A 57,671-nucleotide genomic window follows, 5' to 3' on the forward strand; every position below is an offset into this window, starting at 1 on the left:
ATGGTAAACTGATCTCAGCAGCGCTTTCAGAAGGATATGGTGGTGCTAATGTACCTGCATCTACTTTTGCGGCTTACGACTGGATCAATATCATGGCTTATGATGCAACTGGGCCATGGCAGCCCAACAATCCAGGACAGCATTCACCATACAGTATGGCCGTAAACCAATTTAATTACTGGACAGGAAGAGGTTTACCGGCAAGCAAAGCCATCATCGGATTACCATTTTATGGATATGGTTTTGGAGCTTCTGCGAATCAGGGAATTTCTTATGCTAATATCATAGCACAATATCCGGGAGCAGAAAATCAGGATCAGGTTGGAAATACGATTTATTATAACGGAATTCCAACAATCAAAGCAAAAACAACTTTTGCGATTCAAAACGCAGGCGGAGTTATGATTTGGGAACTATCTCAGGATGCAACAGGTTCTAAATCATTACTAACTGCAATTAATCAAGTAATTACAGGAAGTAATCCTCCGGGAACAGGAACTTTAATTCAGGCTGAAAGTTACAATACAATGAGCGGTGTTCAGACAGAAGCAACTACTGATACTGGCGGAGGATTAAATGTTGGATATTGTGATACAGGAGACTGGATGGCATATTACAATGTTAATTTCCCAACTTCAGGAAATTATGTTATTGAATATCGAGTGGCAAGTGCTGTTAACGGAGCCAGAATTTCATCTGATTTAAATGCAGGAACAATTCAGCTTGGCGCTGTTAATGTACCAAATACTGGCGGATGGCAAAATTGGCAAACGGTTTCTCAAACCGTAAATGTAAATGCCGGAACGTATAATTTCGGAATTTATATCCAAGCTTCAGGAGCTAATATTAACTGGTTCAGAATTACGAAATCGGCTTCAGGTTTAGCTGCAAAATCAGCTGCTCCAACTGCAGAAACTCCTACAGATATTGCAAGTGTTACTATTTACCCAAATCCAACAGAAGATACACTTTTCTTTAGTTCAGAAGTTTCTGGAGCAAATGTAAGCGTTATCAATTCTGAAGGCGGTGCAACGGTTTCATCTCAAACTGTAAACAACAACAGTATCAATGTTGCTAATTTAAAAAGCGGAATTTACCTGATTTCATTAGAGAAAGATGGAATCAAAACGGTAAGACGTTTTATTAAAAAATAAGTTTTTTTAACCGCAAAGTTCGCAAAGAAAAAACGCAAGGTTCGTAAGGCAATAAAATACTTAGCGAACCTTGCGTATCCTGATAGCAATCGGGATTGCGCTCTTTGCGGTTAAATTTTACCACTATTACACCCCCCCCTTTAACCCCCAAATTATATGAAAAATAGTTACAGATTTCGGTTAAGTTTACTCTTGATTTTAGCTTTTGGATATTTTGCCACGGCACAGACGTCTTTAGGATCGAGCAAAACATTCCTGAACAAAATAAAAAATGAATTAGTTACTTCTACAACTGCAAAAGGCACCGAGAAAACAATTCTGCTTCAGGCAAGCAATTCCAAAAGCTTTAACGGAAAAATAAATTATAAAGAATCGAATGCATCTAGCGAATTTTTGATTGGAGAAATTAAAAATATTGCAGAATCTTCTTTTTATATAAAAGTTCAGGATCAATCTCTTGAAGGTCATATTATTTTAAAGAAAACCAAAGAAGCCTACAAATATTACTCTGATGCAAAAGGAAATGCTTTTGTTTCAAAAGTTGATATTAATACTTTGGTTTGTATTGATTATAAAAATGTTCCTTCAAACACAAATGCTACAGGCAAAACAGCCGCTGCGGCAGAAATTGCTCCGGCATTGCTGAACCTGCAAAGTTTGCCAGGTGCTGCAGGCTGTGTTTTATTGGATTTTGACGGTTACTATATGCCGGCAGGAAATCTTTGGAACAATGGTAATGCTATAAATGCAGCTCCTTCAGGAATGAGTGATGCGGCGGTTCAACAGCATTGGGAAGTAGTTGCAGAAGATTATCGTCCGTTTAATTTAAATGTTACAACAAGCGAAGCCGTTTTTAATTCTTATCCAAAAAACAGAAGAATGCGTGTTGTGGTTACACCAACAAATACTGCTGCTCCCGGCGCAGGAGGTGTAGCGTATATAGGTTCTTTCAACTGGGATAATGATGTTCCTTGCTGGGTATTTATTACTTCAGGGAAATCTGGTGGAGATGCTTCTTCTCACGAAGTTGGACATACTTTTGATCTTGGTCATGACGGACGTACAAATCCTGCTGAAGATTATTTCTTAGGATTAGACGGAACTTCGTATGCACCAATTATGGGTGCTGGTTATTACAGACCTGTTGTTCAATGGAGTAAAGGAGAATATAATTTTGCTAATAATTTTCAAGACGATGTAGCTACAATTGCCAGTTCAAAATTTGGAGTTGGATATCGAGGTGATGATTATGGAAATAATATCGCTTCAGCAGCCACTTTAGATTATAACGGAAGCGGAGCAATCTATCAAAAAGATGGAATTATTTCAAGTGAAGCCGATTATGATTTTTTCACTTTTACAACTGGCGGCGGAAATGTAGTTATTAATGTGAATACCGTTTCGAGAGACGGAAACCTGCATCTTTTAATGAGATTGTATAATTCATCAGGAACAGAAATAGGAACATTTTGGAACTCTGATCCGTTTGCTTTAAATGCTTCTATGAATGCAAATCTGACAGCAGGAAGATATTACGTAGGTGTTGACGGAACCGGAGCAGGAAATGTTGGAAGCGGCGGTTATTCAGCGTATGGTTCTATCGGAAGTTATTCTATTACAGGAACAATTCCACCGGGAGGAAATATCAGTTCATCTACAGATGTAATTACGGTTTATAAAGATTGTAACTATACAGGTTTCTCTGGCGGATTAACAATTGGAGATTATAACTTAGCAAGTTTAAATTCATTAGGAGTTTTAAATGATGATATTTCTTCGCTTAAAATTACGCAGGGATATCAGGCAATTTTATACCAAGATGATAATTTTACCGGAGCTTCCACAGTAATTAATTCTGATAATTCTTGTTTGAATGCAACTTGGAATGATAAAGTAAGTTCAATCAGAGTTATTGCAAACGGTGTTACAACTTTAGGCAATCAAACTTTCTTTCTTCAAAATAGAAATAGTGGTTTGTATATGGATGTTTGGAACGCAAGTATGACGAATGGAGCAGGAATTAATCAAGGTACTCTTAATTCAGGAAACAATCAAAAATTTACATTGACTCACTTAGGAGACGGTATGTATAAAATCATAGCCAATCATAGCGGACAGTCTATGGATGTTAATGGTTTTAATAAAGCGAATGGTACACGCGTTGAACAATATCCATATAACGGAACTACTAATCAGCAGTTTATATTAGTTTCAACAGGAGACGGATTCTATAAAATTGTTGCCCGTCACAGCGGAAGAATTGTTGAGGTTGCAGGAGCAAGCACAGCTACTGGAGCTATTGTACAGCAATGGGACAATAACAATCAAACATGTGGGCAATGGAAATTAATTGCAACAACAACTTCTCAAACTTCTACTTTAATTCAGGCCGAAGATTATTCGGCAATGAGCGGAATTCAGGTTGAAGCTACTACAGATACTGGCGGAGGTTCAAACGTAGGTTACACTGAAACTGGAGACTGGCTTGCATATAACAATATTAATTTTCCAACAACGGGTTCTTATTTAATTGAATACAGAGTGGCAAGTGCTGTTACTGGAGGCAGATTATCATCTGATTTAAACGGAGGAACTATTGTTTTAGGAAATGTTGATATTCCAAATACCGGAGGCTGGCAAAACTGGCAGACGGTTACTCAAACCGTAAATGTAAATGCAGGAACGTATAATTTCGGGATCTATATTCAAAATACGGGAATGAACATCAACTGGATTAAAATTACAAAAGTTGGAGCAGGAGCACCGTCGGCAGTTATCGAAGATGAAATAAAAGATGTTGCATTCAACGTATACCCAAATCCGGTTTCAGAAACGCTTTTCTTTACAAAAGATGTTTCGGGAGGAAATGTTAAAGTAATAGATTCTCAAGGCTCTGTAGTTTCATCAGAAAAAAGCAATGACAATAGTTTGAACGTTTCTAATTTGAGACAAGGAATTTATTTTGTTGTTTTTGAAAAAGATGGAGAAAAAATAATAAAACGTTTTATAAAGAAATAATCCATTCGCTATAATGGTTTTATATACATTAAATTTTAGGTTTTAATGTAAAGGCTGTCAGAAATGACAGCCTTTTTTTGCATTAATTTGTTGTCAATGTTTTATTTGTAGTTAGATAATTTTGTGTATAGTAAAGTCCCTACGGGACATTTTTGGAGGGGCGATAATCTATGTTCTACCAATATTTAACCTCTAACGAGGTAAACTTACTATAATTTAGAAAACTCCGTTAGGAGTTAAATATCGGTAGAAAAAAATGTGACCACAATATAATTGTCCCGTAGGGACTACACAAATTTTTAACCAATCAAAAATCCCCTAAAAATTATCATTCGATAACAATACGATAAACTCATTTCATCATTAAATTGATAAAATTGCTGCATATTAAAAGTTTAAATACTTTTAATAAATTCTCTATTTCCCAAAAGCTTAAAACCTATGAATTTAAAATTTACTTCCCCAATAATTATACTCTTTATACTATTCTTCAATCATACAATTTCAGCCCAAAATCAAAAGAATTTAGAAGGTGTTCAGGTTGCATTTTTATCAGATGTTCACTTGCAGGATTTGTTCGGGTCATTCTCAGACAATGATTTTAAAGGCGTTTTGAATACCAAAACAAAAAAATATGCGTTAATAAGAACGATGGCCTCGCAGTTGCATTCGACGAGAATTTTCAATGAAAATTATTTTGCCTTCATCGCCGCTCTTGAAGATATTGCAAAAAGAAAGATAAAATACGTTGCGCTTCCGGGCGATTATACCGATGACGGTCAGCCAATTCACGTAAGAGGATTACAGAAAATTTTAGATCAATACCAAAAAAAATACGGTATTGAATTTTTTATAACCACTGGAAATCACGACCCAGTCGGACCATTTGCTCAGGAATCGGGTAAAGAAGATTTTTTAGGAAAAGAAGGAAAAAGCCAACCCATTTTTAGCAAAGACGGCATGTATAAGCCAAACATGAATATCGAACAGCCAGTTGTCATAACAGCCGATATTGCTAAAATGGGTTATTTAGGCATAACAGATGATTTAAAAAACTTCGGTTTTTATCCGAATAAAAAATATAAGTTTTGGGCGACTCCTTTCGCAAATTATACTTCCCAAAATTACGATTTCAAAAAAGCTGAAGAAGCTTCAAAACTTACTAATAGAGTGTATAATGTTGCGCCTGGATTTGAAGTTCCAGATGTGAGTTATGTGGTTGAACCAATCAATGGACTCTGGTTAATGGCAATTGACGGAAATGTTTATATTCCGAAGAAAACTGATGGCGATCCGAAAGATTCTAAAAATTATTCTGAAGCAAGTACAGGTTATAATAATGTGCTTTCGAATAAAAAACATCTTATAAAGTGGGTTCAGGATATTTCGGCGGAAGCCAAACTTCGCGGAAAAACTTTAGTTGCTTTCAGTCATTTTCCGATGATTGATTTTAATGATGACGCTTCCGCGGAAATAAAAGAACTTTTAGGACCAAATAAATGGCAATTGAATCGAGTTCCGGTTGAAGAAGTAGCGCAGGTTTTTGCTGATGCCGGATTGAAAATTCATTTTGGCGGTCACATGCACATCAATGATACAGGATTGCGTACAACTGCAAAAGGCAATACTTTGGTTAATATTCAAACGCCATCGCTTGCGGCTTATATTCCGGCTTATAAATTATTGACGATTCAGAAAGATAATCTTGTTGATATTCAGACGATCACGATTGATAATGTTCCGAGATTTGATGAACTTTTTGATTTGTATAAAATGGAATATCAGTTTCTAGAAAGTCAGAATACGAAGGATATTTGGAATAAAGCTATTTTAGAAACCAAAACGTACCACGAGTTTACCGATTTTCATTTGAAGGAATTAGTTCGTCTTCGTTTTCTTAAGGACGATTGGCCTTCTGCTTTCAAAGATTTTATTCTGAATGTTTCGGCTCAGGATTTATTGGTTTTGGCGAATATAAAATCGGCTCAGGATTTTGATTTTATTCTGAAAAACAAATCACAATTCCAGAAAGAATGGAAGGAAGCAGAAACGAAATCGGAACAAATTCTAGCCCAAGATAATCTTAAAAAAGAAGATTTTAACTGGACAGGAAATGATCTTTTAATTGATTTTTATCGTTTTAGAAGCGCTGATGAATTGGCTTTGGCCGATGTTGGTTTAGAAAGAGCAAAACAATATAAAGTGTTGTCGAATTTGTTTTTGGAAAATGCAGTTGCTTCAAGTGATACAACTCTTCAAAAGCAAATGAAATTGTTCCTGATTATCTTCAATAAATTCATGCATGAAGTTCCTGCAGATCATTTTACAGTTGATTTGAAAAGTGGTGAAATTAGAAGTTTAAAGTAATTTAACCGCAATCCCGATGGCTATCGGGAGCTAAGGTTTACGCAAAGTACGCAAATTTTCTTTTAATCTCGCAAAGACGCGAAGTCGCAAAGTTTTTATAATCTTTGCGACTCTGCGTCTTTGCGAGCAAATTTAAGCAACAAAGTCCGCAAAGCTTTATACATTTAGCTTTGCGAACTTTGCGTTTATGTAAGCAATCTTTGGTAAAAAACCTTAGCTCCCGATAGCTATCGGGATTGCGGTTAAAAAAATTAAGGCACATTTACAGGATTCGTTCTCACATAAGTTCCATCGTCATATTTAATTTGATAAGGAGAATTGAAGAAAGTACTTGGCAAATAATAATCTGTTGAAATAACTTGAGCTCCTGATTTTTTCGCGGCTTCAAAATGAGAATAATCATTTGCTCTGGCTTCTTTCGTATCAGAATCAGCTCTGGTTCTTATTAAGTAGCCTTTTTTAACCAAATCAGTAATTGATGGATCTTCAGAATTATTTCTAAATAACCAAGCCGCTTCTGGTTTTCCGGGTTCGGCATTAATAAAAACGGCGCGTCCCTTAAGGGACGGATGATTCAATGCGTACAAATCTCTTTTTGCGCCGTTATTATCTAAAAGAAATATAAATTTTCCTTTTGCATTTTTCAGTGTTGGCCAGTTGTTGTTCAAAACGGCTTCTTCAAGTGTTTTGTATTTTCCGCGAACCATATCTGGCGTGATAATTTTATTTCCTAAACCTTTACGAAGCTCTTTGTCTAAAGCATCAAAAAGTTCCGGTGTAAATTTCTCCGCTTTTGTTCCTAAGTAACTATCGTCGTCTTTTGGTTCTAAAGTGATAAAAACCGGAACATGGTCTGGATTTGCATTCGACCATTTTTTTAGCTCTGCAAGACAGCTTTGAAGCGTGTAACATGAAGTTCTAAAATCGATGTCAATCATGTGAAAAACCTTAAAACCTGGTTTTTTCATTTCTCCGTTTGGATCGTATGCTTCTTGTGATTTTGCAATATCAAGACCTTTTGGATGTACAAATTTTCCGCCTTGAGGATCGCCCTGAACATCAATTTCTAAATTGCGTAAACCTTTATTTAATTGATCTGTAAGACTAATGTGTGTGTACTGAAGTCCTTTTAGCGAACGCGAAGTATCTTTTGCCTGAATGGTGTTGTATAAATCAGTTTCAATAGCGTGACGGTAACTGTTGTGCGAACCGATAACTTGAATTTGGTTAATTTTTAAATTGTCGCTTTGTGCGTGACTCAATTGAAAAGCTCCAGCAAATAATACTGTAAACAAAATTTGTTTCATGTTTTTGATGAAATTAGGATTGTGGAATTAAGAGGACGCAGCAACAGAGAATTGCTTCTTTTAGAGATTACTAAAGTAAAATGGACAATTGTTTTTTGTGTTAGCTAAAGTAAAAGAAATAGCAAACCAAATATCATTTTTGTCTAAAAATAGTAGTATTAATAAAACAAATCAATTCAAAATTTAATTTAAAGATAACTTTCAGACAAAAACTATTGGTGTCGTATTTCATTATTTTACATCACCAAATACTACCAAAATCCATTATGAAGAATCCTGAAATTTTTGAAAAAACGTATACGCAATACTGGAAAAAGCTCAATGCCTTTTCGTATACGATGACTCAGGATAAAGACTTGGCACAGAATATCGTGCAGGATGTTTTTATTGATTTGTGGGAACGAAAAGACGATTTGAATATTAATGCGATTGAACCTTATTTATTTCGTGCTGTCAAAAATCAGGTTTTTAAACATTACCAAAATAATCGGTTTGATAAGACAATTTTGGAAGATCAGTTTGAAGATTATATAATTGACAATTTTGCTTCGATTGATCCCGAAATAATGGATTTGCTTTATTCCTTATTAGATCAGCTTCCGGAGAAAAGAAAAGAAGTTTTATTAATGTATAAATTTCAGGATATGTCAATCGACCAGATTGCAGACGAACTTGGAATTTCTAAACAAACGGTGAAAAACCAAATTTCATCGGCATTAAAACAATTGCGTGAAGGCTTGAAAGACTTGGCCTGGATGGCGCCTTTAATCATTTTTCATAAAAACTTTTAAGATAACTTTCTGTTGATGTTTTCATAATATTTGCGGATAGTACGATTTCAAGATTCTGGTACTTATAGGTAACAATAAGTATTATGATAAAAAGAATCAAGCATAGTTTAGAATATCTTATCGATAAAAGTTCAAGAAATAAAACTTCAATTGCAGAAGAAAATCTGCTTAATGATTTTGCCTTTAATCAATATCAAAAATCGAAATGGGATGAAGTTTCGATGGGAAATTCTGATGAAGTTTCTCAGGATATCTACAATAATATTCAATATAGAATAGGAAAAAAGAGAACCTTTAATCCTTATTTAAAATATATGGCAGCTGCCAGTATTCTTTTTCTTGCCGGTTTAGGCTTTTGGCTTAAACCAAAAATTGCTGTCGAAAAGCAATTATCGTTTAAAACGTCATCGATTCCCAAATCTATCCAGTTAAGTGACGGCTCGAAAATTTATTTGGCAGCAAACTCATTATTTCAATATCCTGAAAAATTTGAAGGAGATGAAAGAAAAGTTTCTCTTTTAAAAGGAAATGCATTTTTTGAAGTAGCTAAAGACAAAAAACATCCTTTTATAATTACTTCCAGAGAAATTAAAACCAGAGTTGTAGGGACTTCATTTCACATTCAGCTTTCAAAATCTAAATGTGAAGTGATTGTTGTTACTGGAAAAGTCAATGTGAGTTCGAAAGGGCAGAGCGTTGATTTGGTTCCGAATGAAGAAGCTTTGTTTGAATCAAATAAACTGACGAAGCAATTAGCCGACAAATCATTTTTAGTGAATTGGTATTCAACCGATGTAACGCTAAATGAAACCACACTTAAACAAGTCATTACCATTTTACAATATAAATATGGCGTTTCATTTCAGTACGATAATGAACGTGTATTAGCAACGCCGTTAACGGTATTCATAAAAAAAGACGCAACATTAGAGAATGTTTTAGAGCAAATAAATTATATCACAAACCTAAAATTCAAAGTTTATGGCGAAATAGTAAAAGTGGATTAAAACAAAAAAGCAGTTGCTGAGAACAACTGCCTTTGAATAAATTAAGTATCGTAAAAAAACCAATAACTTAAATCATGTATTTTAAAACTTCTTATTTAAATCTAAAGAGTCTTTTCTTTTTAGTTCTGGCTTTACTGACCTTACAGACAGGTTATAGTAAAACTTTAGTAAAAAAATCAAATTTAGAAAATAAAATAGAAAAAGCAACTCTTGTTTCTATATTTTCAAAATTGAGCCAACAAACAGATTATAAATTCAGCTACGGACAAGCTGTAATTGCTGATAATACTACTTATACAGTGAATTTTGCTGGCGAAACTGTTTCGGCAATTTTGAATGATCTTTCAAAAAAGGCAAACTTCAATTACAACATTAACGGAAAACTAGTTTTGATTCAGAAAACTGCTGCGCCAAAACCTGCAACTACAAAAGCGGTAGACAGAGTTAAAGTAAAAGGAAAAGTAGTTGATGAAAACAGTGTGCCAATTCCAGGTGCAACGATTATGGAAACAAGTTCATCAAACAGTGCCGTTTCTAATTTTGATGGTGAATTTGAAATCACAGTTGGTGACGGAAAAACTATCGAAGTTTCGTATTTAGGTTATAAAACTAAAGTTGTTACTGTACAAAAAACTTTTATGACAATTCAGTTAGAACCAAATACTTCTGAATTGAGCGAAGTTTTAGTTGTAGGTTACGGAAAACAATCTAAAAAAGATGTAACAGGTGCAGTTACTCAGCTTGAAGCAGCAAGTTTCAAACAAGGTGTAAATATTTCTGTAGATAATTTAATGCAAGGAAAAGTTGCCGGAGTTCGTGTAGTGAATACAAGTGGTGAACCGGGAGCGGGAGTAAACGTAACAATTAGAGGGGTTGGATCTATCAGAAGCGGAAGCACGCCTTTGTTCGTTGTTGATGGTGTGCCTTTGTCAAATGATGATGTGAGTCCGTCTGGAAGTAATGTTGGTTTCGGAAATTCATCTGCAAAAAATCCATTGAACTTTTTGAATACAAGTGATATCGAATCGATTACAGTTTTGAAAGATGCTTCTGCAGCGGCAATTTATGGTGCAAGAGGATCAAACGGAGTTGTTTTAGTTACAACTAAAAAAGGTTCAAAAGGTGAAGGAACGTTGACTTTTGATTCTTATACAGGAGTTTCGAATGTGGCTCATAAATTAGATGTTTTAGATGCTGACCAATATAGAAAAGCAATTAAAGATCCAGCTTTTGATCACGGAGGAAATACAGATTGGCAAGATGTAATTTTTAGAACTGCGATTACAACAAATAATTCATTGGCTTTTTCAAAACAAACAGAAACAGGAAATTATTATGCTTCTGTGGCACAAATGAATCAGGAAGGAATTATCAATAAGAGTAATTTCAAACGTATGTCGGGAAGAATTAATGCTGCGGAATCGTTTTTGGATAACAAACGTCTGAAAGTAAAAATGAATCTTACGGCAAGTGAAACTAAAGATAATGGAGTTCCTACAAGTGATGACGGAGGTTCAAACGGACAATTGATCGTTCATACTTTGATGGCAAACCCAACAAGATCTGTTTTTGATGCAAATGGAAAGTACACAAATTTCAACATGAATGCGCATTATAATCCAGCTTATTTATTGAGCATTTATGATGATGTAACGCGTACGTTGAGAGTTTTAGGAAATTTAGAAGCGTCGTTACGAATTGTTGACGGATTAGAATACAAATTAAACATTGGTTTTGACCGTTCTGCATCAGAAAGAAATACTACTATTTTTCCAAACTTGACGGATTTGAATCCAAAAGGAAAATATGTTCAGAATAATTTAGATTCTAGAAACTCTTTAATCGAGCATTATTTGACTTACAATTTGAATTTGGATAAACATAAAATCGAAGCTTTAGGCGGATTTTCATATCAAAAATTTGAAAGATCTGGAACGGCTTTCAGTGTTGACGGAATTTCAAATCAAGGAGTTGGCGTACCGCCAGCAATTAATCCTGGTTTTGCAGGAACACAATCTGGAGTTTCAGGATATGCGCAGGAAAATGAGCTTCAGTCTTATTTTGGAAGAGTAAATTATACTTTCAACAATAAATATCTTTTGACAGCTTCGATGAGAGCGGACGGTTCGACTCGTTTTGGAAAAAACAATAAATACGGTTATTTCCCATCAGCAGCTTTAGGATGGAATATCTCTAAAGAAAAATTCTTAGAAGATGTAACAGCAGTAAGCAACTTAAAATTAAGAGCAAGTTGGGGAGAAACTGGAAATCAGGAAGTTGAAAATAAAATTACTCAGGCAAGTTATTCACTTTCAGGAGCTGACGGATATTATTTATACAATGATTTGAATTTGGTAAACGGAGTTTCAGTAAACAGAACACCAAATCCTGATTTGAAATGGGAAGTTGTAACACAATACAATTTAGGTTTAGATTTCAGTTTCTGGAATGATAAATTGTACGGAACTTTGGATTACTTCAATAAAACTACTACAGATGCAATCTTAAATGTTCCATCACAAGCTTTAAGCCCAACAACGACAATCTGGACAAATATCGACGGAAAAATCATCAATAAAGGTTTTGAATTTATGGTAGGTTCAAAATTGATTGACAAAAAAGATTTTTCTTGGAACATCGATATGAACGGTGCGACTTTGAATAATAAAATTCAAGATTTGCCAGTTTCAGAAATTTTGACAGGAACTATTTCAGGACCAGGACAATCTGGAGTTAATGCGAATATCTACAAAAGCGGTTATGCTGCAGGATCTTTCTACTTATTGGAACACATTGGTTTTGATGCAAATGGAGCTAATATTTTTAAAGATCAAAATGGAGACGGAAAAATCGACAACAGCGACAGAATTATTATCGAAGGAGCTTTGCCAACTTTCTATTACGGATTTAATAGTGATATGAGATATAAAAACTTCACGTTCTCATTCTCAATCATTGGTCAAACTGGAGGTTATTTGTTGAATAATACAGGATTAAATGCCTTGAACATTAACAACTTGGCTTCTGACAGAAACGTAGCAACAGGTTATTATGAATCAGGTGCAAACGCTACAAATTCACCAATTTTATCGACACTTTTTTTAGAAAAATCAGATTTCATCCGATTAAATACAGCTCGTATTGGTTATAATTTCGATTTAAAAGGAATCAACTGGATCAATGGTTTAACGCTTTATGTTACAGGACAAAACTTGGTAACAATTACAAATTACACTGGTTTTGACCCGTTAATCAACAGTCCGAAATCAAACGGTGGAAACCAGTCAATTGGTATTGATTATGCTGCTTACCCAACTTCTAGAACGTTCAGTTTTGGAGCAACTTTAAAACTATAATTTATTATGAAGACAAATACATTTTTTAGTATAAAATTAATCGCATTGTTCTCGTTTATATGGCTGTTTGCTAGCTGTACAGATCTTGATGAAGTTGTTTTAGACGAGGTTTTGGGAGACAATGCATCAAATCCTGCCGGAGCACTTGCGGCAGCTTATGACCGATTAGGAGACGGAACTTTCGTAGATCACGGATGTATGTTTTCTTTGCAGGAATACACAACTGATGAAGCAATTTTACCAACGAGAGGAAGTGACTGGGGAGACGGAGGAAAATGGAGAGATATGCATGAATTTACATGGAAATCTGATAATGCTGTTGTGGGGGATAACTGGAATAAATTGACTAACGGAATTACACGTTCGTTAACAGCAATTCAGTCTGTTCAAGAAAGTTCAATTCCGGAGAAAAAATTGTTTTTGGCAGAAGCTAAAGGACTTTTAGACTTTTATTTATACACAACTTTAGATGTGTTTGGACAAGCGCCATATAGAGATCCGATGAATCCAAATGCGCCTTTGGAAATTTTAAAAGCAGATACTCAAATCGATAAATTAATTACAGATGTTGAGTCTTTAATTCCGGATTTGGCAAGCATGGGAGAACAGCAAACGCACCACGGACGTTTTACTAAAGAAGCTGCTTATGGCTTTTTAGCAACAATGTATTTGAACCGCGCTGTATTTAAAGATCGTTTCAATGCAAATTCAAACTTTAACTTCAGTGAGCCAGCAGTTTCTGGCGGAGGAACAGATATGGATCGTGTAATTTATTATACTTCATTATTGATTAATTCTGGGAAATATTCTTTAGAAAGCGATTATTTCAAAAACTTCGCACGTGATAATGACAAAGGAAAAGAGCTTATTTTTGCAATTTCTCAAAAGATAGATTACATCCGTAACGGTTCAAACAGTTTTGCATACGTTTGTATGGAGCGTAACCAAAGAACTTCTGCAGCAAACAGAGGAACAAACGCTGCTTGTACAACTCCTGAATTTTTCGCAACATGGGACGGAAATCATGATGATCCAAGATTTCAGCAAAAATATCAATATTCAGATGGAACTTGGTTCAAAAATGACGGAACTGATGTAAGTGTTCCTGCAACAGATATCGTTCCGAAAAGTGCTAATTTACCTTGGTTCCACTTTAACAGAGGAATTGAGTATGGACCACAATACGGACCAATTTTATTGTCTTCAGGTTCTTTAGAGATGATCAACGGAAGAATTAAAGTTTCTCCATTGTTTATGGAAAAAAGTACAACTACTAGAATGGATTTTACGCCTTCATTAACTTTCAAAAATCCTGCTCAGGCAGTTTTTGCTCAAAACGAAATTAACCAAGGTGCTCGTATTTTTAAATATGAATTTGATCCAGAAGGAGGAAACGGTAATAGTAATGTTGATATTCCGTTATTCCGTTTAGGTGGAATTTATACGATGAGAGCTGAAGCTTACTTCAGAAAAGGAAGCGTAGGATTGGCAATGGATGATTTAAACAAATTACGTACAAGCAGAAAGAGAGAAGCTTTGTTTGGAAGTGTTCCAGGAAAAGCGCTTACATCACTTGATGCGACGCAATTATATAATGAAATAGGTTTCGAATTGTATTGGGAATTATACAGAAGACCACAAATGATTCGTTTTGGAAAATTTGATTTGCCTGGAACTGCTAAATCGGCTTCACTGCCATTTAGAAGAGTGTTTCCAATTCCGCAATCAACTATTGACGTAACGAAACAATTTACACAGAATCAAGGTTATAACTAAGTTGTGTTAGTTAGTTTATTTTTTATTTATTTTTTATTAGAAAAGCCTGTCTTGAAAAAGACAGGCTTCTATTTTTTTATAGGTTTCAAGTTTTTTTATAAGGTGATTGTTTTGTTTTAAGTGACTTTTTGGTTTCAAATTATAATTTGAAACCAATATTAGCATCCAATTTGCTGGTGACCTTTCTCAATTGGATAATTTTGGGCTAAATCAAATAACAGCTGAATGCTGTGGGTAAATTTAAGGAGATATTCTTACAGTGAAGAAGCTTGCAATTCTTCTTATTTTATCTAAAAAAAGTAATAAAAAAAGCAGAGTAACAAACCCATTAAAAAAATCAAATTATGAAAAAGTATCATTTATTAATCGTTGTTTTTTTGTTTTCGCTGACGATGTCAGCGCAAAGTCAAGGTGCATTTTTGCTTAACTTGTACGGAGGTTATACCTTTTCGGACAAAGTAGATTTTGATTCTTCATACGCAAAAGTAGAAGATGGTTTTGAGTATGGTGCAGGTTTTGAATATTTTATAATGGATAATGCTTCTATTGAATTAAAATATAACAGACTTGATACAAAAATGCCTTTATACACAAAAGTTGCATTACCTGGTTTTGGTATTCCTGCTGGTGGTCAAGTTAATGCCGGAGATGATAAAGGCGCTATTAATTATATTTTAGCAGATTATACGTATTATTTCGGGTCAAGTTCTCAAAAAGCAGTTCCATTTCTGGGCGCTGGTGCGGGGATTTCAATTCTTGAATCACCACAAAGTGGTAGCGGAACTTATTTTGCATGGGAAATTAAAGGTGGTGTAAAAATAAAAACAGACTCACCAGTATCTATTAGTCTTAATGCTTATTTGCAATCTATGTCGGCAGCTGTTGGATATGATTACTATTGGGACTACTATTGGGGGCCAGTGGCAGTTACTGATTATGCATCAACATTTCAATTTGGTTTAGGAGCAGTTGTAAGTTTTAATCTGAATAAAAAATAAAACGAATACTAAGCCTTAAAAATTTAAATGATGAAAAAAATAATTTTATTAGTTCTCATACTTGTTTCAGCACATTCTTTTGCGCAATCTACTTTGAAAGAAGATGTTGAAGTAATTCAATCCATTTATGGAAAGTCTAAAGCAGATTTGGTTAGACAATATATGAATTTGTCAGAACCTCAGGCTTCAGCATTTCAAAAAATATATGATGAGTATGAAGTTTCACGAAAAGCACTCGGACAGCAAAAAGTCCAGATCATAAATGATTACGGAAATAATTATGCAAATCTTGATGATACAAAAGCGGCAACCCTAACCGAAGCAAGTTTAAAAAACGTTACTGACTATGATAAACTGCTGACCAAAACTTATGGCAAAGTAAAAAAAGCCGTTGGCGGACGAAATGCTGCAAAATTTGTACAACTTGAACAATATCTACAAGTTACGATAAGAGGTGAAATTCAAAATTCAATTCCTTTTATTGACGAAATTGATAAAACAAAAATCAATAAAACGTAATGAAAAAGCGATAATGCGAGCCGTATTATCGCTTTTTTATTTCCTGTCCTTTTGATATGCCAAAAGGACATCGTTATTTTATAAGATTACTAAGAGATGATATAATATCTAAAAGGTATTCAGGAGTTATTTTTGATTGGAGTTTTATGCATGTTTTTATTTTTTAATCATAGTAATCTCGAATTAAATAACATTCAAAAATAATACAATTATGATACATCAAATTGATACCACCGATAATGTTGTTGCTTTTAGAGCTTTGGCAGAAGTAACAAAAGAAGACTTTTTGAGCACTGTAGTTCCTGCAGTTGAACATTTGGTTAAACAGACAAACGAAATTAATTTTTTGTTGGTTCTAGATACCGATATTGAGAATTTCACTGTTGGAGCTTGGCTTCAGGATGCGTTGCTTGGCTTAAAACATCTTGGAAAATGGAACAGAGCCGCTATAATTTCAGATTCAGAAGATATTATTTCTTTCACAAACGGATTTAGTTTTGTGGTTCCAGGCGAATTTCATGGGTTTAAGAAAGAAAATTTCAATAAAGCCTTAAATTGGGTTGAAGGAAATATTAATATTTAAATTTTATTTGTTTAAGGTTTCTCAGCAGAAATCAAATAATAAAAAAGCGCAAATCCATTTGAATTTGCGCTTTTTTATTCAGAGTTAAGCAGAAAAAAATTAATGATTGTATTCAATTCCGCTGCTTTCTGTAAGTTCTTTTTTTGCTTTGTATGATTTTGAGATTTGTTTGTAGCAAGCTGTAGTTAAAAGAGGTAGTGCTATACTTCCAACAACTGCTGCCGATTTATTATGCCCGGTTTTCTTTAAAACTGCACCAACTAAAAGTGCTCCGATTCCAGCACAAACTAAGTTTTTTACTGATAATTTAGAAGCCGGATTTGGCGTTATTCCGTGCAATAAAGGATCTATAAAATTCAAATTTTCCATAATTATAATAATTTATTTAATTAAACTAACTTTATATTTAATTAGACGATTTTTCATTGTCTGTATCATTCTCAATCTTTTCAATTTCGGCTTTTTCTTTTTTAATAGCTTGTCGAAGCAAAGCAAAAAGACTCATATAAACATTTGCCATAAAAACCAGCGAGAATCCTGCCAAAATGTAGCCGCGCCAGTCATTTAACAAAAGTTTATAATCACAAAGCACTAAAAACGCAATTGTGACATAATGACTAAAACAATATTCGCAAGTGAAAAGGTAAAACGCTTTTCGTGACAGAATTGTTTTGTCGAATTTTGAATGCCTGACACACCATTCACGCGGTTCCCGAAAAATTTCCTCGTGCGTTACTGTCCAGCTGATACAAGCGATTGGAACAGCTAAAACAAAAAGCCATATAATTTGCGAGATCAAATCCATATTTTAATGTAATTGATTACGCTCTTGGATGATTTTCAGGATAATGTTCTGCATCAAAATCATTTAAATCTTCGGTATCATCGTGGTCTAAGTCGTGATCATTTTCGAAATCTGTATTGCTTTCATAATCCGAATCAGGTTCAAAATCATTTCTTCTTTCATCATTTGTAATGGCATCGTCTTCATTCACTACACGTTCCTGATTTGGAATATTTTCGGCTTTTATAGAATGACTTTCAAAATCTGGAGACAAATGTCTTGGGTCGTCTATAAATTCGTCCTGATATTGATACGGATTTTCATTTCTGGCATAATTATCATTATCAACAAGTGTATTTTGATCAATATAATCGGGATCGCTTTCGCCAAATTCATGATGCTCCTGATTTTTTAAATCTTCTCTAAATTCGTCTTCATTAAAAGAGCCGTTGACGATAATATTTTGTTCGATAAAATCAGGATCGTGCTGATTATAATCGGGGTTGTGATACTTTTCCATAACGCTGTTTTTTAGGTTGCTGTTATCTTTTTCTGGATGCGAATCGGTATTTTACAAATTTACGAACTTAGCTGGCATAAGTTCTTATAGGAATCTTAATTATAGTTGCATAATTAACAGTTGCTTATATTTTTATGGCTAAAAAGAAAATAAAGGCATTTTATAAAAGTATGAGTTATTGTACTGAATTGAAATAGATTATAAGTAATATTTTACATTTTTGTACTGAATTATAACTCTCAGTTATATTCTATAAGAGAGATTGTAAGAAAAAAAAGAAGGTATTGCGTAATATTGCGTTTGAGCTTTTTATTTACAGTAAGAGCTCTGAAAAAAAATCCAAAAATCTTTTTTACCTTCTAATTTTATGTTCCTTACATTTACACAGACTGAAGTCCATTTTTGCTACAATAAAAAGAAATGGCAATATACTTTTGATGAAATAATCGAACTCGGTTTAATTCGAAAAAAAAGAAACTATTTTTTAATAAACGTTTTATTTGTTCTAGTCACAGTTGCAACATATTATTGTATGCTTTTTACAAAAATTGCCGACATGTATTATGTAATTCCGGCACTTTTATCTTTTACAATTCTTATTATTTTACGATTTCAAGATTCGGCAGAATTCGATTATTATGTTTTAGTTCGGGATTGTTATCAAAAAGAAATTATTGTAAAAATTAAAGGAAAAGACAAAAATTATATGAGCAAACAAATTGAAGAATATGTAAATATTCAGTTTGAGCGCATCACAAAGAAAACCGCATAATTTTACAATCTAAAAATGAAAATATCCGGAATTCCCCAGTACGACTTAGCTCTTATCGTTATTGCTGTTGTATACGGGTTTATTATAACTACAAAGAAAAAATAACGATAAAAATTGCTTCATTAACCTACGAATGAAGTAGCTTTAGAACCCATTTTAAATTCGGTTTAGCTGCAATATTAAATTTTAATATTGGGCTGTATTTGCTAAGCCAGATCCCAAATCAAAAATATGGCCACTTCGATTAAAAACAAAATTAAAAGCATACGTGAATTAAAAAATTACACTCAGGAATATATGGCGGAACAACTTGGCGTGACTCAGGCAGGTTATAGTAAAATTGAAAAAGGTAAAACTATTTTATCTTATGTGAAACTGGTCGAGATTGCCCGCATTTTAGAAGTAAGTGTAGAAGATATTTTAAGTTTTGACAGTGAAAGATACTTTAGCAGTTTTAATAAAGTAATAGGAAATAACAACGGAAGTATTTTGATTAATACAGACGAAAATTCAGCGACATTAAAACTTTTGTATGAAGACAAAATCATGCTTCTCGAGAAACTTCTCGCTAAAACAGAAGCCGAGTTAGAGCGTTATAAAGAAAAATTTGGTCCGCTTTAGATTTTAAATAAAAAGATAATTAAAGCAAATAATTCTGCATAGCAAAAATCATTATTTATAATGATGTGAGAAATTTATTCGAATTATAGTTTTGCTCTTTATGAAAAGAGGTAAAACATATAGCAGCAGAATGAAAAATATCACAATTGTTTTCAAAAAAGCAACCAGATTTCCAATTCTTCTTACCGCGTTTTTTGCAGGAATACTAACTGCTTATAGCCAGAATGGTTGTCCGCAAATTCCGATGTCCGCTTTACAGGGATTTAATGGTTTTTCTGTCGAAGGAAAAGCCGCAGCCGATGATTTAGGAAAAAGTGTAAAAAGCGCCGGAGATATCAATAACGATGGAATTGATGACGTAATGATTGGCGCTCCAAATGCAGATTTTGGAGGAAATGCAAATGTTGGAGAAATTTATGTAATTTTTGGAAAAGCCGGACTTTCAATCAGCACTTTTGATGTTACAACTTTAAACGGAACAAATGGATTCGTTATAAGAGGAGTTAATGCAAATGAACGACTTGGGGCAGTAATCAGTGATGCAGGAGATTTGAATAATGACGGTATTGATGATATTATCATAGGAAGTAAAATTGGCAATCAGGCAACTGCTTATGTTTTTTATGGTTCTTCTTCGCCATTTTTACCTCTTTATAACCGAACGGATTTAAACACTTCAAATAGTGCCGCTTTCTTAGTTAATTCTGCTACATATACAGAAATCGTTGATGTAAGCAAAGCAGGCGATATGAACCACGATGGTATCAGCGATGTACTTTTAACAATTGACGGCGGGTTTTATGTTCATTATGTTATCGTTTTTGGAAAAAGCGGACTTACAAATCTAAATACAAACACATTAAACGGTTCCGACGGATTTATAATTGGCGGCTATCATATTTCTTTTTTAGGCACAACTGCAGTGGGCCGAAACGCGGGCGACATCAATAACGATGGAAGAGATGATTTGATTTTTGGTCTTCCGGGATTTAGCGACGGCGGTTATTCAAATAATGGGCGAGCGGTAGTTTGGTTTGGAAAAAGTACGCCCTATGCAGCACTTTATAGTTTAGATACAATGGGCGCTACAGAAGGTTTTGCAATAACCGGAACGGGCGATTATAATTATTTAGGAAGTTCAGTTGCTGGTGTAAAAGATTTTAATGCAGATGGTATTGACGACGTTTTAATAAGCGGATATGGAAAAACGGTTAATGGAGCTGCGCAGGCAGGTGAAGCTATAGTTCTTTTTGGAAGAAGCACAGCATTTCCTGCTATTTTTTCCAACAGTACTTTAAATGCAAGTACGGCTGTAATTTTTCAGGGAAAAAACGCTTATGAATATTTCGGATACAAAGTAAATTCGGTTAGAGATATAAATAATGATGGGAAAAACGATATCATAATTGCCGCCAAAAAAGGCGGACGAGCGAATAATGGTGCCGCGTACGTTGTTTTTGGGGGAACAACAGCGGCAGGCATTATGAGCGGGAATCAAATTACTGGAGCAAAAGGATATCAGGTTTTTAACGATGAAAGTTATTATTCATTTTATAATTTCGGAATTGATGTAAGCGGAATTGGCGATATAAATGCCGATGGAACAAATGATTTTGTCGTTGGAGCAAACGGAACAAATGCAATCTACGGACTTAAAGGAAAAGCCTATATTTTTTATGGAGAAAAAACAGATCGTACAGATGCTGTTCCGCCAGTAATAAATTGCCCTACGGGATTGGAATTGTATGCAAATTCTACACTTCCAAATTACGTTCATAATCTAGGAATCATTTCAGACAATTGTACTGATATTAATGATTTGGTTTTTACTCAAAATCCACCCGAAGGAACTCTTTTTACGGCTGATACAAATGTTACCATAACAATTAAAGATGAATCAGGAAACGTAAATTCATGCACATTTTTAGTAAAACTTAAAACCAATATTCCAGTTTTTGATTGTAAAACGCCTTATCTAAGATATTCCGATTTAGACGGAAAAATAGGTTTTACAGTTTATGGTGAAAAAGCCGCAGGTTCTGCAGGTGCAAGTGTAAATACTGCTGGCGATGTCAATGGTGATGGAATAACCGATTTTATTATCGGCGCACCCGGAACTTACGACAGTACAAGTGGTCAATACGAAAATATATATAGAATACTCAATGGAGCCGGATATGTAGTTTATGGTACAGCAACAGGTTTTCCGCCAAATGTTGACTTGGCTTTATTGAATGGCACAAATGGTTTTATTATCCGAAATGATTTGCCTCAGACTAATTTTCCGGTAACAGGTTATGATGTAAGCGCCGCAGGAGATATAAACGGCGACGGAATTGGAGATTTTATGATCAGTGATCCTTACCGACATACTACTTATGGAAATGAAGTCGGCCACGTTTATGTTGTTTTTGGAAAAGCATCGGGTTTTCCGGCAGAATTCTTTTTGTCTTCTTTAAATGGAACAAACGGATTTGCATTAATTGGAACAACGGGTTATTCGGCAGTTGGAATTAATGTAACGGCGCTTGGAGATATAAACGGCGACGGCATCGACGACTTAGGAACTATAGATAATGGTAGCGGCTGGCAAGCAGGAAATGTTTTCGTGGTTTATGGCTCACATTCGGCTTTTCCAGCTGTTTTGCGTACCAATCAAATTAATGGTACAAACGGTTTTCTTATAAAAGGTGACGCGACGGCAGGAACAACAGGAAGACAAATTTCTGGTCTGGGTGATGTGAATGGCGACGGAATTCCAGATATCGGAATAGGAACGGGAGATGCTTCGCCAGCCATCAGAAAGTATGTTGTTTTTGGACGTTCTTCCAATTTTCCTGCATCTCTAAGCACATCAGATTTAAATGGAACAAACGGATTTATAATTGAGAACTCTGTTGACCCTTTATTTGAAGGTATGGGAATTGACAAAGGAGGCGATATGAATGGAGACGGAATTGGCGATATTTTGATCACCGGAAATTATATTTTATTTGGAAAAAATTCTTTTCCTTCAAAAGTAGATTTAAAAGATCTGAATGGAACAAATGGAACAAAATTTTTAAACAATGGTTTTTCTGAGGTTTTTAGCGGAGGCGGAGATTTTAATAAGGATGGCTTTGATGATTTTCTATACAGATTCGGAAATGGTTTTACGATTTACTACGGAAAAAGTACATGGACTGCGACTGTAGATATTAATACTTTGCCCCTAAAAGAGGGTATAAGTATGAATTCGTTTTATCCCGATGCATTGAATTTTGCCGGCGATATAAATCATGATGGAATTGATGATATTATCGTTGGGCGAGGAATGCATTACTATTCTATACAGCCCAACTATCTGCCTGGTTATGCTTATGTTATTTACGGAAAGAAAATTGAAGACATTGAAAAGCCCGTTATTACAAATTGCCCTGTAAATCAAAATTTGAATATTGGCGATGCAATTCCAGATTATAAAACCACAATAACGGTTACAGATAATTGTGATACAAATCCGTTAATCGAACAAACACCGATTCCTGGAACTATTTACACAGGAGGAACACAAACCATAACTTTAAAAGCAACCGATGCTAAAACTAATTTTGCAATATGCACTTTTTCTATTTCATCTGGTAGCGACATTTTGCCTCCTTCTTTAACTTGTCCTGGAGATCAGCAATTGGCGTGTGGATCTTTGGTCCCAAATTATTTAAATCAGTTAATTGTTTCTGATGATACAGATACAAGTATTGATGTGACGCAATTTCCTGGCGCAGGCTCTACATTTTTTGACGGAATGCAGATTAATTTTACAGCAAAAGATGATGCAGGAAACGAAAGCCATTGCAGTATTACATTAACCGCTTCTGGCGTTGACAATCAACCACCAACTTTCACTTGTCCAACAAATGTAACCCTGAATTGTGGTGATGTAACGCCAAATTATGCGATTGATCCCATGATGAATCTCGCGGATAATTGCAGTGAAACAGTACATTACGAAATGACTCCCGCCGATGGAACACCATTTTATGACGGAATGCCAATTCATATCAAATACACAGATGAATCCGGAAATTCATCCTTCTGCGATTTTATCATACACAATGCAACGCCAGATGTGACAAAACCAGTAATTGCATGCACAGGAAATAAGACTTTGGCTTGTGGAAATGTTTTACCAGATTACAGAAGTTCGGTAACTGCAACAGATAACTGTGTAGGGACGATTACATATACTCAAAATCCAATCGCAGGAACTGCTTTTACAGCAGGAATGACGGTTACAATTACCGCAACAGATGTTTCAGGAAATTATTCTGATTGCAGTTTTATAGTTAACGCTTCCGCAGATGTAACAAAACCGGTCATCACTTGTATTGGAAATCAAACATTGGCTTGCAACAGTACAATTCCAGATTATAGAAATTTAATTTCGGTGACAGATAATTGTGATGCTTCGCCAATATTGACGCAAAATCCAATTGCAGGAAGTGTTTTCACGGCCGGAATGACGGTTACAATTAGAGCAACAGATGTTTCAGGAAATTATTCAGATTGCAGTTTTATAATTAACGCTTCCGCAGATGTTATAAAACCCGTTATTACTTGCATTGGAAATCAAACATTGGCCTGCAAAAGTACAATTCCGGATTATAGAAATTTAATTTCGGTGACAGATAATTGTGATGCTTCGCCAATATTGACGCAAAATCCAGTAGCAGGAAGTCCTTTTACATCAGGAATGACAATTACAATTGCCGCAACAGATGCATCAGGAAATTATTCAGATTGCAGTTTTATAATTAACGCTTCCGCAGATGTCACAAAACCGGTAATCACTTGTATTGGAAATCAAACATTGGCTTGCAACAGTACAATTCCAGATTATAGAAATCTAATTTCGGTGACAGATAATTGTGATGCTTCGCCAATATTGACGCAAAATCCAATTGCAGGAAGTGTTTTCACGGCCGGAATGACGGTTACAATTAGAGCAACAGATGTTTCAGGAAATTATTCCGATTGTAGTTTTATAATCAACGCTTCCGCAGATGTCACAAAACCGGTAATTACTTGCATTGGAAATCAAACATTGACTTGCAACAGCACAATTCCAGATTATAGAAATCTAATTTCGGTTACAGATAATTGTGATGCTTCACCAATATTGACGCAGAATCCAGTTGTAGGAAGCTCTTTTACATCAGGAATGATGGTTACAATTACCGCAACAGATGCATCAGGAAATTATTCCGATTGTAGTTTTATAGTTAACGCTTCCGCAGATGTGACGAAACCGGTAATAACTTGCATTGGAAACCAGACATTGACTTGCAATAGTATAATTCCAGATTATAGAAATTTAATTTTGGTTACAGATAATTGTGATGCTTCACCAATATTGACGCAAAATCCAGTTGCAGGAAGTCCTTTTGCATCAGGAATGACTGTTACAATTACCGCGACAGATGTTTCGGGTAATTATTCAGATTGTAGTTTTATAATTAACGCTTCCGCAGATGTGACAAAGCCCGTTATTACTTGCATTGGCAATCAGGAATTGTCATGTGGAAGTGTAATTCCAGATTATACACCTTTAGTTACAGCGAATGACAATTGTGATGCCGCACCAATAATTACGCAAAGTCCAGCTGCGGGAAGTGTTTTTACATCGGGAATGACCGTAAAATTGACAGCGACTGATATTTCAGGAAATTATGCTGATTGCAGTTTCATTATTAACGCTTCCGCAGATGTTACGGCGCCAGTTATAAGCTGCATTGAAAATCAAAATCTGAATTTTGGAACACCACTTCCAGATTATCGTTCAATGATTATGGTTACGGATAATTGTGATTCAGGTTTGACTGTTTCACAAACGCCAGTTCCCGGAACTGCTATCACAAACGGAATGAGCGTTGTAATGTCAACAGCAGATAATAGCGGAAATTCAAAAAGTTGTTCGTTTATAATCAATGTCGTTGCTGATAATGAAGCACCGGTTTTCACGTGTCTTTCTGATCAAATAGTGCCGTGTAATACTAAAATGATTCCAGATTACACCAAAATGATTACAGTGAAAGACAACTTCGATCCAAATCCTGAGGTAACACAATCACCAACGCCTGGAAGCGCTTTTACAGAAGGAATGATTGTAGAAATAAAAGCGGTAGACAAAAGCTATAATCTTAAAAAATGTTCCTTTAAAGTACAGTCAAATCCTGTAGTGGTTGATGCTGGAGAAGATCAGGAAGTGAATGAAGGAGAACAGGTTAAGCTCGATGCTATGGCATTAGAATCAGGAACTTTTTCGTGGTCGCCTTCAAAAGGATTAAGCAACAGCAAAATTGCAAATCCGTCATTTTTTGCGACAGAAACAACAACTTACACCGTGACGTTTAGAAATCCTTTAGGATGTGAAACTACTGATGAGGTCACAATCGTTGTAAAACCACTCGATAAAGACGAAACTAAATACGGCTTTTCGCCAAATAATGATGGAATAAATGATTTCTGGGAAATTGATGACATCACACAATATCCGCAAAATCAGGTTTTGATTTACAGCCGTTGGGGTGATTTAGTTTTCGAGATGAATAATTACAACAACACCACAAATGTATTTGCCGGAATCGCCAACCGAAGCAGAAAACTAGGAGCCAACGAACTTCCCGAAGGAACTTATTTCTTTGAAATCCGTGTTAATCAGCCTCATCATTTTAAAAAACTCAAGGGTTACCTTGTTTTAAAACGTTAATTCATGAAAAATAAATTGAATGTATTCATTGCATTATTCATCATAATCATTTTTATAGATGGCGCTTACGGTCAGCAAACGCCAGTTTTTTCAAGTTATAATTATAATGCTGTTTTAATCAATCCGGCGCATGCGGGCTATTATTCTGATACAGATATTGTGATGACAACAAATGGTTATTTCAATTCTGTTGATGGAAGTCCGAAAAATTTTGATATTTCGGTAAATACGCTGTCGTGGTCAGAAAAAGTAGGTTTGGCTGCCGGAATATCGCACGATCAGATTGGCGTAACCAATACAACTTCTTTTTTTGGCTCATATTCGTATAAAATCAAATTTGATTCTGACTATAAATACGGAAAATGGTGGGCGTACGATCCTAATGTTATTTCGTTTGGAATCACTGCCGGAGCAATGATTTACAATGAAAACCTAACGCAATTAGGTTTAGAAAATGATCCTGAATTTCAGGAAAATGTAAACAGTTTTACGCCAACTCTTGGACTTGGTTTTCTATATAATAAAGATGCTATTTACTTCGGAGTTTCGGCGCCAAATGTTTTAAGCAGTACTTTCAATTCAAAAAATAATACCAATTTGCAGAATGTGTATTACAGTTATTTTGGCTATCGAATTTTCACAAACCGATTTGAAGAAGTCCTTATAAATCCGAGTTTTTTACTGAAATATGTCGAAGGAGCACCTTTTCAGGCCGATTTCAATCTTTTGGTCAATTATAAAAACAAACTCGAATTTGGAGGCGGATATCGTTCATCGAATACCTTGAATTTTCTGACAGGTTTTCATTTAAACGAAAATTTCAGAATCATTTGCACGTACAATAAATCATTTGAAAATGTTGTGATTCCAGATACGTTCGGACTTGTTTTAAATTATAGGTTTGGAAATGGATTTGAATAGAATTAACTCGTTGAGTGTAATTATTCTAACACATATTCATGAAGACGTATCTTAAGGACAATATTGTCATTTCGACGAAGGAGAAATCACACTAGTATTTCCGTAAAGAATGTCGACAATCTTTGGCGAGTTTCGTGTGTGATTTCTCCTTCGTCGAAATGACAAAACTTTGTGGTTAATAAAAAAATAACAATTAAAAATTAATCTACTAAACCATTTTCAACAGCATATTTCACAAGTCCCGCCGTATTTTTCGCATTCAGTTTTGAGAGTAAATTACGGCGGTGCGTATTTACAGTATTTAGGCTGATAAAAGTTTTTTCGGCAATTTCAGCTGTATTGTATTCATGTGCAATTAAAACTAAAATCTCTTTTTCGCGCGAACTTAATTCGGTTAAAACAGAAACTTGTTTTTCAATTTTTAGATGATTTGCCAAATGTTTTTCTTCTGTTTCTTCCGAAAAATAATTTTCACCCGAAGCGATGCTATGAATGGCTTTTAATAACTCAGATTTCTCAGCATTTTTCAGCAAATAGCCATTTACGCCAATTCTGATTAATCGTGAAATAATTTTGACATTGCTGTGCGTGCTGACAATCAAAATTTTAACTTCCGGAAAATCTTTTTTTAAAATTTTGCTCAGTTCGATTCCGTCCATTTCTGGCATACTGATATCGAGAATAACCAAATCAGGATTTTTGGTTTTGATAATTTCCAACGCTTCAATTCCATTTACAGCCTTTCCAACAATGTTTATTTCAGATTCCTGTTCCAATAAAGAAACAATTCCCTGTAAAAACATGGTGTGATCATCGGCGATAAGCAGGTTAATTTTTTTCATTTTAAGTGGCATTTTGGGATTAAAACCAGTTTTAATTAATAAGCTGATTTTTTATCTGAATTCCCTGAACAGGATTTTTCTTGGCATTTGACTGATCTAAAATCGGAATTTCAATATTCGCAATTGTTCCTCTTTTGAGTTTTGAATCTAAAGCGAAAGCTCCGTTCAGTTTTGCAATTCTGGTTTCTAAGTTAATAAATCCGATGCCTCGGGAGTAATTTTCGGTATTAAATCCAACGCCATTATCTTCAAATAAAATATTCAACGAATTGTCGATGAGGTTGAATTGCAACTCAACAGTTGAGGCTTTTGCATGTTTTATGGTATTGGTCAAAAGTTCCTGAACAATTTTAAAAGTTTCAATCTGAATCGTTTCATCCATCACATTTATTTCTGTTTTTGGATAAGTGGTAAACGAAATTTTAATTTTGCTGGCTTCGCTGATGTTCTTCAGATACGATTCTAAAACTTCACAAAATTTATGATTGCTGAATTTCTTCGGAATCAGATTATGCGCCAAATTTCGAACCTGTTGATACGTTTCATCGAGTTGTGTGTTGAGGTTTTCAACATTGGATAAATTTGATTTATTTAGGTTGTTCAGCTGTAGTTTTATGGCAGCCAGATTACCGCCAATACTATCATGAAGTTCCTGCGAAATACGTTCACGTTCTTTATCCTGTCCGCTTATTGAAGCTTTTATCAATTTCAATTCCTGATCTTTCAAAATCCCGTTAATTCTTTGTGTGCTGATTTCAATTTGTTTGGCATTCAGCAAACGCTGGTTTTTCAGGCGATTTCGGTATTGAAACGAAAGTCCGGCAATCGGAATTAAAATAATCAGAAAAGCTAAAATAGTAAACGCTCTGTTTTTCTTTTGTTGCGAAATTTCAAGCGTTTTTAATTGTTGGTCTTTTTTTAGAAGCTTAATTTCATTTCGTTTTTTATCGGCCGAATTTTGAAAACCCAAAATCGTATTTTCATTTATTTTCTTCGTAATTTCTTCCCGAAGTCCCATGTTTTTTATCGCTTCCGCCTGATTAGCCAAACTCAGTTTTTTAGTTTCATTTTCAAACTCCAGCTGTTTTATTGCTTTCTCTTTTTCAGAAGTATTGTACTTGATTTCGAGTTCGCTGATTTCTTTTATTTTCTGAAGTTTATTAATGGAGTCTTTAATCTGATTTGATTTTCCCAGATAATTATAAGCATTTTTATAATCGTCCTGCAGAACGGCAATTTTTCGAAGTTCATCATAAAAATGAACCTGATCTTGCAGGAAACCAAATTGAACTGCTTTCTGAATTCCTTCAGAAAAAATGAGTTTGGCTTCGTTGTATTTTTTTTGATCAATATAAATATCGGCAACATTTCCGCGTGCAATCACCTCAATCTGATTTAGTTCACCTTTATCAGCTATCACAACTGCTTCCTGATACATTTTCAAAGCTTCGTCAATTTTGTGTTGTAGCTGATAATTTGCTCCAAGTCCAAGTAAAATGATAGCTTTTCCTTGATTATTATTGGTTTTTTCGCAGAGTATTTTTCCTTTTTTATAATAAGAATTAGCATTGTCGTATTCCTTCATTTCCGAATAAATATCGCCAATGTTTATACAACTTCCCAGAATAATTTCTTCATCTTCTTTGTATTCAAGACATTTTTTAAAAAGTTCGAGTGCTTTTTTGTAATCGCCTAAATCAGCATACGTCTTTGCCAAACCGTGTGTGTGCGTGTAATAAAGGTTTTTCTCGTTGTATTTTTGAGAAACTTCAATTCCTTTAATGTGCCACTTTTTGCTTTCTTCGAATAAACCGCGTTTTTTGTAATTGATGGCCATTAAATTATAACTCAAACCATAAAGCCTGTTTTTGAGCGAGTCATTGACGGTTGTATTGAATTTTAAAGCTTGTCTGGTATAATAAAGTGAAGAATCTACAAGCGCTCTTTTGTTAAAATAATAAGCCAAAAGCAAATCTGCCGAAGCAATGGATCGGTTGCTGGGAGATGATTTTAATAGTGAATGTGCTTTGAAATACGCTTTTTTTTCGTCGCCTTTGTTGTATAAAGCATAAAGGGCTTTAATGTTTTTTTCTTCAGGACTTAAGGCAGTATTTTTATGCACGAGCGTTTTCTTTCCGTTTTCAAGCTGAGCCAGCGCAGAAAAAGAAAAGAACAAGAACATCCAGAAATGAAGTCTTTTAAAATAAACTGCCATAATCTTAATTTGAGCTCTAAAAAATAGAGCAGGGTTAAAGTCTTGTAAATTTGGGATTTATAAGAAATTACAAAATTTTAATTAGCGCTTAAAAGTACTACAAAAGGATTAAAAAAGACTTGATTTTAATTCAATTTTTTGGGTTAAATTGTGATATAATTTCTGTAAAACAGAAAAGTTTAGAATTGTTTCTGCAAAACTTCTAATTCGGCTATAATCAATCCTTTAATTGTGGTGTTCACGTAATCTTTCACTTCGGCATATGAAATATGATATTTTCTTTTAATATCTTGAAAATGAATAGGGAATGGGTTCAGGATTTTATCATAGTAAAGGTCTAATTGACTTTCATTTGGCATTTCAAAATTCAGTTTAATTTGAAAGCGTCGCGATAAGGCAGTATCAATACTATTATAAAAATTTGTAGCACAAATAAGCAGGCAATTTGCTGGAAAATAATCTATTAACTGAATAATAGTATTGACAAGACGTTTCATTTCGGCAACATCTTTGTCATCGTTTTCACGACTTTTGGCAATTTGGTCAAATTCATCTAAAAACAAAACGGCGTTTTCGCGAGCCGCTTTATCAAAAAGGGCTTTTACATTTTTAGACGTTTCACCAATTCTTGCATTTATAATCGTACTGAGATTTACAATAATAATTTCTTTGTTCAAAGCGGTTGCAATGGCTTTTGCAGTAGTAGTTTTGCCACAACCAGAATGTCCGTGAAGCAAAATTTTATTGTCAACCTGAAGATTGTATTTTTTCAGCTCATTGATATAACGATGCTCTTTTATAGTCTGTTCTAAAACGATTTTATTTTCAGGACTGAAAAACAAATCCTGAATCGCAATTTTTTCGGTATCGTTTACGGTAAGCTCGTACAGATTCATTTGAATTTTATTTGGTGCAAAATTAAAGTTTATTCTGGAATATTTTCGTTCCAAATTTCTTTGCCTAAAAACCGATTTCCAAAGATAGAAGTTCCAATTCTGACCAAATTTGAACCTTCGGCTATTGCCAATTCTAAATCCTGAGACATTCCCATTGAAAGTTTTAAATCCTTGATTCCATGAATTTCGGCAGCATAAATTTCATCTCTTATTTCTCTCAATAATCGGAGGGATGGTCTCATTTTTTCTTTTTCAACATCTAATAAACCAATGGTCATTAAACCTTTTATATTTAATGTATCAAACTGTTTTATTTTGGTTATAAAAGGAATCACTTCAGATGGAGGAAGACCAAATTTGCTTTCTTCAAAAGAAGTATTGACCTGAACATAAATATCAAGATTTCTGCCTTCCTTTTGCAATTGTTTGTGCAATTCTTCAGCGAGATTGAGGCGGTCAATGGATTGAATACAAGTGGAATATTTTAAAACATCTTTGATTTTATTGGTTTGTAAATGTCCAATAAAATGACGTTCAATATTGAGATTTTTTAAATCAGAATCTTTATCGCGAAGTTCCTGCATTTTGTTTTCGCCAATCAGAGTTTCGCCAGCTTCAATCGCAATCTTGATTTTTTCTGCCGAAACGGTTTTGGTCGCCAATAAAAGTTTCACATCCGCCGAATTTCTGCCGGAAAGTTTGCAGGCATTTTCGATACGGTTGTGAACCTGTTTCAAATTAAAAATAATATCCTCTTTCATAATACAAAATTACGCTTATCTGGATGGTGAATAAGATCCAGTTTTGATTATTTGAAATAGTCCAGTTTTAGATGTGATTTTGAGCTGGACCAGTAATCTCATATAATTCAAAAAACTGGATGAGTTGCAAAATTGAAAGCCGTAATAAATTTGCAGTACTAAAAAGTATTATAAAAATAGTTTAAAATATACAATTATGAAAGTAGCAGTATGGGATACTTATGTAACCCGAAAAGATGGTAAAATTATGCATTTTGATATTTTGGTTGATGAAAATACAGATGATGCGAATCAGGTTTTTGAGTTTGGAAGAACCTATCTTAAATCAGTTGCGCAGGAAGGACAACCTTTAACTTCAAAAGAATGTAATTTTTGCCATATTGATAAAGCTCCAATTGAAATTGAAAATCAGATTAGAGAAAATGGTTTTTCTATTATTGAAATGAAAAACTGCAATTAACTAATTTTAAAGGTATAAAGACTGAAAATTTGGGGATTTCAGTCTTTATGCTATTATTTATAAAAGTTTTGAAAGCGCGATAACGCCTTCTTCCATTTGTTTTTCAGTAAGTGAGGCGTAACCAAGCCTTAAACCGGAAACAGGACTTTTAAAACTGAATTTTTCGGGACTCATTATTTTAATTCCTTTGCTCAGTAAATTTTCACAAACGGCCTGTAGATCAATTTCTGATTTTGGAACAATCCAAAAAGCCAGTCCACCTTCCGGTTTTATATAGATAATTTTATCTTCAAGATATTGCTGGCAAAGTTTTTCAAAGTGATCTCTTTTAGATTTATATATGAGGTTTGCTTTTTTAAGATGTCGTTTTATCTGACCTTCATTAATGAGATTTAAAACAGCTTCTTCCATTATATTATCGCCTTGAACATCAATTATTTTTCGGTGTTTTACCACTTTTTCGATGTTTGCAACAGAAGTAGCCAAATAACCAATGCGCAGTGCTGGCGCGACAATTTTGCTCAGTGTACCAATATAAATGAAATTTTGAACGTTACTGTAACTTGAAATAGGCAGAATAGGGCGTTGTCCAAAATGAAATTCATTATCATAATCATCTTCTATGATTGTAAAACCGTATTTGTTAGATAATTCGACAAGCTTTAATCTTTTTTTCAGACTCATGGTAACAGTAGTAGGAAACTGGTGATGAGGCGTTACGTAAATTGCTTTTATTGTCTTGTATTTTTTCAGATAGTTTTCTACTTCATCAATTGCAAGACCGTCATTTTCGACATTTAGAGGGAGTAAAGTGGCGCCTGCATTTTCAAAAGTTTCCCAAGCAGGTTTGTAGCCCGGATTTTCGACCATAACAAAATCTCCTTTTGAAAAAAGACAATGCGAAGCCAGATACATTGCCATTTGACTGCCTCGTGTTATACAAATTTGATCGGATGAAATGTTGAGTCCTCTTTTAAAATTCAGCATTTGAACAATTGCTTTCCGAAATTCAATGTCACCAAGTTCATTGCTGTAACCCATTATTTGCCAGCGTGATTTTCTGTTGAATATTTCTCTGTAAGCACGCGCCAAATCATTCATGGGAGCTAGACGACTATCTGGTAGTCCGTCGTCAAAAACAAGGTGAGGTTTTAATTCCTCTTTGTTTATTTCCGCTTTTTTTTCAAGTTTTGGTGAGATGATACTGGTTTGCATTTCTGCAATAAAAGTACCTTTTCTGTCTATTGCAATAAGCCAGCCTTCGGCAATCAAAACATCCAAAGCTTCGACAACGGTATTTCGATTTACGTTCAGTAATTCAGCAAGTTTCCGACTTCCAGGAAGAGCGTTGCCAGCAGTTAAGTTTCCAGATTGTACGGTTCTTATAATCGCATCAGCAATTTGCAGATAAAGTGCTTTATCTGATTTTTTGTCTAATTGAATTTCAAATTGCCAAGGGCGTAACATCTGGACTAGCTTTTTTGATTAAAAATTGATTAAAAAGGTAGTCCAAATTTACAATATTTTAAAGTTGAAATTCAGAATATTTAGGTATTAACAATTTACTTTTTTTTCAGTTTCAATTTAAAAAAGTCAATCGTTCTTGTCCATGATAATGTCGCTGCTTTTTCATCATATCTTGGCGTTGTATTGTTGTGAAATCCATGATTTACACCTTCATAAAAGTAAGCAGTATGTTCTACTTTATTTTTGTTGAGAATTGCTTCAAAAGCCGGCCAGCCTTCATTTACGCGTGTATCAAGACCTGCATAATGTAACATTAATGGGGTTTTGACTTTTTCTGCTTCTTCGGCAGTTGGTTGTCCGCCATAATACGGCACCGCGGCCGATAAAGTTGGTATTTTTACCGCCATCATATTGGCAATCCAGCCACCAAAACAAAATCCTACAACGCCAATATAACCATTGCAATCCTTATGCGATTTTAAATATTCATACGCAGCAATAAAATCCTCCAGCATTTCTTCGCGAGTACGTTTCTTTTGCAATTCTCTTCCGGCATCGTCATTGCCTGGATAACCACCTAAAGGTGATAATGCGTCAGGTGCCAGCGTAATGAAACCTTCAATTGCAGCTCTTCGTCCAACATCTTCTATATAAGGATTTAAGCCTCGATTTTCATGAACGACAATTATTCCAGGTAGTTTCTTTTTAGTTTCTGTTGGCTGTGATAAAAGCCCTTTTATGCTTCCGCCTCCTTTTGGAGAATCATAATTGATATAACCGGTTTTTAATCTTGGATCTGTAGGCTGAATTAAAATGCTGTCAACATAATTGGGTGTCATAAAACTTAAAAGCGACGGAAGTGTCAGTGTTCCAACTGCAAAAATGGATAGTTTCTCAATAAATATTCGGCGGTCAATTTTATTGTGAGCATAATCATCGTATAAATCGAATACTTCCTGACTGATATCTTCTTTGGTTAGTTTCTTCATAGCTTTTAATTTTTAAAACTAATTTAGGAAATAAAAGCGTTACTTTTAAATATGATTTTAATTCTATCTTTTAAAATACAATACATATTTTCAACGTTATAGAATATAATTCTGCAATTTCTGATAGAAATTATGTAAAGCAAACCGATTCTTATTTTAGAAATTTGGATAACATTACCCAAAACTGTTTTTTAATTTTAAATAATCAAATAAGATGAAAAAGATAACCTGCTCACTTGCGCTTTCTCTAATATTTTTTATGTCGTTAAGCTGCTCTAGTTGTTCTAATGATAAAGATAATCCTGTAGATCCGGGAACTGCTACAGATCCAGTAGAAACAAATGCTCCTAATAGTGCTTATACGCCTGCATTTGCTGGACAAACGAGAATTGGCGGAATTAAAACCAATACCAGCTACGAAGGCGTTGTGGTAACAAGTGCATTGGCAAGTCCGTGGGGCGTAAAAATGCTTCCTGACGGCCGACTTTTAATTACGGAAAAAGCAGGACAAATGCGCCTTGTAACAACCGCAGGTGTTGTTAGCAGTCCAATTACCGGACTTCCTGCCGTTAATGCTTCGGGCCAAGGAGGTTTGCTAGGTTTATGTCTTGATCCTGATTTTGCATCAAATAAAATGATTTATTGGGTTTATTCTGAATCGACCACAGGTGGCAATAATACGGCTGTAGCCAAAGGAAAACTCTCTACTGATGAAAAAACAATTGAAGGAGTAACGGTAATTTATCGTGCAAAACCTGCAAATCCAAGTAATCTTCATTATGGAGGAAGAATTCTTTTTGATAAAACAGGAAATCTTGTTGTGAGTACGGGTGAACGTTCCGTTTTAGAAACTCGTCCTTTGGCACAATCTGTTTCTTCTGGCCTTGGAAAAGTTGTACGATTAACGAAAGAAGGTCAGGCTGCTTCTGGAAATCCTGTTTTTACCGGAACCGGAGCTTTACCGGAATTATATAGTATCGGACATAGAAATCCACAGGGATTGGCGCTTCATCCAGTCACAGGAGAAATTTGGGAAAGCGAACATGGGCCTCGAGGCGGTGACGAAATTAATAGATTAAAAGCTGGCGCAAATTTTGGGTGGCCAACGATCACATACGGAATTGAATACAGCGGTGAAAAAGTAGGAGCCGGAATCCAGCAACAAAGCGGAATGGAGCAGCCTGTTTATTATTGGGATCCTGTTGTTTCTCCAAGCGGAATGACATTTTATACAGGCAATCGTGTTCCAGAATGGGAAAACAATTTATTTATAGGAGCTTTAAGCGGTATGCACATTGTTAGACTTGCAATTGAAAATAACAAAGTTGTTGGAGAAGAGCGATTATTGGCTTCAGAAGGTCAACGTTTCAGAGATATTACACAAGGAAATGATGGTGCGCTTTATGCGGTAACGGATCAAGGCCGACTCTATAAAATTGACAAGAAATAAAAACTAAAAACGCTGTTGAGAATAAAAAATCAGCAGCGTTTTTTAATCCAAAATCTTTTTTTTGAAATAAAGTATTTGAGTTTTATAAATTTTATTACTTTTACTAAATCGATTTAGGAATATTTTTATTATACTTTACATGAAGAAGATATTATTTAGTTGTCTGTTTATTTTTGTTTTACACCTATTTACAAATGCACAAGAATTAAAATCACCTGATGGAAATTTGAGGCTGGAATTTCATTTAGATTCAGCTGGAAGTCCTGTTTATTCTTTGAATTTTAAGGAAAAAGAAGTGTTGAAGAAAAGTAAAATGGGATTTATTCTGAAATCAGATATTTTGCTAAATAAAGATTTTAAGATTACTGATACTCAATTTCAGTCGGAAAATAGTGTTTGGCAACCCGTTCTGGGAGAACAAAAAGAAATCAAAAACAATTATAATGAAATGAAAGTTTCGTTAGAGCAGGAAAAAAGCAAAAGAAAGCTGATAGTATGTTTTCGTTTGTTTAATGACGGATTAGGTTTTCGTTATGAATTTCCTGTTCAGGAAAATTTGCGACATTTTATAATTCAGGAAGAAACAACCGAATTTAATCTAACTGGAGATCATAAACTTTTCTGGATTCCGGGCGATTATGACACAAACGAATACAGTTATACGACTTCAAAAATATCTGAAATGCAGGCTTTAGTTTATGATGCTGTGCATGTACCGTTAGCCGCACAGAGTACGATTAAAAATTTAGCTACACAGACACCGCTGATGATGAAGACGAATGAGGGACTTTATATTAATATTCACGAAGCAGCTTTAAAAAATTATCCGGCAATGTGCCTGAATGTAAACGATAAAACTTTTTCATTGAGTTCACATCTTGTTCCCGATGCAGTGGGCAATAAAGGATATATCCAGACCGGAAGTTTTACACCTTGGAGAACAATTGTAGTCAGTGACGATGCCCGCAATATATTGGCTTCAAAAATGATATTAAATCTTAATGAGCCTTGTAAATATGAAGATGTTTCGTGGATTAAACCCGTAAAATATATTGGTGTTTGGTGGGAATATTTTACAGGAGGCGGATCGACTTGGGCCTATTCTGATAATCAGGATGTCGTAATTGGCAAGACTGATTTTTCTAAATTAAAACCAAATAATACGCACGGAGCAAATACGAAACATGTTAAAGAATATATTGATTTTGCTTCTTCAAATGGTTTTGATGCTGTTTTGGTTGAAGGATGGAACGAAGGCTGGGAGGATAATACAGCTTTTAAAAAAGAACATATTTACAGTTTTACAAAAGCCTATCCAGATTTTGATGTAAAAGAACTAAGCGAATATGCAAAGCAAAAAAAGGTAAAAATCATTATGCATCATGAAACGACATCTTCTGCTTCAGAATATGAAAGACAATTAAATGCTGCTTTGAATTTTATGACTGCCAATAATTATAATGCTGTAAAAACAGGATATGTTGGTCCAATTATTCCGAGAGGCGAACATCATGATGGACAGCAAATGGTGAATCATTATACTTATGTAGCAACTGAAGCAGCAAAACATAAAATTATGGTAGATTCACATGAAGCGGTTCGTCCAACGGGTTTGCACAGAACCTATCCAAACTGGTTTGCTCAAGAATCGGCACGTGGTACTGAATTTGAATCGATGGAAGGAATTCATCCTGATCACACTACAATTTTGCCATTTACAAGATTAATGGGTGGGCCCATGGATTATACGCCGGGAATTTTTCAAGGCGATTTATCAGTTTACGGATCTAAGAAAAATAAATTGAGTACAACACTTGCGAAACAATTGGCATTGTATGTAACAATGTACAGTCCGTTGCAAATGGCAGCCGATTTGCCTGAAAATTATATCCGATTTAAAGATGCTTTTCAGTTTATTAAAGACGTTGCTTTAGATTGGGATGAAACCTATATTCTGGAAGCAGAACCTGGAGATTTTATAACTATTGCAAGAAAAACAAAAGGAAAACAAGAATGGTTTGTGGGAGGTATTACAGATGAAAATTCACGTACAGCTTTGATCGATTTTAGTTTTCTTCCAGCAGGAAAATCATTTACAGCCACTATTTATGAAGATGGCAAGACAGCTGATTATAAAACAAATCCGCAGTCGTATAACATTCGAAAAATAACCGTAAATAATAAAAGTAAATTGAAACAAAAATTGGCTTCGAGCGGGGGAGTGGCAATTTCGATAAAATAAAATGTGAAATAATAAAATTTGAAATGATACGCGGATGATACGGATTCGCTATCGCGAAGACACGGATGAACACTTATTTTTCTTTCTTAGATTAAAATAAATCCGTTTTATCAGCGTCTTTCCGAAAGGAAATCCGCGTCATCTGCGTTTTTTTTGCGCAATTTTAAAATAAGTAGTGAAATTTATAGCAAATAGCAAACTAGATATTAATTTAAAAAATATAAAAATGAATACAATAAATTATCCATTACAGTTTGAACCAATTCTGAAAGAAAGAATTTGGGGCGGAGAAAAATTAAAAACGCTTCTTAATAAACCAATTATTTCTCCTATTACAGGTGAGAGTTGGGAATTATCAACAGTTGAAGGCGATGTAAGTATTGTAAAAGACGGTGATTTAAAAGGAAAATCTTTAACAGAATTAATTGAAGATGCTCCAAATGAAATTTTAGGAACTGCAGTTTACGCTCGATTTGGAAAACAATTTCCGCTGCTTTTTAAGTATTTAGATGCCAGAGAAGATCTTTCAATTCAAGTGCATCCTAATGATAAATTGGCTAAAGAGCGCCATAATTCATTTGGAAAAACAGAAATGTGGTACGTAATGCAAGCTGATACAGATGCCCGAATTATTGTTGGTTTTAAAGAAGATTCAAGCAAAGAAGAATATCTGGAAAATCTAAATAACAAAACATTGGTTTCGATTTTAGATGATGTAAAAGCCAAAGCAGGCGATGTTTTCTTTCTAGAAACAGGAACAGTTCACGCGATAGGGGCAGGTTTGGTTGTGGCGGAAATCCAGCAAACCTCAGATATAACCTATCGTTTATACGATTTTGACAGAACAGATGCTGAAGGAAACAAACGTGAATTGCATGTAGATTTGGCATTAGACGCTATTAATTACAATAAAGTTTATACATATAAAAATTACGAGAAAGTCGAAAATAAATCAAATGTTATTGTCGATTGTCCTTATTTTACCACCAATATTATTCCGCTTGACGGAGAAGTTGATTTTAGCAAAACGGGGGAGACTTTTACCGTTTATATGTGTACAGAAGGTGGTTTTAAAATTGAAATTGAAGGTGAAACTTATTCTTATATAAAAGGAGATACAATTTTGATTCCGGCAGCAGTAAAAACCTTTACCGTAAAGGGAACAGCTTCAATTTTAGAAGTATTTATCTCATAAAAAAACAGCATTTGATTTTCGGTAGAAAAAATTAATATAGCATATAATCCTTGTAAATACTGAGGAATATATGCTATATTAACTCTAAAAAAATGATTCGTTCAAAAAAATATTTACAAAATCGTTTTAGTAATCATTTTTAATATATATTTGTGAAATAATTAATAACCGCTTAATAAAAAATTAACTTCTTCAATGAAAAAAATAACTATAAAAGATATTGCTACAGAAGCTGAAGTTTCTATATCTACAGTATCTTTTGTTATTAATGGCAAGGGGGAGAAAATGGGCATTAGTGCAGCGGTTATTAAAAAAGTTCAAGATGTTGCTGAAAGTCTGAATTATAGACCTAGTATGATTGCAACCAGTTTAAGAACTGGAAAAACAAGATCAATTGGACTTATAGTAGAAGACATTTCGAATCAGTTTTTTGCTGATTTGGCACGAGTAATTGAAGATGAAGCAAAAAATATCGATTACAGGGTTTTCTATTGTAGTACAGGTGATGACGATGAACGTTCTGAAGAATTGATACATAGTCTTTTACAAGCAAATGTTGATGGTTTTATTATTACGCCGACTAAAAATTTGGAAGAGAAAATTGATTTGCTTTTAAAACTGAAAAAACCGGTTGTATTAATTGATAGATATTTTCCAGGACAGCGAGTGAGTCATGTGGTTGTAGATAATTATGAAGCATCAAACTCGGCAACAAAATTCTTGATTAACAAAGGCTGTAAAAATATTGCCGTTGTCAATAGTACCTCTGAAATGGTTCAGATGAAACTAAGGGAGGATGGATACAGAGATGCTTTAAAAGAAAATGGAAATTATAATGAAGCGCTTGTTCTACATATTGATTACCACAGTAATGAAGAAGGTAGAATTACAGCAATTGTGAATTTTTTTGAAAAAAATCCAGATATTGATGCTGTTTTATTTTTAGCAAATTATATGGGACTTGCGGGTCTTCAGGCTTTTAGAAAAATAGGGGTCAGTATTCCTGAAGATATTTCAGTAATTTGTTTTGATGATCATGACAGTTTTAAATTGCATACGCCTACAATTACTGTTGTTGCACAACCAATTGAAGATATTGCAATTAAATCAATACAATTGTTAATGAGCCAGATGACGGATATGGAAACATTTAAAGTTGAAAAAAGTCTGAAAAAAGGAAATTTGATTATTAGAGAATCGGTTTAATTTTTAGGATGATATTAAATAAAAAGAAAGAAAACGTTTTCGTTTTTTTTTACCTATTTTACTAAATCGTTTTAGTAAAATTTTAGAAAAATAGATCTGATTTAGAATTTGTCTTTTTCGATATAAAATATTGATTTTTTGGAGAGTAGCAAAAAATTATAAAGCATAGTATTTAAAGGTGGAGATCTTTAAGTGCCTATTACAATTGAGTTCGAATTTATTACTAATTATTAAAAAACAATCACGTTAAAACAAACAAAAATCAAAACAAATAACCAAAAAAAATGCTTATGAAACGAATTTTAGCAGTGTTAGGAATGGTATTGTTAAGCAGCTTGGGAGCTGTTGCGCAAAATCGATTAATAACAGGCATAGTTGCTGATGCAGAGAACAAGGGAATTGTTGCTGCATCCATTGAGGTTCAAGGAAAACCATTTAGCGGAGTTACTGATGCTGAGGGGAGATTTAAAATGAATGTTCCGGAAGGTAAAGTTACACTTAATGTATCTTCTATCGGTTTTGTATCAAAATCAATAGTACTTCAGGAAAACGAAAACAGAGTTTCGGTTGTATTAATCGAAAATGCACAAGAATTAAAAGATGTAGTAGTAACTTCATTTGGAGTTAAAAAACAAAAGAAAGCTTTAGGTTACGCAGTTGGAGAACTGAAAGGAGAAGACCTTACAAAGAATAAAGAAATTAACTTAGGAAATGCCCTTCAGGGAAAAATTGCCGGAGTTAACGTTTCTGCGCCGGTTACAGGACCTTCTGGTTCAAGCCGTGTGGTTATTCGTGGAGCAACTTCCGCTTCTGGATTAAACCAGCCGTTGTATGTTGTAGATGGTATTCCGATCGATAACAGTCAACAAGGAAATGCTAACATGTGGGGTGGAGCGGATAAAGGAGACGGAATGTCGTCATTCAATCCGGAAGATATTGCTTCGATGTCAGTATTAAAAGGTAGTGCCGCTTCTGCTCTTTACGGTTACAGAGGATCAAATGGTGTTATCTTGATTACGACAAAAAAAGGTAAAAACGGAACTGGTTTAGGAGTAGATTTCAGTACAAATTCTACTTTCAATACACCAGCAAGTCTTTTGCATTGGCAAGATCAATACGGAGCTGGAGCGCCTGTAAACGGTGTTGCTACAAGATTCAGCGATTTGCAGGAACTTAGAGATTCTTACTATTTTGCATGGGGAGATAAATATGACGGAACGCCTTCTCTTTCGCTTGACGGAAAAACAAGACCTTACCAAGCATATGGAAAAAACAATGTTGAAAATTTCTACAGAAATGGATATTCTTTCAGCAATACGTTAGCAGTTTCTGGAGGAAATGAAACAACGAATTTCAGATTATCTTTCGGAAATACTAAAGATGAGTCAATTATGCCTGGAACAAATTTCGCAAGAAATAACGTGGCATTAAGCTTGAATTCGGCTCCAAACAAAAAAATAAGCATTGAGTCTAATGCGCAATATATTACAGAGAAAAGTCATAACCGACCTTATTTGAATGATTCGCCTAGAAATCCATCTTTCCCAACCACTTTTATGACTCCGGGGACAGATATCAGATGGATTAGTGATGCTTATGATGCTAACGGTGGTGAAGCAGATTATTTTGGTGCAAACACGTATCATACAAATCCATATTTTGCTACTCAGGAGCCTTTAAATGATGACCTTAGAAAACGTTTCATTGGTTCTGCAAAAGTGAATTACAACATTACAGAAAAAATTTATGCTAAAGGTGTTATTGGTATTGACGATATTAATTATGAATATACTGAAATCGAGCCTACTGGAATAAACTATAATCCTGGTGGATCTTACGAAAACAGAGTAGAAGGTCGTACAGAATACAATGCTTCTGGTTATTTAGGATACAAAGGTGATATTGTAAAAAATCTTTCATTAGATGCTTTTGTTGGAGCAAACCGTCAACACAACAGATATAGTGGAATCAAAATGAAAGGAAATAATTTTATTGTTCCGTTCAAATATTTCTATGGAAATACACAGCCAGATAAAACAGAAAAATTATTTTCTGAAAGCGAAGTAAACTCACTTTTCTATTCTGCTGATATTGGATACAAAGATTTCTTATACGTAAGTTTAACAGGTCGTGAAGATTGGTTTTCTACTTTAGATCCATCAAACAACAGTACTTTTTATCCTTCTGTAAGTTCAAGTTTCATTTATTCTGAAGTTATTGATTTGCCAGAATGGATGTCTTACGGTAAATTCAGAGCAGGTTGGGGTAACGTAGGAGGAGCTTTGCCAGACGCTTATGCTTTGTCATTGACTTATACTGCGCCAGACGGGCAAACAGATTCTCAAGGACAACCAATTTTAGGTGTTAACGGAGAAACAGTTCCAAACAAATTCCTTAAACCTTATAATGTTAGTACAATCGAATTTGGTTTCGAAAATACTTTCTTCAATAACAGATTAAGTACAGATTTGACTTTCTATCAAAAAAGAACAACAAACGATATTGCTGATGCTGATATTTCTCAGGCTTCTGGTTACAGAACAACAAAAATCAACGTTGGTGAAATCCTGAATAAAGGGGTGGAGTTTGCTGTGAACTTAAAAGCAGTAAAAACACCAAGTTTCTCTTGGAATGTTGGTTATAATTTTGCTTACAATGACAGTGAAGTAGTTAATCTTTCGGATAAAATTACAACAAAATCATTGGAAGGAAACAGAGATTCTAGAGCTTCTGTAGTTTTAGAAAAAGGACAGCCTTTCGGAGTAATCAAAGCGTATGATTATTTAAGAGATGCAAGTGGGAACATTGTTCTTGATACAAATGGAAAATTCATGAGAGGAAATCTAATCATTGCTGGTCAAGGTGTTGCACCAACTTCAATGGGACTTACAAATGATTTCTCTTATAAAAACTTTACACTTTCAGTTTTTGTTGATGCGAAATTTGGAGGCGAAATCTATTCTGCTACAAATCAGTTAGGAACTCGTTACGGATTGTCAGAAATCACACTTCCAGGTCGTGAAGGAGGAATTGCAGTATCAGGAAAAGACGTTAACGGAAATGCTGTAAACACAACAGTTTCAGCTTACGATTACTGGAGAAGTTATAGTGATGTAACATCAAATTTTGTTTACGATGCTGATTTTGTTAAGCTTAGAGCGATCTCTTTTGCTTACAATTTCCCAAAAACATATTTGCAAAAAACTCCATTTCAATCTATCAGTTTAGCATTTTCTGCGCATAACTTATGGACAATTTATGACAAAGTGCCAAATATCGATCCAGAGTCTAACTATTCTAATAGTAATGCTCAAGGTCTTGAAAGAGCTTCTATGCCTTTGACAAGAAATTATGGTTTAACGCTTAATGTCAAATTCTAATCATAAAAATTGAAAGATGAAAAATAGATATATAAAAATATTTTGTGTCGCAATTGTTAGTGCAATGACATTGGCAAGCTGTGACAAAGGATTCGAAGAAATGAATACGAATCCAAATGCTTTGACTGATCCGGCTGTAAAATCAATGTTCACACTTGCTGAAATTTATGTTGACGGTCAGGATTACTCAAACACAAGAGGAAACAATGCTTATGCAGCTCAAATTGTACAGCACTTTTCTTCATTAGGAGGACCAGGTTCAAAATACACGTATTCTTCTGAGTATTCAGGTTCTCTTTTTGGAGAATCATACGGAAAAGGATTAAACCAGATTTTTCAGTTGATGTCTGTTATAAAAGACGCTCCTGATAACACAAATACAATTCAGGCATGCCGAATCATGAAGGTTTTCTTGTTCCAAAAATTGACAGATACTTATGGTGAAATTCCTTATTTCGAAGCCGGAAAAGGATATAACGGAAATATTTTTGCCCCAAAATATGACACACAAGAAGCTATCTACAATGACCTTTTAAAAGAATTAGATGAAGCTGGAGATGCTTTAGATGCTAACAAAGCATTTGTAGGCAATGCCGATTTGTATTACCAAGGCGATGTAACAAAATGGAAAAAATTGGCAAACTCTTTAATGTTGAGAGTAGCAATGCGTTTGTCAAAAGTAAATCCTGCAAAAGCAAAACAATATGTTGAAAAAGCAGTTACAAAAGGTGTTTTTACTTCAAATGATGACAGTCTTGTTTTAAAACATGATGCAGGTCCACAGGGAGTTAAAACAAATCCAATTACTTCATCTTGGGTTAGAAATGATTTAAATGGAGGAGATGCTAACACAAAATACAGCAAAACCTTTATTGATTTATTGAAAAACAGTAATGATCCTCGTTTGAGAATTTATGCAAAATTGGAAGCGACAGGAAACAATAATCCTGCTAGTCAACAAGGTCTTGCAAATGATGCAAAGGAATTTCCTGGAGGAGACAAAAAACTGTTTTCAGATCCCAATACTTCGACAGTATTGCGTTTAGATGCTCCAACTTTGATTATGTCTTATGCTGAAGTTAAATTCATCTTGGCAGAAGCAGCAGTAAAAGGCTGGAATGTTGGCGGAACAGCTCAAAAATTATATGAAGACGGAGTTAGAGCTGCAATGGAAGTTTTGGTAATCTTTGGAGACAAAGTACCTGCAGTTTCACTTGCTGAGTACAATACTTATATCACAGCAAATCCATTTAAAGCTGCCGGAACTGAAGCACAAAAAATAGAGCAGATTATTACTCAAAAATGGATTGTATTATTATTTAATGGTTTTGAAGCATTTTCTGAATACAGAAGAACGGGATATCCAGTTTTAGTTCCTGTAAATGATCCTACTGGAGAAACTAAAGGAACAATTCCGAGAAGATTAATTTATGATCAGTCAGAATTAATCACAAATGCTGCAAATTATAAAGAAGCAATTTCACGCCAAGGGTTGGATTTAATGACAACCAGAATTTGGTGGGATAAACAATAGTTTTTAAATATTGGTTAGTTAGTTGAATTAAGCCGGGTAGGAATACCTGTACCTCCTCCCGGCTTATTTTTTAATTTCTATTTTGATTTTCATTAAATTAGAAGAGTTTTATCACCCAATTATTCCCAGTTTTCAAAATCATTTTTTTCGCAGACGATAAAATTCGTGTGCTGAAAAAGATGAGATTATTTTCAAAAGAATATAATTAGGATGATCAAGATTTTAAGAGTTATGAATCTGAAATCAGAAATCTAAAATAAACTAAGCTTGGCAGCCGTAAAAGGGAAATTTTTTCTGAATATTTTGTTAGTTGCTTTTATTCTAAAATGTAAACCTAAAAGAGAAGCGCAATTGCGGTCAATTGCACTTCTCACTCTGCCGGCGATCAATTTGATTCGATAATAATATAGTATTCAGTAAAAATGAAACATTTAAAGAGAGTTTATTGGTGTTTGGGCATTTGTGCAGCAAGTTTTTCATTTGTTGCCAATGCCCAAAATATAAATATAAAATCGGGTTGGCAATTTCGTGAAACCAAAACCGAAAAATGGTTTCCGGCTACAGTTCCCGGCGAAGTCCATACTGATTTGTTGAATAACAAAACAATTCCAGATCCATTTTACAGAGACAATGAAAAGAAACTGGTTTGGATTGAGAAAAAAGATTGGGAATACAAAACTACTTTTCAGGTTTCGCCAACGCTTTTAAAAAAGAAAAATGCCGAATTAGTTTTCGACGGATTAGATACGTACGCAACGGTATATCTGAATAACAAAGAAGTTTTAAAAGCAGATAATATGTTTCGTCAATGGCGAGTTGATGTAAAAAAACTTTTGAAATCTGGAAATAATGATTTGGTTGTTGTTTTCAAATCGGCACAAAATGTTGTGGATTCTTTGGCAAAAAAAGATCTTCCTTTTGTAATTCCGGATAATCCACGTGCTTATGTACGTAAAGCGCAATATCATTTCGGATGGGATTGGGGACCAAAATTCACCACTTGCGGTATTTGGAAAACACCTCGTTTAGAAGTTTATGACGAAAAAACACCAGAAAAACCGTATGTTCTGGATCGCAAAATAGAATTGGTTCAACAGCCGGATAATCTCGGAAAAACTTTCTTTTTTAAAATTGATGGAAAGCCAGTTTATATGAAAGGCGCCAATTATATTCCGTCAGATGCTTTTCTTTCAAGAGTGACTAAAAAGGAGTATGAAAAAGTAATTGGAATGGCTAAAGATGCTAACATGAACATGCTTCGTGTTTGGGGAGGCGGAATTTATGAAGATGATTATTTCTACGATTTATGTGATAAAAACGGAATTTACATTTGGCAGGATTTTATGTTCGCCGGAACAATGGTACCAGGAGATGATGCTTTCTTCGACAACGTTAAAAAAGAAGTACAGTATCAGGTAAAGCGTCTTCGTCATCATAAAAGTATTGTTTTGTGGTGCGGAAACAACGAAGCCGACGAAGCTTTTAAAAACTGGGGATGGCAAAAAAGCATGAATATGTCCAAACAAGATTCGATTCGTTTATGGAAAGATTATGTTCGTTTGTTCCAAGACAGTATTCCAAAATGGGTGAAAGAAGTTGATAATAAACGTCCATATATAAGTTCTTCGCCACGATTTCACTGGTCAAGACCAGAAAGTCTAACAGAAGGCGACAGCCACTATTGGGGAACTTGGTGGGGATTAGAAGATGTAGAAGCAGTTCAGAAAAAAACAGGCCGTTTCGTGAGCGAATACGGAATGCAGGCAATGCCAAATTATTCTTCAATGGAAAGAATTACGTTGCCAGAAGACCGATATTTATATTCTGATATTTTAGAAGCGCATCAAAAAGCGGGTAAAGGATTCATGAAATTAGATTCGTATTTGAATCGATATTTTATAAATGAGACAAAACTTAAGAAAATGAGTGTTGAGGATTATACGTATCTTACACAATGTCTTCAGTATTATTCTTTGAAAAATATTATCGGAATTCATCGCTCGAAAGCACCTTATAATATGGGAACTTTAGTTTGGCAGTTAAACGATTGCTGGCCGGTAGCAAGCTGGAGCGTAACCGATTATTACGATCGTCAGCCAAAAGCCGCTTGGTACGCCATGAAAGAAGCCTACAGAGATGATAAAACACCAGAAATAGATTTAACACGTCCGATCAATTTAAAATTGGAAGACCCAAAAATTACTTGGGAAATAAAAGGAAACAAAGTAGTTTTAAAAGCGTCAAAGTTGGCTAAATATGTAAATGTTTCCATAAAAGGCTATACAGGAAAATGGAGCGATAATTATTTCGATTTAAAACCAGGAGAAGAAAAAACAATCACTTTTGAAGGGAAAATCGAGAAACCAGTTTTGAAGGTTTATTCGCTTTATGAGGTTTTACAAAGATACAACTAAAAAAGGTGCTAAGGTTCTAAGTTATTGAGGTTCTAAGGTTTTTGAGAAAGAGACAAAGTGACAAAGTGACAAAGTGACAAAGAGACAAAGAGACAAAGTGACAAAGAGACAAAGGCTTTCCGTAGAGACGCACAGTAGTGCGTCTCCTCAAAGTTTTAAAGTTCTAAAATAAAAAAATACCAGCGTAAATCAGTTCAATCCGTTTCATCCGCGGGCAATTACGCAAGTCATAATAAAAAGATTATATGTTTACAAAATATACCAAAATAGCTTTTAGCGGTATTTTCGCTTTAAACTTGTTTTTTGCAAATCCTGTTGATGCGCAGAAAAAGAAAGCAAACCAAAATAGTGTAGATTATACAAAATATGTAAATCCATTGATTGGATCAGCAGGTCATGGTCACGTTTTTGTGGGTGCCAATGTTCCTTTTGGAGCCGTTCAATTGGGGCCTGTGAATATTTTTGAAGGCTGGGATTGGTGCAGCGGTTATAATTATGTCAGCAATACCATTTTAGGTTTTACACATACACATTTAAGCGGAACTGGTATTGGCGATTTGAACGATATTTTAATTCTTCCAGTTTCGGGAAAAGTGCCTTTGTTTAAAGGAACAAAAGAAGATATGGTAAACGGTTACGGCTCTTATTTTTCGCATGAAAACGAAGTAAGTAAACCAGGATATTACAGTGTTTTATTGGATAAATACAAAATCAAAGCTGAATTAACAGCCAGCGAAAGAGTTGGTTTCCATAAATACACTTTTAATACTGCTAATGATAATCACGTTTTAGTAGACCTTGCAGACGGAATTGGATGGGACAAACCGGTAAAAACATTCATTAAAAAAATAAACGAAACAACACTTGCGGGTTATCGTTTTTCAGCTGGATGGGCAGCAGATCAACGCGTTTATTTTACGATGGAATTCTCTGAACCAATTTCGAATTTAGCTTTATACGATGATAAAACTGCTGTAAATGGAAACGAAGGCGAAGGTTTGAAAATGAAAGCAGTTTTGGATTTTACAACTTTAAAAAACAAACAAGTTTTAGTAAAAGTTGGAATTTCTCCAGTAAGTGCTGAAAATGCCGCTGCCAATATAAAAGCGGAGATTCCTAATTGGGATTTTGATCAAACGGTTAAAACGGCTTCTTCAAAATGGAACGCCGAATTAAATAAAATCCAGATTACAGGAAATGATAAAACAATGAAGGTTTTTTATACTTCATTATATCACACGATGTTTGCGCCTTCCATTTTTAATGATGCCAACGGAGATTATAGAGGAACGGATAAAAAAGTGTACGAAAAAGCAAATTTCACCAACTACACAACTTTTTCACTTTGGGACACTTACCGCGGACTTCATCCATTATATACAATAACACAGCCAGATAAAATTAATGATATTGTAAAATCATTTTTGGCAATTTACCAACAACAAGGAAGATTACCGGTTTGGCATTTGATGGGTAACGAAACCAATACCATGAATGGAAATCATTCGATTGCTGTAATTGCTGATACCTACTTAAAAGGATACCGTGATTATGATGTCGCTTTAGCGTATGAAGCAATGAAAAAAACAGCCATGCAAACGCGTGATGGAATGGATTATGTTCAAAAACTGCAATATATTCCTGCCGATAAAATGCTGGAAACTGTTGGAAATGCTTTAGAATATGCCATTGATGATTATTGTATTGCACAAATGGCAAAAGCTTTAAATAAGACTGAAGATTATGATTACTTCACAAAAAGAGCCAATTTGTACAAACTTTATTTTGATAAAGAAACCACTTTTATGCGTGGTAAATTAACTGACGGAAATTGGAGAACACCATTCAATCCGCTTTCATCGGCGCATCGTAAAGATGATTATGTCGAAGGAAATGCTTGGCAATATACTTGGCTTGTTCCTCAGGATCCTTATGGTTTGATTGATTTATTTGGAAGTGAGAGTAAATTTTTGGCTAAATTAGATTCGCTTTTTCAAATTACAGATAAAGTAGAAGGAGAAGAAATTTCGCCAGATATCAGCGGTTTAATTGGACAATATGCACAGGGAAATGAACCAAATCATCATATTCCGTATTTATATGCCTTTGCCGGACAGTCTTGGAAAACGGCAAAATTAATTCGTGAAATTGATGATAAATTCTATTCGACAAAACCTGATGGATTGTGTGGAAATGAAGATTTAGGACAAATGTCGGCTTGGTATGTTTTATCTTCAATGGGATTTTATTCAGTTAATCCAGCAAATGGAGTTTACGTTTTTGGAAGTCCGCTTGTAAATTCGGCAGTAATTCATCATAAAAAGGGAATTTCATTTTCAATAAAAGCAATTGATAATAGTGCAACGAATATTTATATTCAAAAAGCGGAATACAACGGAAAACCTTACACAAAATCATATATCACGCAAGAAATGATTGTAAAAGGAGGAGAGCTGAAATTGTTTATGGGAAGTAAACCATCCGCAACTTTTGGAGTAAAGAAATCAGACAGACCAATTTAAAGCGTTTTCAGTCTTGCAAGGTTTTAAAAGTCTTGTAGATGTTTTTGAAAGTTTGAGTTTAGAATGGAATAAGAATAATTTATAATAATATGAAACTAAAGAGTTTAATTTTTTTAGGAGTATTACAAAGCTGCATTTTTCTGAATGCACAAGTAAAAACCGTTGATCCCGCAGAATATGTAAATCCGTTAATGGGAACACAATCGTTACATAGTCTTTCTAATGGGAATACGTATCCAGCGATTTGCAGACCTTGGGGAATGAATTTCTGGACACCACAAACCGGAAAAATGGGTGACGGATGGGCTTATATTTATACAGCCGAAAAAATTAGAGGATTTAAACAAACCCATCAGCCATCGCCTTGGATGAATGATTACGGTCAGTTTTCGATTATGCCTGTTACGGGCAAATTGGCTTTCGCGGAAGCGGACAGAGCAAGTTGGTTCAGTCATAAAGCCGAGGTTTCAAAACCGTATTATTACAGTGTTTATTTAGCTGATTATGATGTTACAACAGAAATTACAGCGACAGAAAGAGCGGCACACTTTCAGATTACTTTTCCGGAAAATGAACAATCTTCAATTGTTGTAGATGCATTTGATAAAGGTTCATATATCAAAATTATTCCTTCAGAAAATAAAATTATCGGTTATACAACGCGTAACAGTGGAGGCGTTCCAACTAATTTTAAAAACTATTTTGTATTGGTTTTTGACAAACCTTTTGCAACAAATTCGACTTGGAATGACAAAGGTTTAGAAAAAGGCAAACTGGAATTGCAAGATAATCACGCAGGAGCAGTTGTAGGTTTTAAAACTAAAAAAGGTGAAATTGTAAACGTAAAAGTGGCTTCATCATTTATAAGTCCAGAACAGGCAGAACTTAATTTGAAAGAATTAGGAAATGCTTCTTTTAACGAAACAGTTGCGGCTTCTAAAAATGAATGGAATAAAGTTTTAGGAAAAATAACTCCTGAAAGCAACGACGCGGATCAATTAAAAACTTTTTATTCTTGTTTGTACCGTGCAACTTGTTTCCCTCAAAAGCAATATGAAATAAATGCAAAAGGAGAAACAGTTCATTACAGTCCGTACAACGGAAATGTTGTGCCAGGTTACATGTATGCCGGAACTGGTTTTTGGGATACTTTCCGAGCGTTATATCCGCTATTGAATTTGGTTTATCCTTCAATAAATAAAGAAATGCAGGAAGGTTTGATCAACGATTACAAAGAAGGCGGGTTTTTGCCAGAATGGTCAAGTCCAGGTTTCAGAAATGTAATGGTTGGGAATAATTCGGCTTCTGTAGTTTCTGAGGCTTATATTAAAGGATTACGCGGTTACGACATCAATACTTTGTATGAAGCTTTAGTTCATGGAGCAAATAATGAAGGGCCTTTAGAAGCTGTCGGACGTAAAGGAGTTTCGTATTACAATACACTTGGTTACGTTCCTTATGATGTGAAAATTAACGAAAATGCAGCAAGAACTCTTGAATATGCTTATGATGATTTTGCAATTTGGAAATTAGCGAAAGCCTTAAATCGTCCGAAGAAAGAAATCAGTTTATTCGAAAAACGAATGATGAATTATAAAAACTTATATAATCCGTCAATCGGTTGGATGAGTGGCAGGAATAAGGACGGAAGTTTCCCTGCTAATTTTAATCCGTTAAAATGGGGAGATGCTTTTACAGAAGGAAATGCATTGCATTACAGCTGGAGTGTTTTTCATGATGTTCAAGGTTTGATTGATTTAATGGGCGGACAGAAAAAATTCACTGAAAAATTAGATGCTGTTTTTACGACGCCTCCAGTTTTTGATGATAGCTATTATGGATCGGTCATTCATGAAATCCGCGAAATGCAGATTATGAATATGGGACAATATGCACATGGGAATCAGCCAATTCAGCACATGATTTATTTGTACAATTATGCAGGACAACCTTGGAAAACGCAATATTGGTCAAGAGAAGTAATAAATCGTTTGTATAAGCCAACTCCGGACGGTTATTGCGGAGATGAAGACAACGGCCAGACTTCGGCTTGGTATATTTTCTCAGCAATGGGATTTTATCCGGTTTGTCCAGCAACAGACGAATATGTTTTGGGCGCGCCGTTGTTTAAAAAGCTGACTTTGAATTTAGAAAATGGCAAACAGCTTATTATCAACGCTTCAAAAAATTCAGAAACCAATAAATATGTAAATGATTTAAAATGGAATAACGCTTCTTACTCAAAAAATTACATCAATCATTTTGATGTTTTAAAAGGAGGCGAATTAAATTTTGATATGTCGGCAGAACCTAATTTACAAAGAGGAACTTCTAAAGACGCTTTTCCATATTCTTATTCAAATTCAAAATAATACTATGCAGTCACGTAGAAAATTTATAAAAAATACAGGCATTTTTTCAGCAGGATTATTAGCGCTTCAAACGGATGTTTTTGCAATGAATTCAGACAGTTTTAATTTTGCACTTAAAGATTTTATCAGCAAAAGACCACCTTTAGCAGAAAGAAAATTTACAAGTCCAGCTATTGAAGCGGCGATTGTCAGAATCAAAAAACAAATTGCAAATCCAGAATTGGCATGGCTGTTTGAAAACTGTTTTCCAAATACATTAGATACAACAGTTGATTTTGAAATCATCGATGGAAAACCCGATACTTATGTAATTACGGGAGATATTGATGCTATGTGGCTTCGTGATAGTACAGCGCAGATTTGGCCTTATATTCCGTTTGTAAAAGAAGATAAAAAATTAGCCGAATTGGTAAAAGGTGTAATCAACCGTCAGACAAAATGTATTTTGTTAGATCCTTACGCGAATGCTTTTTATAAAGATTTTAATCAGGTAAGCGAATGGAAAAATGATATGACCAAAATGCAGCCTGGTATTCACGAACGTAAATGGGAAATTGACAGCTTGTGTTATCCTATAAGACTTGCTCATGGTTATTGGAAAGAAACTGGAGACATAAGCCTATTTGATAAGAAATGGAAAGAAGCAATGCTTTTAGTATTGCAGACTTTTAAAGAACAACAAAGATGGCATGATAAAGGCCCTTACAATTTCCAAAGAGTAACAGCCTGGGCGACAGACGGAGTTCCGTTAAGCGGTTACGGATATCCTGTAAAACCTTGCGGATTAATTGTTTCGACTTTTAGACCAAGTGACGATAGTACTTTATTTGGATATTTGATTCCGAGCAATATGTTTGCGATTGAAGTTTTGGGTTATTTGATCGAAATTTTCTCTTTACCGGCTATGTTGGACAAAGATTTGGTTGCCAAAGCCACAGAATTAAGAAATCAGGTTCAAAAAGGTTTAGAAGAAAATGGAATTATTGAGCATCCAAAATTCGGAAAAATCATTGCGTTTGAAGTAAACGGTTACGGCAGTTTTCATATGATGGATGATGCTAATGTTCCGTCATTATTATCGCTTCCGTATTTAGGAGCGATTGAGCCTGACAGTCCGTTGTATTTGAATACACGAAAAGTAGTGCTTTCAGAAAACAATCCTTTTTTCTACAAAGGAAAAGCGGGTGAAGGAATCGGCGGCCCACATACAGGTGCCGATACAATTTGGCCAATGAGTATTGTTTTGAGAGCGATTACAAGTGTTGATGAAAAAGAAATTAAAGCCTGCATTGGCAATTTGATTAAAACAAATGCTGATACTGGTTTTATGCACGAATCGTTTCATAAAGACGATGTAGCAAAATTTACCCGAAAATGGTTCGCTTGGGCAAATACACTTTTCGGAGAAATGATTGTTCACACGAGCATCAAATATCCACAGATTTTAAAAGAAAAATACACCTAAAATTTTCCTTTAATCAGAAATAGAATAAGTTAATAAATCAGTTGTAGTTATAGTTTCAATATTATAATGAAGGAATTTTTATGCCGTAAATGAAAATTGAAAAGCTAAAACTGAATTTCAAAAATAAGATAAAATAGAAGAAATGAATAAAGAATATGCCGTTGGAATTGATATTGGAGGAACTCACATTACTGCTGCAATCATTGATATTGTAAATATGAAAGTGATTGATTTTTCAGTGCAAAAAGAATCTTTCGATTCTAATTTGCCTGTGAATGAGGTAATGTCAATATGGGAAAAAGTAATCCGGACTTCGGTTGAAAATTCTAAAGTAGAAGCAATTAACGGACTTGCAGTTTGTATGCCTGGTCCGTTTGATTATACTAACGGACTTTGCTGGATCAAAGACCAGTCAAAATACGAACATTTTTATGGTTTGAATGTGCGTTATTTATTTCAGGGAACATTAAACTTATCAAGCGAATTTCCAATTCTTTTTGAAAATGATGCGGTTTGTTTTGGAAAAGGAGAAGTTTTTAAAAATGCCGAAAATTTATCTAAAAAAGTGATGGCAGTGACACTTGGTACTGGACTTGGAGCTTGTTTTATTGATAAAGGAATTTCAATTTCATCGGGAGAATCAGTTCCTCAAGATGGAGAAATTTGGAATCTTCCTTTTAATGATGGAATGGCTGAAGATTATGTTTCTGCAAGAGGTCTTTTGGCCAATTACAAAACTTTGGCAGGAAAAGAAAGCAACAGTGGATTAGAACTCTACAATCTTGCTTTGAATGGTGATGAAATCGCAAAAAAAGTTTTTGAAGAAATGGGAGAGAATTTGGCAGCAGTTGCAATTCCATGGTTGAAGAAATTTGGCGCGGATGAGTTTATTATTGGTGGAAAAATTGCTAATGCGAGTCAATTTTTTCTTTCAGCTTTCAATAAAAAAATAAATGAAAGCGGAATCCAAATTGGTGTTTCTATTTCTACTGATAATGAAATTGCAGCTTTATTAGGTGCTTCAAGTATGTTTTATAAAGGATAGATTTTATAAATTTACAGTTAAGAAAACCTTATTTTCTTCAAGTTTTAAAATACAAGTCATGACAAATCGCAGAAATTTTATAAAAACAACCGCAATTGCTTCTGTTGCAGTAGCATTGCAATCTTTTCAGACGAACTCTGAGAAAGATGAAAAAGTACTTTCTAAAAAAGGAAAGAAACCAATTGTACTTTCGACCTGGCGATTTGGAATTCCTGCGAATGAAGCAGCTTGGGAAGTTCTTAAAAAGAATGGAAAAGCACTGGATGCTGTAGAAGCAGGTGTAAAAGTTCCAGAAGCTGATCCAAAAGAAAGAAGTGTAGGTTATGGTGGACGCCCAGACAGAGATGGACGCGTAACACTTGACGCCTGTATTATGGATGAAAACGCTAATATTGGTTCTGTTGCTTGTCTTGAATTTATAAAACATCCTATTTCTGTTGCGAGAGCCGTAATGGAAAAAACGCCTCACGTAATGCTTGTTGGCGACGGAGCTTTGCAATTTGCATTGGAACAAGGTTTTAAAAAGGAAAATTTACTTTTAGAAGAATCTGAAAAAGAGTGGAAAGAATGGCTGAAAGACAGTAAATACAAGCCAATTGCCAATATTGAAAATCATGATACTATTGGAATGATTGCCTTAGATGCTGACGGAAATCTTTCTGGAGCATGTACCACAAGCGGAATGGCGTTTAAAATGCATGGTCGTGTGGGAGATTCGCCAATCATTGGATCAGGTTTGTATGTTGATAACGAAATTGGTGCTGCAACTGCAACAGGACATGGAGAAGAGGTAATCAGAATTGTTGGCTGTCATTTGGTTGTTGAATTGATGCGTCAGGGAAAATCGCCTCAAAAAGCCTGTGAAGAAGCTGTAGCCAGAATTGTCAAATTGACTAAGAACAGAAATAAAGATTTAAAAGATATCCAGGTTGGTTTTATTGCTTTAAACAAGAATGGCGAATACGGTTCGTATTGCGTTCAGGGCGGTTTTAATTATGCTGTTTATGACGAAACCGGAAATCGCTTAATTGATGCTGATTTTTTCCTGAAATAAATTATTCATCGCCAGAATTTTCAGTAGTTGAAGGGGCTTTTTTTCGGATACTTGTATTCAGATAAAAAAACAGTCTAATGGTATGATTCATATCATATTGATAACCTGAATATTTTTGCTGATACACATTCATATACCCAAAATCGTAACTCCATTTTGGGTTTATTGTTTTTTTGATTCCGACGAAAAAGCGGTTTTGGTCAAAGGTATTATAGACGGCTTCTTCGCCAAATTGTAAAAGAATTTCATCTGAAAGAACCATGGATGGCCATGATTTTTTATCGGAAATTCGGAAAGTAAAACTCATCAAATAGCGGATTCTATTTGTAAAACGCCAATCTCCACTGGGTTTATCGTCAACCATTTTTTCCTGCCAGCGTTGCTCGTTTCTTAAGCGCTGCAAAATACTTATATTGGCAACTTTAGCATTTAATTGTGCCTGTTGATAAATCCTGTTTTCATTTGCAAAAGTACTCCAGTCTTCATTTGAAGGTGCCAGCCACATATGCGCATATCCTAAGTTTAATGAAACGTTTGAATTAGGAATATAAGTGACGCCTCCTCTTATAAAATAGAAACTAGGATCAGATACAAAATCGTTTCGACGGATATGAAAATCCCCAATAATACCCCAATGATCGGCAAATTTTGTAACCGTATTGATAGAAACCCAAGTTTGAAGTTGTTGGTTAATTTCTTTTTTTTGATCGGTTTGTCCTATCACTAAAATTGGGAATAAAAGGATATAAATCCAAGTAAAATTGTTCTTCATATATAGTACGATAGAAATTAGATTAATCAGTAAATTTCTTTAGAATCGATAAAAGGCAATAATTGAAAACAATACAGAGTAAATGTACTCTTTTTTTTAGAAAATTATGTTGTTTGTAAAAGTGTAATTTGTTTGTTATTAGTGTTTT

The 57,671-nt window shown here is 34.7% G+C and carries 38 protein-coding genes (1 of these 38 running past the window's edge); 27 read left to right on the top strand and 11 right to left on the bottom strand.

Annotation, left to right across the window (positions count from 1 at the left end):
* The 3 genes from ACNFIH_RS22105 to ACNFIH_RS22115 all read left to right on the top strand — a co-directional run.
* Positions 1–1,154 carry the 3' portion of a glycosyl hydrolase family 18 protein gene (locus ACNFIH_RS22105; protein ID WP_426484830.1) on the top strand. The gene continues 487 nt to the left of window position 1, outside the view, so only the last 1,154 of its 1,641 coding nucleotides appear in the window; its start codon lies beyond the left edge, outside the window; it ends in the stop codon at positions 1,152–1,154.
* Between the two features lie 156 nt (positions 1,155–1,310).
* Positions 1,311–4,172 carry a carbohydrate-binding protein gene (locus tag ACNFIH_RS22110; RefSeq protein ID WP_426484831.1) on the top strand — a complete coding sequence of 954 codons (2,862 nt, stop codon included), beginning with the start codon at positions 1,311–1,313 and terminating at the stop codon, positions 4,170–4,172.
* A 441-nt stretch (positions 4,173–4,613) separates the two neighbouring features.
* The gene (locus ACNFIH_RS22115; protein ID WP_426484832.1) at positions 4,614–6,539 is read left to right on the top strand and encodes a metallophosphoesterase; all 1,926 of its coding nucleotides are present in this window, start codon (positions 4,614–4,616) and stop codon (positions 6,537–6,539) included.
* Positions 6,540–6,790: 251 nt separating this feature from the next.
* Here ACNFIH_RS22115 and ACNFIH_RS22120 read toward each other — a convergent pair whose 3' ends face one another.
* A complete protein-coding gene (locus ACNFIH_RS22120) occupies positions 6,791–7,846 on the bottom strand; it encodes a phosphatidylinositol-specific phospholipase C1-like protein (protein WP_426484833.1) in 1,056 nt (351 codons plus the stop codon).
* Between the two features lie 266 nt (positions 7,847–8,112).
* Here ACNFIH_RS22120 and ACNFIH_RS22125 point away from each other — a divergent pair, with 266 nt between their 5' ends.
* From ACNFIH_RS22125 to ACNFIH_RS22155, 7 genes are all read left to right on the top strand, one after another.
* Positions 8,113–8,637 (top strand): RNA polymerase sigma-70 factor, encoded by a 525-nt coding sequence (locus ACNFIH_RS22125; protein WP_035651241.1) that lies wholly within the window; start codon positions 8,113–8,115, stop codon positions 8,635–8,637.
* 83 nt (positions 8,638–8,720) lie between these two features.
* On the top strand, positions 8,721–9,644 hold the full coding sequence (locus ACNFIH_RS22130) for a FecR family protein (protein WP_035651243.1): 924 nt from the start codon (positions 8,721–8,723) through the stop codon (positions 9,642–9,644).
* Between the two features lie 74 nt (positions 9,645–9,718).
* Positions 9,719–13,000 (top strand): SusC/RagA family TonB-linked outer membrane protein, encoded by a 3,282-nt coding sequence (locus ACNFIH_RS22135; protein ID WP_426484834.1) that lies wholly within the window; start codon positions 9,719–9,721, stop codon positions 12,998–13,000.
* Positions 13,001–13,006: 6 nt separating this feature from the next.
* Positions 13,007–14,776, top strand: a complete 1,770-nt coding sequence (locus ACNFIH_RS22140) for a RagB/SusD family nutrient uptake outer membrane protein (protein WP_426484835.1) — start codon at positions 13,007–13,009, stop codon at positions 14,774–14,776.
* Between the two features lie 344 nt (positions 14,777–15,120).
* Positions 15,121–15,774: an outer membrane beta-barrel protein gene (locus tag ACNFIH_RS22145; RefSeq protein WP_426484836.1), complete on the top strand. Its 654-nt coding sequence runs from the start codon at positions 15,121–15,123 to the stop codon at positions 15,772–15,774.
* Positions 15,775–15,804: 30 nt separating this feature from the next.
* Positions 15,805–16,293 (top strand): hypothetical protein, encoded by a 489-nt coding sequence (locus tag ACNFIH_RS22150; protein ID WP_426484837.1) that lies wholly within the window; start codon positions 15,805–15,807, stop codon positions 16,291–16,293.
* Between the two features lie 211 nt (positions 16,294–16,504).
* Complete coding sequence (locus ACNFIH_RS22155; RefSeq protein ID WP_035651260.1) at positions 16,505–16,876, top strand: STAS/SEC14 domain-containing protein; 372 nt, start codon at positions 16,505–16,507, stop codon at positions 16,874–16,876.
* Positions 16,877–16,975: 99 nt separating this feature from the next.
* Here ACNFIH_RS22155 and ACNFIH_RS22160 read toward each other — a convergent pair whose 3' ends face one another.
* The 3 genes from ACNFIH_RS22160 to ACNFIH_RS22170 are packed head-to-tail and all read right to left on the bottom strand — an operon-like array spanning position 16,976 to position 18,180.
* On the bottom strand, positions 16,976–17,245 hold the full coding sequence (locus tag ACNFIH_RS22160) for a hypothetical protein (protein WP_035651261.1): 270 nt from the start codon (positions 17,243–17,245) through the stop codon (positions 16,976–16,978).
* A gap of 37 nt (positions 17,246–17,282) precedes the next feature.
* Complete coding sequence (locus tag ACNFIH_RS22165; protein WP_426484838.1) at positions 17,283–17,681, bottom strand: hypothetical protein; 399 nt, start codon at positions 17,679–17,681, stop codon at positions 17,283–17,285.
* Positions 17,682–17,697: 16 nt separating this feature from the next.
* Positions 17,698–18,180, bottom strand: a complete 483-nt coding sequence (locus tag ACNFIH_RS22170) for a hypothetical protein (RefSeq protein WP_426484839.1) — start codon at positions 18,178–18,180, stop codon at positions 17,698–17,700.
* 532 nt (positions 18,181–18,712) lie between these two features.
* Between ACNFIH_RS22170 and ACNFIH_RS22175 the strand changes: the two genes are divergently transcribed.
* The 4 genes from ACNFIH_RS22175 to ACNFIH_RS22190 all read left to right on the top strand — a co-directional run bounded on the left by ACNFIH_RS22175 (position 18,713) and on the right by ACNFIH_RS22190 (position 27,242).
* Positions 18,713–18,952, top strand: a complete 240-nt coding sequence (locus tag ACNFIH_RS22175) for a hypothetical protein (protein WP_426484840.1) — start codon at positions 18,713–18,715, stop codon at positions 18,950–18,952.
* A gap of 231 nt (positions 18,953–19,183) precedes the next feature.
* Complete coding sequence (locus ACNFIH_RS22180) at positions 19,184–19,573, top strand: helix-turn-helix transcriptional regulator (RefSeq protein WP_035651265.1); 390 nt, start codon at positions 19,184–19,186, stop codon at positions 19,571–19,573.
* Positions 19,574–19,703: 130 nt separating this feature from the next.
* Positions 19,704–26,321 (top strand): HYR domain-containing protein, encoded by a 6,618-nt coding sequence (locus ACNFIH_RS22185; RefSeq protein ID WP_426484841.1) that lies wholly within the window; start codon positions 19,704–19,706, stop codon positions 26,319–26,321.
* 3 nt (positions 26,322–26,324) lie between these two features.
* Positions 26,325–27,242 carry a PorP/SprF family type IX secretion system membrane protein gene (locus ACNFIH_RS22190; RefSeq protein WP_426484842.1) on the top strand — a complete coding sequence of 306 codons (918 nt, stop codon included), beginning with the start codon at positions 26,325–26,327 and terminating at the stop codon, positions 27,240–27,242.
* 200 nt (positions 27,243–27,442) lie between these two features.
* Here ACNFIH_RS22190 and ACNFIH_RS22195 read toward each other — a convergent pair whose 3' ends face one another.
* The 4 genes from ACNFIH_RS22195 to ACNFIH_RS22210 form a co-directional block, all read right to left on the bottom strand.
* Positions 27,443–28,084, bottom strand: a complete 642-nt coding sequence (locus ACNFIH_RS22195; protein WP_426484843.1) for a response regulator — start codon at positions 28,082–28,084, stop codon at positions 27,443–27,445.
* 31 nt (positions 28,085–28,115) lie between these two features.
* Positions 28,116–30,299, bottom strand: a complete 2,184-nt coding sequence (locus ACNFIH_RS22200) for a tetratricopeptide repeat-containing sensor histidine kinase (RefSeq protein ID WP_426484844.1) — start codon at positions 30,297–30,299, stop codon at positions 28,116–28,118.
* Positions 30,300–30,478: 179 nt separating this feature from the next.
* The gene (locus ACNFIH_RS22205) at positions 30,479–31,195 is read right to left on the bottom strand and encodes an AAA family ATPase (protein WP_426484845.1); all 717 of its coding nucleotides are present in this window, start codon (positions 31,193–31,195) and stop codon (positions 30,479–30,481) included.
* A gap of 29 nt (positions 31,196–31,224) precedes the next feature.
* Positions 31,225–31,956 carry a YggS family pyridoxal phosphate-dependent enzyme gene (locus ACNFIH_RS22210; RefSeq protein WP_426484846.1) on the bottom strand — a complete coding sequence of 244 codons (732 nt, stop codon included), beginning with the start codon at positions 31,954–31,956 and terminating at the stop codon, positions 31,225–31,227.
* A gap of 196 nt (positions 31,957–32,152) precedes the next feature.
* On the opposite strand from ACNFIH_RS22210, the gene ACNFIH_RS22215 reads away from it, so the two are divergent.
* Positions 32,153–32,416 carry a DUF2024 family protein gene (locus tag ACNFIH_RS22215; protein ID WP_426484847.1) on the top strand — a complete coding sequence of 88 codons (264 nt, stop codon included), beginning with the start codon at positions 32,153–32,155 and terminating at the stop codon, positions 32,414–32,416.
* Positions 32,417–32,473: 57 nt separating this feature from the next.
* Here the strand turns inward: ACNFIH_RS22215 and ACNFIH_RS22220 are convergent, their stop codons facing one another.
* Both ACNFIH_RS22220 and ACNFIH_RS22225 read right to left on the bottom strand, forming a co-directional pair.
* The gene (locus tag ACNFIH_RS22220; RefSeq protein WP_426484848.1) at positions 32,474–33,883 is read right to left on the bottom strand and encodes a PLP-dependent aminotransferase family protein; all 1,410 of its coding nucleotides are present in this window, start codon (positions 33,881–33,883) and stop codon (positions 32,474–32,476) included.
* 95 nt (positions 33,884–33,978) lie between these two features.
* On the bottom strand, positions 33,979–34,872 hold the full coding sequence (locus tag ACNFIH_RS22225) for a dienelactone hydrolase family protein (protein ID WP_426484849.1): 894 nt from the start codon (positions 34,870–34,872) through the stop codon (positions 33,979–33,981).
* Positions 34,873–35,086: 214 nt separating this feature from the next.
* Between ACNFIH_RS22225 and ACNFIH_RS22230 the strand changes: the two genes are divergently transcribed.
* From ACNFIH_RS22230 to ACNFIH_RS22285, 12 genes are all read left to right on the top strand, one after another.
* Positions 35,087–36,322, top strand: a complete 1,236-nt coding sequence (locus ACNFIH_RS22230) for a PQQ-dependent sugar dehydrogenase (protein WP_426484850.1) — start codon at positions 35,087–35,089, stop codon at positions 36,320–36,322.
* Between the two features lie 139 nt (positions 36,323–36,461).
* Positions 36,462–38,564, top strand: a complete 2,103-nt coding sequence (locus tag ACNFIH_RS22235) for a glycoside hydrolase family 97 protein (protein ID WP_426484851.1) — start codon at positions 36,462–36,464, stop codon at positions 38,562–38,564.
* Between the two features lie 226 nt (positions 38,565–38,790).
* A complete protein-coding gene (locus tag ACNFIH_RS22240; protein ID WP_426484852.1) occupies positions 38,791–39,759 on the top strand; it encodes a type I phosphomannose isomerase catalytic subunit in 969 nt (322 codons plus the stop codon).
* Between the two features lie 195 nt (positions 39,760–39,954).
* Positions 39,955–40,965, top strand: a complete 1,011-nt coding sequence (locus ACNFIH_RS22245) for a LacI family DNA-binding transcriptional regulator (RefSeq protein ID WP_035651293.1) — start codon at positions 39,955–39,957, stop codon at positions 40,963–40,965.
* A gap of 290 nt (positions 40,966–41,255) precedes the next feature.
* Complete coding sequence (locus ACNFIH_RS22250; RefSeq protein ID WP_426484853.1) at positions 41,256–44,345, top strand: SusC/RagA family TonB-linked outer membrane protein; 3,090 nt, start codon at positions 41,256–41,258, stop codon at positions 44,343–44,345.
* 16 nt (positions 44,346–44,361) lie between these two features.
* Positions 44,362–45,879, top strand: a complete 1,518-nt coding sequence (locus tag ACNFIH_RS22255; RefSeq protein WP_426484854.1) for a SusD/RagB family nutrient-binding outer membrane lipoprotein — start codon at positions 44,362–44,364, stop codon at positions 45,877–45,879.
* A gap of 422 nt (positions 45,880–46,301) precedes the next feature.
* Positions 46,302–48,293 (top strand): beta-mannosidase, encoded by a 1,992-nt coding sequence (locus tag ACNFIH_RS22260; RefSeq protein WP_426484855.1) that lies wholly within the window; start codon positions 46,302–46,304, stop codon positions 48,291–48,293.
* Between the two features lie 245 nt (positions 48,294–48,538).
* A complete protein-coding gene (locus tag ACNFIH_RS22265) occupies positions 48,539–50,815 on the top strand; it encodes a GH92 family glycosyl hydrolase (RefSeq protein ID WP_426484856.1) in 2,277 nt (758 codons plus the stop codon).
* A gap of 89 nt (positions 50,816–50,904) precedes the next feature.
* Complete coding sequence (locus tag ACNFIH_RS22270; protein WP_426484857.1) at positions 50,905–53,187, top strand: GH92 family glycosyl hydrolase; 2,283 nt, start codon at positions 50,905–50,907, stop codon at positions 53,185–53,187.
* Between the two features lie 4 nt (positions 53,188–53,191).
* A complete protein-coding gene (locus tag ACNFIH_RS22275) occupies positions 53,192–54,652 on the top strand; it encodes a glycoside hydrolase family 125 protein (protein WP_426484858.1) in 1,461 nt (486 codons plus the stop codon).
* 142 nt (positions 54,653–54,794) lie between these two features.
* Complete coding sequence (locus tag ACNFIH_RS22280) at positions 54,795–55,697, top strand: ROK family protein (protein WP_426484859.1); 903 nt, start codon at positions 54,795–54,797, stop codon at positions 55,695–55,697.
* A 58-nt stretch (positions 55,698–55,755) separates the two neighbouring features.
* Positions 55,756–56,751: an isoaspartyl peptidase/L-asparaginase family protein gene (locus tag ACNFIH_RS22285; RefSeq protein ID WP_426484860.1), complete on the top strand. Its 996-nt coding sequence runs from the start codon at positions 55,756–55,758 to the stop codon at positions 56,749–56,751.
* A gap of 1 nt (position 56,752) precedes the next feature.
* Here the strand turns inward: ACNFIH_RS22285 and ACNFIH_RS22290 are convergent, their stop codons facing one another.
* Entirely contained in the window at positions 56,753–57,523 is a 771-nt protein-coding gene (locus tag ACNFIH_RS22290) for a DUF2490 domain-containing protein (RefSeq protein WP_426484861.1), read from the bottom strand.
* Positions 57,524–57,671 lie beyond the last annotated feature (148 nt).

The sequence above is a fragment of the Flavobacterium sp. 2 genome, from assembly GCF_049949195.1.
In the GTDB taxonomy this organism is placed as follows: domain Bacteria; phylum Bacteroidota; class Bacteroidia; order Flavobacteriales; family Flavobacteriaceae; genus Flavobacterium.

What these genes read in the sequence shown, in the direction of transcription:
- ACNFIH_RS22110 (WP_426484831.1), top strand. Translation starts at nt 1,311, where the DNA reads ATGAAAAATAGTTACAGATTTCGGTTAAGTTTACTCTTGATTTTAGCT.
- ACNFIH_RS22115 (WP_426484832.1), top strand. Translation starts at nt 4,614, where the DNA reads ATGAATTTAAAATTTACTTCCCCAATAATTATACTCTTTATACTATTC.
- ACNFIH_RS22120 (WP_426484833.1), bottom strand. Translation starts at nt 7,846, where the DNA reads ATGAAACAAATTTTGTTTACAGTATTATTTGCTGGAGCTTTTCAATTG.
- ACNFIH_RS22125 (WP_035651241.1), top strand. Translation starts at nt 8,113, where the DNA reads ATGAAGAATCCTGAAATTTTTGAAAAAACGTATACGCAATACTGGAAA.
- ACNFIH_RS22130 (WP_035651243.1), top strand. Translation starts at nt 8,721, where the DNA reads ATGATAAAAAGAATCAAGCATAGTTTAGAATATCTTATCGATAAAAGT.
- ACNFIH_RS22135 (WP_426484834.1), top strand. Translation starts at nt 9,719, where the DNA reads ATGTATTTTAAAACTTCTTATTTAAATCTAAAGAGTCTTTTCTTTTTA.
- ACNFIH_RS22140 (WP_426484835.1), top strand. Translation starts at nt 13,007, where the DNA reads ATGAAGACAAATACATTTTTTAGTATAAAATTAATCGCATTGTTCTCG.
- ACNFIH_RS22145 (WP_426484836.1), top strand. Translation starts at nt 15,121, where the DNA reads ATGAAAAAGTATCATTTATTAATCGTTGTTTTTTTGTTTTCGCTGACG.
- ACNFIH_RS22150 (WP_426484837.1), top strand. Translation starts at nt 15,805, where the DNA reads ATGAAAAAAATAATTTTATTAGTTCTCATACTTGTTTCAGCACATTCT.
- ACNFIH_RS22155 (WP_035651260.1), top strand. Translation starts at nt 16,505, where the DNA reads ATGATACATCAAATTGATACCACCGATAATGTTGTTGCTTTTAGAGCT.
- ACNFIH_RS22160 (WP_035651261.1), bottom strand. Translation starts at nt 17,245, where the DNA reads ATGGAAAATTTGAATTTTATAGATCCTTTATTGCACGGAATAACGCCA.
- ACNFIH_RS22165 (WP_426484838.1), bottom strand. Translation starts at nt 17,681, where the DNA reads ATGGATTTGATCTCGCAAATTATATGGCTTTTTGTTTTAGCTGTTCCA.
- ACNFIH_RS22170 (WP_426484839.1), bottom strand. Translation starts at nt 18,180, where the DNA reads ATGGAAAAGTATCACAACCCCGATTATAATCAGCACGATCCTGATTTT.
- ACNFIH_RS22175 (WP_426484840.1), top strand. Translation starts at nt 18,713, where the DNA reads ATGCTTTTTACAAAAATTGCCGACATGTATTATGTAATTCCGGCACTT.
- ACNFIH_RS22180 (WP_035651265.1), top strand. Translation starts at nt 19,184, where the DNA reads ATGGCCACTTCGATTAAAAACAAAATTAAAAGCATACGTGAATTAAAA.
- ACNFIH_RS22185 (WP_426484841.1), top strand. Translation starts at nt 19,704, where the DNA reads ATGAAAAATATCACAATTGTTTTCAAAAAAGCAACCAGATTTCCAATT.
- ACNFIH_RS22190 (WP_426484842.1), top strand. Translation starts at nt 26,325, where the DNA reads ATGAAAAATAAATTGAATGTATTCATTGCATTATTCATCATAATCATT.
- ACNFIH_RS22195 (WP_426484843.1), bottom strand. Translation starts at nt 28,084, where the DNA reads ATGAAAAAAATTAACCTGCTTATCGCCGATGATCACACCATGTTTTTA.
- ACNFIH_RS22200 (WP_426484844.1), bottom strand. Translation starts at nt 30,299, where the DNA reads ATGGCAGTTTATTTTAAAAGACTTCATTTCTGGATGTTCTTGTTCTTT.
- ACNFIH_RS22205 (WP_426484845.1), bottom strand. Translation starts at nt 31,195, where the DNA reads ATGAATCTGTACGAGCTTACCGTAAACGATACCGAAAAAATTGCGATT.
- ACNFIH_RS22210 (WP_426484846.1), bottom strand. Translation starts at nt 31,956, where the DNA reads ATGAAAGAGGATATTATTTTTAATTTGAAACAGGTTCACAACCGTATC.
- ACNFIH_RS22215 (WP_426484847.1), top strand. Translation starts at nt 32,153, where the DNA reads ATGAAAGTAGCAGTATGGGATACTTATGTAACCCGAAAAGATGGTAAA.
- ACNFIH_RS22220 (WP_426484848.1), bottom strand. Translation starts at nt 33,883, where the DNA reads ATGTTACGCCCTTGGCAATTTGAAATTCAATTAGACAAAAAATCAGAT.
- ACNFIH_RS22225 (WP_426484849.1), bottom strand. Translation starts at nt 34,872, where the DNA reads ATGAAGAAACTAACCAAAGAAGATATCAGTCAGGAAGTATTCGATTTA.
- ACNFIH_RS22230 (WP_426484850.1), top strand. Translation starts at nt 35,087, where the DNA reads ATGAAAAAGATAACCTGCTCACTTGCGCTTTCTCTAATATTTTTTATG.
- ACNFIH_RS22235 (WP_426484851.1), top strand. Translation starts at nt 36,462, where the DNA reads ATGAAGAAGATATTATTTAGTTGTCTGTTTATTTTTGTTTTACACCTA.
- ACNFIH_RS22240 (WP_426484852.1), top strand. Translation starts at nt 38,791, where the DNA reads ATGAATACAATAAATTATCCATTACAGTTTGAACCAATTCTGAAAGAA.
- ACNFIH_RS22245 (WP_035651293.1), top strand. Translation starts at nt 39,955, where the DNA reads ATGAAAAAAATAACTATAAAAGATATTGCTACAGAAGCTGAAGTTTCT.
- ACNFIH_RS22250 (WP_426484853.1), top strand. Translation starts at nt 41,256, where the DNA reads ATGAAACGAATTTTAGCAGTGTTAGGAATGGTATTGTTAAGCAGCTTG.
- ACNFIH_RS22255 (WP_426484854.1), top strand. Translation starts at nt 44,362, where the DNA reads ATGAAAAATAGATATATAAAAATATTTTGTGTCGCAATTGTTAGTGCA.
- ACNFIH_RS22260 (WP_426484855.1), top strand. Translation starts at nt 46,302, where the DNA reads ATGAAACATTTAAAGAGAGTTTATTGGTGTTTGGGCATTTGTGCAGCA.
- ACNFIH_RS22265 (WP_426484856.1), top strand. Translation starts at nt 48,539, where the DNA reads ATGTTTACAAAATATACCAAAATAGCTTTTAGCGGTATTTTCGCTTTA.
- ACNFIH_RS22270 (WP_426484857.1), top strand. Translation starts at nt 50,905, where the DNA reads ATGAAACTAAAGAGTTTAATTTTTTTAGGAGTATTACAAAGCTGCATT.
- ACNFIH_RS22275 (WP_426484858.1), top strand. Translation starts at nt 53,192, where the DNA reads ATGCAGTCACGTAGAAAATTTATAAAAAATACAGGCATTTTTTCAGCA.
- ACNFIH_RS22280 (WP_426484859.1), top strand. Translation starts at nt 54,795, where the DNA reads ATGAATAAAGAATATGCCGTTGGAATTGATATTGGAGGAACTCACATT.
- ACNFIH_RS22285 (WP_426484860.1), top strand. Translation starts at nt 55,756, where the DNA reads ATGACAAATCGCAGAAATTTTATAAAAACAACCGCAATTGCTTCTGTT.
- ACNFIH_RS22290 (WP_426484861.1), bottom strand. Translation starts at nt 57,523, where the DNA reads ATGAAGAACAATTTTACTTGGATTTATATCCTTTTATTCCCAATTTTA.